Genomic DNA, 43,241 nt, shown 5'->3' with positions numbered 1-43,241 from the left:
CCTCCGCCGTCTCCACCGCCTCCGGCTGCTCGGCCGCGGCGGCGGGCTCGGGCAGGCGCCGCACCACCCGCCCGGGGCGCCGGGTGCCGCGGATCTTGCGGCGCCGTCCGGGGCGTCCGGACGACGCCTCGCCGGGGCGGCGCAGGATCAGCCAGTTGGCCGTCCACGCCGCGATCGCCGCCGAGATGCCGATCTCCAGGGCCGCCAGCAGGCCGACCTGCCAGGGCGACGGCCCGACGGTGGCCATCCGGCCGCCGCCGATCGGGCCGCCCGACAGCGCCGCCAGCAGCGCCGCGACCAGGCCCGCCAGCGCCCCGGTCAGGAACCCCCACAGCGGCGCCGCCTCGTAGGACCGGCTCGGCATGGACCGCACCGTGAGCACCCCGCCGACGGCGCCCGCGGCGAACGGGGCGGCCAGCGCCACCAGGGACGCCGCCGGCGCCGGTCCGGGCTCGGGCAGCGCGGCCAGCGGCGGGAAGGCGGGCATGACGTCCAGGAACACCCCGGTCGGCGACACGCTGGTGCCCGCCCCGACGGAGAAGCCCGGGCCGACGGCGTAGGACATCCCCCAGATCACCGCGTTCGGCAGGAACGCCAGCTCGATCATCAGCAGCAGGACCCCGCCGACGATGCCCGGGGAGAGCATGTCGTACAGCCGGGTCGCCTCGTCGGTGTGCACGGCGAGGGACACGCCGGCCAGCACGGCCCCGGCGGCGAGCAGGACGGCGAGCGCGCCGGCGGCGCCGACCACCAGCGAGCGGGGCCGTTCGGGCAGCAGCCGCAGCAGCGCGCCGAGCCCGGAGCGCACCCGGCGGCCCGCGGCGAAGTGGGCGACGGCGGCCCGCGCCGCGCCCAGCCCGCCCGCGACCACGCCGACGACGAAGCAGGCGACCAGGGCCTGCCAGGCGGACGGGCGGATCACCGGCGACCCGGCGGCCAGGGCGAGCAGCCCGGCCAGCAGGGCGTAGGGGACGGCCAGCGCGACCGCGACGTGCGCCACGGCGACGCGCGGGCGGCGCCGCAGGCCGCCGACCCGGATCATCCAGCCGCCGCTGCGGTACAGCAGCGCGGCCGGGACGACGAGCAGGCCGAGCGGCAGCAGCCCGACGCGGCCGTGCTCGACGGCGACCCCGGCGTGGTGGGACACCAGCCAGAGCGTGACCGCCGTCCGGAACACCCCGGGCATGCCGGCGCCCAGCGCCGTGCGCGGTGCGGCGATCCACCCGACGAGCGTGACGGTGGTGAGCACGGCGAGCCCGATGCCGATGCACCACAGCGCCCCGATCAGGCCCGTCACGTACAGCGGGCGCGACATGGCGGCGGCCGGGGCCGGCCTGCCGGATGCCGACGCCGCCCTCGGCTGCTCGGCGGGCGGGGAGGTCACGCTGGTGTCCGGGCTCACATCGCTCACGGCGTCAATGCTGGCACCCGGGGCCCGTGCAGCCGGGGCCTCTCACCCGCCCGGCGTGTCGCCTTGCTGCGGATTGGTGACCGGTGGACGCCCGCCGCCCGGCTCAGGCGCGGTGCTGCTCGTACCGCGCCCAGGTGCGGGGCGGGCGGCGCCGGTGCAGCTCGTCCCACTTCTCGGCGGCGGCCCGGACGGCGGGCGGTTCGGCGAGGGAGTCGGGGTCGGCGGCGCGGGCGTCCCCGACGAGCCGCCGGCAGTCGTCTCGGTGCACGGCGCCCACCCTGCCGGACGCCACCGGCAGAACCGCCGCCGCGGGAACGGGCGCGGAACGGAAAAGACGCCCGGGCCGCCGGGACGGGCGGCTCGGGCGTCTTTTCCGGAAGCTGCGACGCGCCTCGTCGGAGACTCAGCGGTTCTGCATGATCTCGCGCATCAGGCGGGCGGTCTCGCTGGGGGTCTTGCCGACGCGGACGCCGACCTTCTCCAGCGCCTCCTTCTTGGCCTGCGCGGTGCCCGCCGAGCCGGACACGATCGCCCCGGCGTGGCCCATCGTCTTGCCCTCGGGCGCGGTGAACCCGGCGACGTAGCCGACGACCGGCTTGGTGATGTGCTGCTCGATGTAGGCGGCGGCGCGCTCCTCGGCGTCCCCGCCGATCTCACCGATCATCACGATGGCGTCGGTCTCGGGGTCGTCCTGGAACGCCTGCAGCGCGTCGATGTGGGTGGTGCCGATGACCGGGTCGCCGCCGATGCCGACGCAGGTGGAGAAGCCGATGTCGCGCAGCTCGTACATCATCTGGTACGTCAGCGTGCCCGACTTCGACACCAGCCCGATGCGGCCGGGCGAGGTGATGTCGGCCGGGATGATGCCGGCGTTGGACTTGCCGGGGGAGGCGATGCCCGGGCAGTTGGGGCCGATGATGCGGGTCTTGTTGCCCTTGGACCCGGCGTAGGCCCAGAAGTAGGCGGTGTCGTGCACCGGGATGCCCTCGGTGATCACCACGCACAGCGGGATCTCGGCGTCGATCGCCTCGACCACGGCGTCCTTGGTGAACTTCGGCGGGACGAACACCACCGACACGTCGGCGCCGGTCTCGGCCATGGCCTCGCGGACGGTGCCGAACACCGGCAGCGTGGTGCCGTCGAAGTCGACGCTCTGCCCGGCCTTGCGGGCGTTGACGCCGCCGACGACCTTGGCGCCCGCGGCGAGCATGCGGCGGGAGTGCTTCATGCCCTCCGAGCCGGTCATGCCCTGCACGATGATCTTGCTGTTCTCGGTCAACCAGATGGCCATGCTCATGCACCTGCCGCAGCGAGTTCCGCGGCGCGCCGGGCCGCGTCGTCCATGGTCTCCACCTGCTCGACGCCGGGCAGCGCCGCGTCGCGCAGGATCTTGCGGCCGAGTTCGGCGTTGTTGCCGTCGAGCCGGACCACCAGCGGCCGGTCGACGCTCTCGCCCCGCTCGGACAGCAGCTTGTAGGCGGACACGATGCCGTTGGCGACCGCGTCGCACGCGGTGATGCCGCCGAACACGTTGACGAAGACGGCCTTGACGTCGGCGTCCGACAGCACGATCTCCAGGCCGTTGGCCATCACCTCGGCGGACGCGCCGCCGCCGATGTCCAGGAAGTTGGCCGGCTTCTGCCCGCCGAACCGCTCGCCCGCGTAGGCGACGACGTCCAGCGTGGACATGACCAGGCCGGCGCCGTTGCCGATGACGCCGACGGTGCCGTCCAGCTTGACGTAGTTGAGGTCCTTGGCCTTGGCGCGCGCCTCCAGCGGGTCGGTGGCGGCCTTGTCCTCCAGGGCCTCGTGCTCGGCCTGCCGGAACCGGGCGTTGTCGTCGAGGGTGACCTTGCCGTCGAGCGCCTTCACCTGGCCGTCGGTGGTGAGGATCATCGGGTTGACCTCGACCAGGGTGGCGTCCTCGTCGGTGAACACCGCCCACAGCCGCTCGATGAGGGTGGCGGCGCCCTCCTGCGCCTCGGCCGGCAGCCGGCCCGCCTTGGCGATCTCCAGCGCCTTGGCGCGGTCGACGCCGTCCAGCGCCGACACCGGCACCTTGGCCACGGCGTCGGGGTTGGTCGCGGCGACCTCCTCGATCTCCATGCCGCCCTCGGCGGAGCAGATCGACAGGAAGGTGCGGTTGGCCCGGTCGAGCAGGAAGGAGAAGTAGTACTCCTGCGCGATCGCGCTGCCCTCCTCGACCAGGACCTTGTGGACCGTGTGGCCCTTGATGTCCATGCCGAGGATCTGGCCGGCCAGGGCTTCGGCCTCGTCGGCGTTGTCGGCGAGCTTCACACCGCCGGCCTTGCCGCGGCCGCCGGTCTTGACCTGGGCCTTGACGACGACCTTCGAGCTTCCCGCGGCGAACAGCTCCTCCGCGGCGGCCCGGGCTTCCTGGGGAGTATGGGCGACCTTGCCGGTAGGCACCGGTACCCCGTACTCGGCGAAGAGTTCTTTCGCCTGATGTTCGAACAGGTCCACGAGGCGTCCCTTGTAACGGATCGACAGCTGATGACCGCGCGAGTGGGGGGTGTGCAACACGGGGGTCCGTGGGGCCGCCACACCCTGCGGTCCGCTCCGTCGATGCAGCCTAGCCCCTTACCAGGAGTGACCGGACGCCAGGGGTGAAGGCTCGGCGCGGGATCCCCGCCCGCGTGTGACGTGAGAGAACGATGTCCGGTCTCACCGGCCCCCGGAGTGTGACCGGCATCGCCGACGCTACCGAAACGGCACCTGAGAATGATGTCGTCTTTGACCTGCAGGAGGAGGAAGCACGGCACGCCCTTTGATGTACTTGTCTGCGCCTTGCGCAATGCGGGGTGAAGAGGGGGAGAACGGGCGGTGGCCGAGGACCGGGTGGGGGCCGCGCGCGACGGCGGTCCGCGCAGGGTGCGACGCGCTGTGGCGCTGCTTCTCGTCGCCGGTCTGGCGGCCACGTGCGGCGCGCGGATGCCCAGCGGCGGCGGACCCGGGTGGGACAGCCCGGGGCTGGTGGGCGGCGGCGGTTGGCCGTTCGCCGGGGTGCCGCTGGACGCCGACGAGAAGGAGGGCGCCGCGTACCTGCCGGGCAGCTCGGTGGTGCGGCTGGGCGACGGGCGGGTGCGGTTGGTGCCGTTCGGCGCCGAGAAGGCGATCACGGTTCCGGCGGACGATCCGCGGGTGCGCCAGGCGGTGCGGTCCGACAGCCACTGGCTGGCGCGCGGCACGGTTCCGGGGCGGACCCCGGCCGACCGGGAGATGGCCGAACGGGCGCTGCTCGACCTGCGCCTGCTGACCCGTCCCAACGGGGCGTCGCTGGCGTCGTGGTACGGGGCGTGGCGGTACGCCTGGCCCCGGGACGCGGCGTTCGCGGCGGCGGCGTTCGCCGTCACCGGGCACATGCCGGAGGCGCGGCGGGTGCTGCGGTTCCTGGAGCGGGTGCAGACGGACGAGGGCCGGTGGGCGGCCCGCTACCACCCCGACGGCAGCGCGGTGATCGACGGCCGCGCCCCGCAGCTCGACGCGCTGGGCTGGGTGGTGTGGGCGAGCTGGCTCGTCCACACCCACGACCCGGCCGGGGCCGGGCGGCTGCCGGAGCTGTGGCCGATGGTGGTGCGCGCCGCCGACCAGCTGGCCTCCTCGCTGGACTCCACGGGGCTTCCGCCGCCGTCGTCGGACTACTTCGAGCGTTCGCCCGACACCGAGCAGGACCCGGACCGCCCCACCCTGGGCGTCGTGGGGCCGGTGCTGGCGGGCCTGCGCGCGGCGGCCGACCTGGCGCGCGATCGCGGCGACCCGGCGCGGGCGTCGCACTGGCGGAACGCCTCGCTGCGGCTGTCGAACGCGGTGGCGCGGCATTTCGCCCCCTACGGCTATCCGCGTTCCCCGATACGGGGCGGCCGCATGGACACCTCTGTGACATTCGTCGCTCCCCCGTTCGCCCCGCAGGACCCGGGGGTGAGCGCGGCGGTGCTGAACGCGGCCCGGCGGCTCACGCTGTCCAACGGCGGAGTGCTGCCGGGCGAGAAGTGGGCGGGCAACCGGACCGTGGCGTGGACCCCGGAGATGGCGATGTTCGCGTTGGCCGCCGCGTCGTCGGGCCGCGCCCAGGAGGCGCGGGCCCGCCTGGACTGGCTGGCCCGGCACCGCACGTCGCTGGGCGCCCTGCCGGAGAAGGTGGACGCCAAGGGCCGCCCCGCCGGTGTGGCGCCCCTGGGCTGGACGGCCTCCCTGGTGCTGCTGACCCTCACGGCCCTGGAGCGCCCCCTGCCCGTGCCGCCCGCCACCTGACGGAACGTTCCGCGGCCGTTTAGGGCGAAGCCGCCTTCATCGGGGCCTGGCGGCCGCCGGGGCGGTGCCGTCAGGCGGGGCCGAGCAGGTCCCACAGGTTGCCGGCGATGTCCTTGAAGACCGCGACACGGCCGTAGGGCTCGGTGCGGGGAGGCCTGACGAACTCGACGCCGGCGGCCGTCATGCGCGCGTAGGCGGCGTCGAAGTCGTCCACCCGGAGGAAGAAGCCGACGCGGCCGCCGGTCTGGTTTCCGACGGCGGCGGCCTGGCGGTCGCCGTCGGCACGGGCGAGCAGGACGGCGGTCGCGGCACCGGGCGGCCGCACGACCACCCACCGTTTGGGACGGCCGTCGCCGGTCAGCGACGGCGCGTCCTCGACCAGCTCGAATCCCAGAGCGCGGGTGAAGAACCCGATGGCCCGGTCGTAGTCGTCCACCACGATCGTGACGAGGTCGATGCGCACTCCATGAGCGTAGGGGCCGGGCGGCGGACGCCCCGCTCAGCCCGGCCGAGCGGGCGCCGCCGGCCGAGCGGCCGGAGCCCCTCGCCGCACCCGGCCGCCGAACGGCATTCTTGTAGCCATGACCAAGCCGCTGAACGGAGACTTCTCCACACCGATCGACGACCGCTATTTCGAGGACTACGTGCCGGGCTCGGTGTACGAGTACGGCACCGTGACGGTGAGCGAGGCGGAGATTCTGGAGTTCGCCGAACGCTTCGACCCGCAGCCGATCCACGTGGACCCCGAGTACGCGGCCGGCGGGCCGTTCGGCGGCCTGATCGCCAGCGGCTGGCACAGCGGCGGGATCTTCATGCGGATGTTCGCCGACCACTACCTGTCCCGGGTGGCGAGCCTCGCCTCCCCCGGTCTGGACGAGCTCCGCTGGCCCTCGCCGCTGCGTCCCGGCGACACGGTGCGGCTGCGCGCCACCGTCCTGGAGGCCCGGCCGTCGCGGTCCAAGCCCGACCGCGGGATCGTCCGCACCCGGGGCGAGCTGCTCACCGAGGACGACCGCACCGTGCTCGACCTGGTCGCCGTCAACCTGCTGCTGCGCCGCCCCGCCACGGCCTGATCCCGGCCGCGTGCACGTGATCGCCACGCGCTCGGGCCCTGCCGCCGCGGACCGGCGCGCCGGGGGCTAGAGCTTCTCGACGGGGGCGTAGCGCAGGACGAGGCGCTTGACCCCGTACTGGCCGCCGAAGTCGATGCTGGCCGCGGCCCGCTCGCCCGCGCCGTCCACCGAGACGACCGTGCCGAGCCCGAACGAGTCGTGGGTGACCTTGTCGCCCGGGGACAGCGACGGGACGGCGCGGTTGCCCGCCGACCGCGCGCCGGAACGGGCCGCCGCCGACGCCGGCGACGAAGACGCGGGGGACGACGCCGTGCGCTCCCACCGCACCAGGTTCGCCGGCACCTCGGACAGGAACCGCGACGCCGGGTTGACCTGCGGTGCGCCCCATGAGCTGCGCATCGCCGCCCGCGTCAGGTACAGGCGCCGGCGGGCGCGCGTGATGCCGACGTAGGCGAGGCGGCGCTCCTCCTCGAGCTCCTTGGGGTTGCTCATGGCGCGCAGGTGCGGGAAGACTCCGTCCTCCATGCCGGTGAGGAACACCACCGGGAACTCCAGGCCCTTGGCGGTGTGCAGGGTCATCAGGGTGACGACGCCCTGGTCGCCCTCCTCGGGCCGCTCGGCGGGCGGCAGCGGGGCGCTCTTGGCGCCGCCGGGGATGGAGTCGGCGTCGGCGACGAGCGCCACCTGCTCCAGGAAGTCGACCAGGCGCCCCTCGGCGGACTCGCCGTCCAGCCGGTCCTCGAACTCGCGGGCGACGGCCTCCAGCTCGTGCAGGTTCTCCACGCGGGTCTCGTCCTGGGGGTCCTTGGACGCCTGCAGCTCGGCCAGGTAGCCGCTCTTGCGCAGCACCGACTCGATCATCTCGGCCGGGGTGCGGTCGGGCAGCTCGCCGCGCAGCTCCTCCAGCAGCGCCACGAACTCGCGGACGGCGTTGGCCGAGCGGGTGGCCATGCCCGGCACGTCCTCGGGGCGGCGCAGCGCCTGCCAGAACGAGATGCGCTCGCGGGAGGCGTACGCCTCGACGCAGGCCTCGGCGCGGTCGCCGATGCCGCGCTTGGGCACGTTCAGGATGCGCCGCAGCGAGACGGTGTCCTCGGGGTTGACCAGGACGCGCAGGTAGGCCAGCAGGTCGCGGACCTCCTTGCGCTCGTAGAAGCGGACGCCGCCGACGACCTTGTAGGGCAGGCCGACGCGGATGAACACCTCTTCGAACACGCGCGACTGGGCGTTGGTGCGGTAGAACACCGCCACGTCGCCGGGGCGGGCGTCGCCCGCGTCGGTGAGCCGGTCGACCTCCTGCGCGACGAACGCGGCCTCGTCGTGCTCGTTGTCGGCCACGTAGCCGACGATCGGGTCGCCCTCGCCCTGGTCGGACCACAGCTTCTTGGGCTTGCGGTCGGCGTTGCGCTCGATCACCGCGTTGGCCGCCGACAGGATGGTCTGGGTGGAGCGGTAGTTCTGCTCCAGCAGGATCGTGGTGGCGTTCGGGTAGTCGCGCTCGAACTCCAGGATGTTGCGGATGGTGGCGCCGCGGAAGGCGTAGATCGACTGGTCGGCGTCGCCCACCACGCACAGCTCGGCCGGGCCGAGCCCGTCGTGCCCGCCGTCGGCGGACGCCCCCTCGGGGGCGGCGATGGGGGCGGTCAGCTCGCGCACCAGCTCGTACTGGGCGTGGTTGGTGTCCTGGTACTCGTCGACCAGCACATGCCGGAACCGGCGGCGGTAGTGCTCGGCGACCTCCGGGAACGCCTGCAGCAGGTTGACCGTCAGCATGATCAGGTCGTCGAAGTCCATGGCGCCGGCCTGCTGCAGCCGCGCCTGGTACATCTCGTAGGCCTCGGCCAGCGTCTGCTCCATGTGCGTGCCGGCCCGGGCCTTGAACGTCTCGTAGTCGATCAGCTCGTTCTTCAGGTTGGACACCTGGGCGCTGAACGAGCGGGGCGGGTAGCGCTTGGGGTCCAGGTCGAGCTCGCGGCAGACCAGGGCCATCAGCCGCTGCGCGTCGGCCTGGTCGTAGATCGAGAAGCCGGAGGGGAAGCCGAGCCGCTTGGCCTCGCGGCGCAGGATCCGCACGCACGCCGAGTGGAAGGTCATCACCCACATCGCGTTGGCCCGCGGCCCCACCAGCGCCGACACGCGTTCGCGCATCTCCGCGGCGGCCTTGTTGGTGAACGTGATCGCCAGGATCTGCCCGGGATGCACGTCCCGCTCGGCCAGCAGGTGGGCGACGCGGTGGGTGAGCACGCGCGTCTTGCCCGACCCGGCGCCCGCGACGATCAGCAGCGGGCTCCCGGAGTGCACGACCGCGGCGCGCTGCTGCGGGTTCAGGCCGTCAAGCAGGGGATTGGCATGCGTGTTCGACATCATGTGCGAGTGTACGGCGCCCGCCCGACGTTCTCGTCTTTTCGCCGGGTCCGGCGGCGGCCGGGCGGACCGCGCCCGCCCCGGCGGCCGGGCCGTGCGGCCGGGCCGTGCGGTCAGGGCCGTGCGGTCAGGTCTTGCGGTGCCCGCGGGCGGCCTCGGCCGCCCGGACGACCGCGCGCAGGTCCGCCCCGGCGGCGGCCATCGACGCGGCGGCGACGGCGCCCTCCACCAGCGGCGCGTCGACGAGGACGACGCCGGTCCCGGCGGCCGCGGCGAACACCTTGGCCGTCAGCACCGAGCTGCCGAGGTCGGCCAGCACCACCACGCCGTCGCCGCCGTCGGCCGTGCGCACCGCCCGTTCGAGCCGCTCCATGCTGGTGCCCAGGCCGCCGTGGTCGTCCCCGCCGGCGGGCTCCACGACGGCCTTGCCGACGCCCATCGCCCGCGCCACCTCGGCGACGCCCTCGGCCAGCTTCCGGCTGTGCGCGATCACCACGATGCCCACCATCCCGGCCCCCTCAGGCGTCCTCGGACGCCAGGTCGGCGAGCGCCCGGATGAGGAGGGCGGTGGACACGGCGCCCGGGTCCAGGTGCCCGATGCTGCGCTTGCCCAGATAGCTGGCCCGGCCCTTGCGGGCCTGCATCGGCACGGTGGCCTGCGCGCCGCGTTCGGCCGCGTCCGCCGCGGCCCGCGTGCACTCCGCCAGGTCGCCCCCGGCGGCCAGGGCCCGCTCGTAGGCGGCGACGGCGGGGGCCAGCGCGTCCACCATCGTCTTCTCGCCCTCCTCGGCCTCGCCCAGCTCCTGGACGGTCTCCAGCGCGCCCCGCAGCGCGGCGCCCAGCCGGACCGCGTCCACCTCCACCGCGTCGCCCAGCTCCTTGCCCGCCCGGCGCACCGCCATCCCGTACAGCGGGCCGGACACCCCGCCGGTCGTGGACACGATCGTCCGGCCCGCCACGACCAGCGCGCGGCCGGGCGTGGCGTGCTCCGGCAGCGCCTCCACCGCCGCGGCGAACCCGCGGTCGAGGTTGTGGCCGTGGTCGCCGTCGCCGATCGCCGCGTCCAGCCGGGACAGCCGCTCGGCCTCCGCCGCGATCAGCTCGGCCGACCGGCGCACCCAGTCCAGGATGTTCACCGGCCCCACCTCAGGGCGGGGGTCTCGACGGGCGCGTCCCACAGCCGGGTCAGCTCGGGGGTGAGGCGGCACACCGTGATCATGCAGCCGGCCATCTCCAGGCTGGTGACGAACGGGCCGACCAGGCACCGCGCCACGGTGGCGCCGTGCCGCCGCAGCCACTCGGCCGCCTCCCCGCAGGCGATGTACTGCTCCATCAGCGGGGTGCCGCCCATGCCGTTGACCAGCAGCAGCACCTCGGCGCCGCGCAGCGGCACGTCCGCGTCGATCGCGGTGAGCGCGGCGTCCACGATCCCGGCGGCCGGCATCCTGGCGGTGCGCTCGCGGCCGGGCTCGCCGTGCACGCCGATGCCCAGCTCGATCTCGTCCTCGCCGAGCCGGAACGTGGGCTCCCCGACGACGGGCACCGTGCACGACGACAGCGCCACCCCGAACGAGCGGGTGCGCTCGTCGACCTCCCGCGCCACGTCCGCGACCCGCGCCAGGCGGGCGCCCTCCTCGGCCAGCGCCCCGGCGATCTTCTCGACGAACAGGATGCCGCCGGTGCCGCGCCGCCCGGCGGTGCGCCTGCCGTCGGTCACGGCGACGTCGTCGTCCACCCGCACCGCGGCGACCTCGACGCCCTCCTCCTCGGCCAGCTCGGCGGCCACCCGGAAGTTGAGCACGTCGCCGGTGTAGTTGGCGACGACGTGCAGCACGCCCGCGCCGCCGTCCGCGGCGAGGGTGGCGGCGAGGATCTGGTCGGGCACCGGCGAGGTGAACACCTCCCCCGGCGCCGCCGCGTCGAGCATGCCGCGCCCGACGAACCCGATGTGCATCGGCTCGTGGCCGGAACCGCCGCCCGACACCAGCGCGACCTTCCCGGGGCGCGGCGCGTCGGCCCGCACGACCGTCCTGCCCTCCGGGTCCACCCGGAGCGACGGGTGCGCGGCGGCCAGGCCGCGCAGCGCGTCGGCGACCACGTCCGCCGGGGCGTTGATGAGTTTGCGCATGTGCGGTTCCTTACCCCTGCGGGCCGGCGCCTCCCAGGTCCGGCCGGCGACCATGGCGGCAGGCAGGCGACCTCCGGTTAGGGTGATCTTGTGGCGAATGTGCTGGACGACAGTGCGGTACGGCGCGTCCTGGCGGTGATGGCGCATCCGGACGACGTCGACTTCGGTGCGGCCGGGACGGTCGCCGGCTGGACCGCCCGCGGCATCGCGGTGACGTACCTGATCGTCACCGACGGCGACGCCGGGGGGTTCGACGACGGCATGACCCGCGCGCAGATGGGGGCGCTGCGCCGCGACGAGCAGCGCGCCGCGGCGGCCTGCGTCGGCGTCGACGACGTGCGGTTCCTCGGCTACCCCGACGGGATGCTGGAGCCGACGCTCGGGCTGCGCCGCGACATCGCGCGGGTGATCCGCCAGGTGCGGCCCGACCGCGTCGTCATGCCCAGCCCGGAACGCAACTACGAGCGGATCCACCCCAGCCACCCCGACCACCGCGCGGTGGGCGCCGCCGCCCTCGACGCGGTGTACCCCGACGCGCGCAACCCCTACGCCTTCCCCGAGCTGCTGGCCGACGAGGGCCTGGAGGCGTGGACGGTGCGGGAGGTGTGGCTGACCGGCGGCCCCGCCGTCAACCACTACGTGGACGTCACCGACGACTTCGACCGTAAGCTGGCGGCGTTGAAGTCCCACGCCTCCCAGACCGCGCACCTAGGCGACGGCCTCGCCGAGGAGCTGCGCGGCTGGCTGGGCGCCAACGCGGCCGCCGCGGGCCTTCCGGACGGCCGCCTGGCCGAGTCCTTCCAGGTGGTGGACACCTCCTGACCCCACCGCCTGACCGACCTCCCGACCCGCCCGACCCCCGAGGAGTTCCGTGGCCGCCATCCTGTTCGACTGCGACACCGGCATCGACGACGCGATCACCCTGCTCTACCTGGCGTCCCTCGTGCGCGAGGGGAAGGCGGAGCTGGTGGGCGTGGGCACCGTGCACGGCAACGTCGACCCGGAGTCCGGCGCCCTGAACTCGCTGCGGGTGCTGGAGCTGGCGGGCCTGCACGGGGTGCCGGTGGCGGTGGGCGCGGCCCGTCCCATGGCGCAGGACGTGCACTACGCGCTGGACTGGCACGGCACCGACGGGCTGGGCGACACCGGGCTGCCCGACCCGGCGGGGCGGCCGGTGGACGAGGCGGCGGCGGCGCAGATCGTGCGGCTGGCCCGGTCGCGGCCCGGCGAGCTGACGCTGCTGGCCACCGGCCCGCTGACCAACCTGGGCGCGGCCCTGCTGCTCGACCCGCAGCTGCCGGCGCTGGTGCGCGAGGTGGTCATCATGGGCGGCGCGTTCGACCACCCGGGCAACGTCACCACGCACGCCGAGGCCAACATCTGGCACGACCCCGAGGCCGCCGATCTGGTGTTCGCCGCGGACTGGCCGATGGTGCTGGTCCCGCTGGACGCCACGCACCCCACCGCGGTCGGCGACGCCTGGCTGGACCGGTTGTCGGCGCACGACTCGGAGGCGGCCCGGTTCGCCGCCAAGATCCTCGATTTCTATGTGGCGGCCTACACGCCGACGCTCAAGCGGCGGGGCGCGGTCATCCACGACGCGCTGGCCGCCATGCTGGCGGTCGACCCGGAACTCGGCGAGTACGCCGAGCGGCCGGTGCGGGTGGAGCTGCGCGGCGAGCTGACCCGGGGCACGACCGTGTGGGACGCCCGGTCGCTGCCCGCCGACGACGACCGGCGCCCGGTCCGGGTGGCCGTCGGCAGCGATGTGACGGCCTTCCAGGAACGCCTGCTCGCGTCCATCCTGTCCTTGTGACGGGAGGGCGCATGCAGTACGAGGTCGAGGCCACCGCCACGTCCACCGCGGCCGCCGAGGCGATCTTCAAGCACCTCAGCGTGGCGGAGGCGTGGAACGAGTGGGGCCGGTTCCCGGCCGCGACACGGGTCCGCGAGGGCGACGAGGTGCCCAACGGCGTGGGCGCCGTCAGGAAGATCGGATTCGCGCGGGAGAAGGTCGTGGTCTACGACCCGCCCCGGCACTACGCCTACGTCATGGCGTCGTGGATGCCGCTGCGGGGCTACCGGGCCGATGTGACGCTGGAGCCCAGCGGCCCGTACACGCTCGTCCGCTGGCGCGCGGTGTTCGAGCCGCGCAACCGGATCACGGGGGCGATCGCGCGCACCGTCATGCGGTGGATGATGGCCTCGTTCGCCCGGCGCCTGGCCTGGCACGCCGGGCACTGCGAGCCGGGCTGCCCGGCCCGCCTGCCCAGCGCGCACTGACCGGTCCCGGCCACGACGGCCGCCCATTCCGCGATAGGGAATATCCGGATACGGGCCGGGGTTGACGGCTGCCATGACGATCGGTGTTGTGCTGCACTCCCCCGCGTCCGGGAACCTTGTCGACGATGTGGTGGCGAAGGCGAAGGAGGCCCAAGCGGCCGGTCTGCGGTCGGCCTGGTTCGCCCAGCAGTTCTCCTACGACGCCATCGGCGTCGCGGGGCTGGTCGGCCGGGAGGTGCCCGGCCTGGCGGTCGGGACGTCCGTGGTGCCGATCTTCGCCCGCCATCCCATCCTGATCGCCGGTCAGGCGCAGACCGCGCAGGCCGCCGCGCACGGGTCCTTCCAGCTCGGGCTGGGGCTCGGGGCGCGGTCGTTCGTGGAGCCGGTGTTCGGCGTCCCCTACGACCGGCCGGTGGCCCGGCTGCGCGAGTTCCTGACGGCGCTGCGGTCGCTGCTGGACACCGGCGGCGCCGATTTCCGGGGCGAGACGGTCACCGCGGCCCCGCCGATGCCCACGGGCGTGCCCGGGGCGGAGCCGTCCGTGCCGGTACTGGTCGCGGCCATGGGGCCGCAGGCGCTGCGCGTCACCGGGGAGCTGGCCGACGGGACGCTGCCGTTCCTGGCCGGCCCGCGCGCCCTGGGCGAGCACATCGTCCCGGCGATCACGGCGGCGGCGGAGCGGGCGGGCCGCCCGGCGCCGCGGGTCGTCGCGTTCGTGGCCGGCGTGGTGACCGACGACGTGGACGCGGCCCGCGAGGCCGCCGCCCAGGCCATGTCGCTCTACGACCGGGTCCCGTCCTACCAGCGGGTCATCGCGCTGGAGGGCAAGGCAAAGGCGGCGGACCTGGTCGAGATCGGCGACGAGAAGGCGGTGGCGGCCGCGGTCCGGCGCTACTTCGACGCCGGCGCCACCGAGGTGGTGTTCACCCAGACGAACCTGGTGGGAGAGGACGCCCGGGCCCGCACGTGGCGGCTGCTCGGCGAGCTGGCGGGCTGACCCCGGCTCAGACGAGGCGGCGGGCGGCGGCCCAGCGGGACAGCTCGTGCCGGTTGGACAGCTGGAGCTTGCGCAGCACGCTCGACACGTGGGTCTCGACCGTCTTGACCGAGATGAACAGCTCCTTGGCGATCTCCTTGTAGGCGTAGCCGCGGGCGATCAGCCGGAGCACCTCCCGCTCGCGCTGGGTGAGCCGGTCCAGCTCGGGGTCGACGGCGGGCACGTCGGTGGCGGCGAACGCGTCCAGCACGAAACCGGCCAGCCGGGGGGAGAACACCGCGTCCCCCTCGGCCACCCGGGCGATCGCGTCGGTCAGCTCCGGGCCGGAGATCGTCTTGGTGACGTAGCCGCGGGCGCCGCCCCGCACCACGCCGATCACGTCCTCGGCGGCGTCCGACACCGACAGCGCCAGGAACCGGGACGGCACCGACCCGTGCAGCCGCCGCAGCACCTCGATGCCGCCGCCCCCGGGCAGGTGCACGTCCAGCAGCACCACGTCCGGTCTGGTCGCGCGGATGACCGAGACCGCCTCGTCGACGTCCCCGGCCTCCCCCACGACCTCCACGGCGTCGCCCAGCTCGGCCTTCACACCGGTGCGGAACATCTGGTGGTCGTCGACCAGGACTACCCGCGTCATGACTTCTTGATCTCCAGTCGTACCTCGGTGCCCTCGCCCGGCGCCGTGCGGACGGTGGCGCGTCCCCCGTTGCGCTCCATACGTCCGATGATGGACTGCCGCACGCCCATCCGGTCCTCGGGGATGGCGTCCAGGTCGAACCCCTTGCCGCGGTCGCGGACGAAGATGGCCACCTCGTCGCCCTCGACCTCCCCGTACACCGACACCGACGGCGCCTCGGCGTACTTGGCCGCGTTCACCATCGCCTCCCGGGCGGCCTGCAGCGCGGCGCCGAGCCGTTCGTCCAGTGCCGTGTCGCCCACGCAGACCACCTCGATGGGGACGCCGTGGTCGTCCTCGACCTCCCCGGCCAGTTCGCGGATCGCCGCGGCGAACGTGCGGTCGGGGTCGGAGCGCGGCTGGTAGAGCCAGGCGCGCAGGGTGCGCTCCTGGGAGCGGGCCAGCCGCTGCACCTCGCGCGGGTCGTGCGCGTTGCGCTGGATCAGCGTCAGGGTGTGCAGCACCGAGTCGTGGATGTGCGCGGCGAGCTCGGCGCGTTCCTGGGAGCGGATGCGCTCGTGCCGTTCGGCGTCCAGGTCCTGCCAGAGCCGCACCACCCACGGGGTGGCGATGACCGCGACGCCGGTCAGGATGATCAGGGTGGCGATCAGGACGGCGCGGGCCTCGCCCGGGTCGACGCGCTGGGCGACGAACCCGCCGATGCCGCCGACCACCAGCGCCAGGCCGAACAGGCTGCGCAGCCACCGCTGCCGCAGCGGCACCACCCAGCGCTGCCGCTGGCCGCGGTCGGCCTGCTGCCACAGCACCGCCACGCCGACGCCCCCGGCGATCAGCGGCCACAGCGCCGCCCGGGCCGCCCCGGCGCCCCAGGTCAGCGCGGACAGGCCGATCGCCACCGCCCCGTAGGCCAGCAGCTGCACCCAGTCGCGGCGGGCCGTGCGGGTCGAGTCCTCCGCGGGCGGCACCACCAGCCAGAACACCCAGTAGACGGCGATGCCGAGGCCGCTGGCGACCGTCAGCAGCACGAACGCGGACCGGACGATGACCGGGTCGATCCCCAGGTGCGCGGCCAGGCCCCGGCACACCCCGGCCAGCAGCGCCCCGTCGGGGCGCCGCTCCAGCCGCGGCGGGCCGGACGGTTCGCCCGGCGTCCCACCGCCCGTCGTCGGTTCCGCGTCCTCCACACGTCGATCGTCACACGCCGGGCGGACCGGACGCATCCGGGCGGCACCCTGAGAGCCCCTGAGGCCCCCCTCAGGGTCGATTCGGGGGCGCCCCGGATACCGCGCGGGCGCGGACGCGGCCACGATGGTGACCATGACCGACGAGCGCACCGCGACCGAGCGCCCCACCGCCGCGGCGGACGGCCGTGCCCGGCTGTTCCGCAGTCCGGAGCGCCGCGTCCTGGCCGGCGTGTGCACGGGCCTGGGGCGGCATCTGGGCGTCGATCCGGTGGTGCTGCGCGTGGCGTTCGCGGTGCTCACCCTGACGGGCGGGCAGGGCGTGTGGCTGTACGCGGCGGGCGCGCTGCTCATGCCGGGCTCGCCCGAGGAGGACGCCCCGGCCGAGAAGCTGCTGCACCGCCGGTTCGACGCGGCCGGGGTGCTGTCGATCCTGGGTGCGCTGCTGTGCGTGACGACCGGCTTCCAGCTGGTCGGCGGCTGGGTGTCCACCAACACGATCGCGGTGCTGACGGTCGTCGGGCTGGTGCTGCTGGTCGCGCACGCCCGCGGCGTGGATTTCATGGCGGCCGTGCGGGCCATGCCGGAACGGGTGCAGGGCCACCCGATGGACGCGCCGGCGACGCCGGCCGAGGAGGGGGTCTCGTTGCGGAAGGAGACGCGCAGCGGCACCGCGGGCGGGGGCCTGCCCGCGGGCATGGTCGATCTCGCCGTCGTCGGGGCGCGGCACCGGACGGCGGCGCCGGAGCCCGGCCTGCCCGCGGACGAGGAACCGCCGCGCGAGACGGCGCCCGCCGCGACCGTGAGGAAGATGCCGCCCGCGACCGCCGTGACGCTGCTGGCGGCTCTGGCGGTGGGCGCCGCGATGGTGCCGGTGGTCCGCGCCTACCCGGGCCCGGAGGCCGCGCTGATCGTGGGGTCCGCGGCGCTGGGCGTCGTCGCCGTCGGGCTGGTGCTGGGCGGCTGGTTCAACGTCCGCGGCCTGGCCCCGGTGGGCACGCTGCTGACGTTCGCGCTGCTGACGACGTCGGTCGTGGCCGAGGCGCCGCGCGACCTGCGCTACGGCAGCGTCGAGTGGCGTCCGGCCGACGGCACCCGGATCAGCGACGAGTACAAGGTGGGCGTCGGTTCGGCCAGGCTCGACCTGAGCGGCACGCGGTTCTCCCCCGGGCAGCGGGTGACCGTCAGCGTGCAGGTGACGATGGGCGAGCTGAAGGTGACGGTGCCGCGCGCCGCCCGCGTCGAGCTGGACGCGCGGGTCGCCCTGGGCGACCTGAAGGTGGACGGCCACACGGTCGCCGGGCCGGGCGCCCGGGCGACCGAGGTGCTGGAGCCGGAGGATTCGGGCCGCGCCGCCGCACCGGTGATCGAGCTGCGGGTGCGCGGACGGATCGGACACGTGGAGGTGACCCGTGCCTGACCGGCGTCCCGCACCGGCCGGCCCGCGCCGCCGCTTCGACCCGAGCGGCCCCGTGATCGGCGTGTTCTTCCTGGCGGTCGCCGCGGTGTGCCTGGCGAACGGGCTCGGGGGGCGGCCCGTCGCCGATCTGGGGCTGCTGATCCCGGCGCTGCTGGTGGGGCTCGGCCTGGCCGGCATCGTCCGGGTGCTCACCCGGTCGCGCCGCCCGAAGTGACATAAATCACTCCACTTCCCGGGAAGACGGGAAGCAAAGATCGATGTTGACTTGTGGCCGTGAGGATCTCCCCGAAGAGCGTCCTGCTCGTGGCCCGGCTGCACGTCGACCTGTGCCGCCTCGCCAGCCTGCTCTGTTTCCGCTGACCGGCCTTCCTCCCGTTTCTCCTCCTCCTTCCCGACCCCTGCCGCATCCCTGAGACGCCCGCGGGTACCGCCGTATCGACGCGCACCGATCCGCGCCGACGCGCCGTGACCGCACGACCGCGCGGCGTGCGCTCCGGCGGCGGTCGCGCGCCTTCGCCTCGGGGTGCGGGAAAGCTCCCTTGGAGAAGCCTCCATGAACGTACGCGTCTGGAAATGGCAGTTCTGGCAGCAGATCGTGCTGGCCCTCGTCCTCGGCGCCGCCGTCGGCGCCCTGATCGACGTTTTCGGCGACGGCGGGGCGATCGCCGAGGACTGGCTCGACCCGTTCGGCGGCGTCTACGTCAACCTGCTGAAGGTCGTGGTGGTGCCGCTGGTGTTCGCCGCGATCGTGGTCAGCGTGGGCAGGCTGCGCGGCGTCGGCGGCGTGGCCCGGCTCACCGCCAAGACCCTCGTCTGGTTCGTGGTCACCTCGGCCATCGCCACCGCGATCGGCCTGGCCGTCGGCCTGCTGGTGCGCCCCGGCGAAGGGCTCGGCCGGCTGGCGTCCGAGAGCACCGAGACCGACCCGGTCACCTGGACCCAGGTGCTGCAGAACCTGTTCCCGGCCAACATCGTCAACGCCATGTCCGAGGGCAACGTGCTCGGCGTGGTGACGTTCGCGGTGCTGTTCGGCGCCGCGCTGGTGGCGGTCGGCGAACGCGGCGAGCGGCTGACCGCCCTGGCCGACGACCTGTACGCGGTGATGCAGAAGATCGTGTGGTGGGTGGTGCGGTTCACCCCCGTCGGGTCGTTCTTCCTGATCGCCTCGGTGGTGGCCACCTACGGCCCCGACTCGCTGGCCCCGCTGGCCAAGTTCACCGGCGCCATCTACCTGGCCGTGGCGATCATGCTGCTGGTCGGCTACCCGGTGCTGCTGCGCGCGTTCGGCCGCGTCTCGCCGGTGCGGTTCCTGCGCAACTCCTGGCCCGCGATCCAATTCGCGTTCGTGTCGTCCTCGTCGCTGGCCACGCTGCCGATCACGCAGCGGGTGTCGGTCGAGCGCAACGGGGTGAGCGGCGAGTACGCCAGCTTCGCCCAGCCGCTCGGCGCGACCGTCAAGTTCGACGGCTGCGGCGCGATCTACCCGGCCGTCGCGGCGATCTTCGTCGCCCAGTACACCGGCACGTCGCTGGGCCTGGCCGACTACGCGCTGATCGCGCTGGCCGGAGTGATCGGGCAGCTCGGCACCGGCGGCACGCCCGGTCCGGCGCTGGTCGCGCTGACCCTGACGCTGACGACCGTCGGCCTGCCGCTGCAGGCGGTCGGCTACCTGATCGCCATCGACAAGGTCATCGACATGGCCCGCACGGCGCTGAACGTGACCGGCCAGCTCACCGTGCCCGTCCTGGTGGCCCGCTCCGAGGGGCTGCTGGACGAGGAGGTGTTCAACGCTCCCCCGGCCGACCTGACCGCTCCCCAGGCCGAGCCCGCCGAGGAGGGCTCGCGCGACAAGGTGCCCGCCACCGCCTGACCGTCCGCGGGCGGTGCCGTCCGCACACCCGGCACCGCCCGCCGTCCCGGCCGGGGAGGTCATGCGCCTTTGGGCGTCCGTGCCCGGGACACCGGCGCCGGGGCCCGGTGTCCCGCCGCACGCGCCAGGCCGGTCCCGAGCAGCACCATGCGCAGGGCGCGCTCGGCACCGTCCGCGAGGATCTCCGCGCAGCGCGCCATGGCCTCGGTCTTCGGCATCGGGCCCGGCAGGATGCAGGCGTAGGCGTCGATGCCGCCGTAGACCAGGCGGGCGTCCGGGCCGATCGCCGCGGCCAGGGCCAGGACGGGTCTGGCGTGCCGCTTGGCGCGCCGGGCCACCTCCCCGGGCAGCTTGCCGCGGGAGGTCTGCCGGTCGATCGCGCCCTCGGCGGTGATGACCAGGTCGGCGGCGGCGAGCGGGCCGTCGAGGTCCAGGTGCGCCAGCAGCACCTCGAAGCGGGGCACCAGGCGGCCGCCGACCGCCGCCAGCCCGGCGCCGAGGCCGCCGGACGCCCCCGTTCCGGGCGCGCCGCGAAGGTCGATGCCTATCGGGCCGAGGTCGCGTTCCAGGATGCGCGCCCACCGGCACAGCGCCCGGTCGAGCGCGTCCGCCTGGGCGGGGGTGGCGCCCTTCTGCGGCCCGTACACGCGGGCCACCCCCGCCGGGCCGCACAGCACGTTGAACGGGTTGCAGGCGACGACCAGCTCGACGCGGGCCAGCCGGGGGTCGAGCCCGGACGCGTCGATCCGCTCCAGCCGCGCCAGTGCGGCGCCGCCGCGCGGCAGCTCCCGTCCGGAGCCGTCCAGCAGTCGGGCCCCGAGGGCCTGCAGGGCGCCCGCCCCGCCGTCCGACGTGCCGGAGTCGCCGCAGCCGACCAGGATGCGGGCCGCTCCGGCGTCCAGCGCGTGCGCGATCAGCTCCCCGACCCCGGCGGTGGTGGTGCGGCCGGGGTCGCGCGCGTCCGGCGGCACCAGGCGCAGCCCGGCCGCGGCCGCCATCTCCACCAGGGCGGTGCGCGGCCCCGGCCACCCCAGGATCGCGTAGTGGGCGTCCACCGGGGCGCCTGTTGGCCCGGTGGCCCGGTGCGGCACCAGCCGGCCGCCGCTGGCCGCCGCCAGCATGCGGGCCGTGCCCTCGCCGCCGTCGGGCAGCGGGAGCGCGGTGATCGAGGCGTCCGGCGCCGCGTGGTGGACGCCTCGGGCGATCAGCGCGGCGACCTCCTCGGCCGCCAGCGACTCCTTGAACCCTCCGGTGGCGATGACGATGCGCACCCGAGTCACTCCTCACCGGGGGTTCAGCGGAGGGGCAGGCCGAGCACCGGCCACACCCACAGGGCGAAGGCGAGGACCAGGGCGGCGGTGACGGGTCCCACCACCGCGGCGGTCCGCATCAGGTCGCGGGAGGTGTAGGTGGGGACGCCGCCGACGGTGTGGAACAGCGCCACGGGCTTGGCCGAGGACGGCAGCGTCTGGCAGAACCCGGCGGCGGCCGTCGAGGCGAACGCGGCCGCCGCCGGTGCGATGCCCGCCCCGGAGGACGCGGCGATCACCAGCGGGACCAGCACGCTGGAGCGCGCGGACCGGGACTGCAGCACCAGATGCGCGACGGCGCTCACGGCGACGACGGCGGCCAGGAACAGCCAGGCGGGCGGCCGGGCGGGCCCGGTCACGGCGCCGAAGACCGCCCCGCCGAGCCAGCGGGCGGCGCCGGACGTCGTCACCGCCACGCCCATCGCCGTGGTGGCGGCCAGGAACACCAGCAGGCGCCACGGGACGGCGGCCGGCGCCTCCTTCAGCCGCATCGTGCCGAGCCCCGGTGCGACGGTGGCGACCGCGCCGACCAGCGCCACCACCGCCGGGTGGACGCCGTGCAGCGGTTCGGTGCACCACGCCGCGATCACCACCGCCAGCAGTGCGGCCGAGCGGGCCTGCGGCCCGGTCAGCGGGCCCGTCACCCGCACGCCCGCCGCCTCGCCGACGTCCTCGGCGCGGATGCTCATCGGGCGGCGGCGGTCGTCGCGGCCGGTGGTCAGCAGCAGGATCAGCTCGGCGGCCAGGTGCGAGGACACCAGGGCGAGGGGCGTGCCGAGCAGCAGCCAGCGCGTGAAGCCGATGCGCTCGCCGGTGGTATCGGCGAGGATCCCGACGGTGATCAGGTGCGCGCCCGCGCCGATCAGGGTGGCGACGGCCGACAGCAGGATCACCGTCGGGAACAGCAGGGCCAGTGCGAGCACCATGCGGCGCCGGTCGCCGAGCGTGCGGGCGAGCGCGACGAACACCGGCAGCGCCAGCGCCGCCCGCCCGGACGTGGCGGGTATCGCGAACACGGCGGCGACCAGCGCGGCCGTGGTCAGGTGCACCAGTGCGCGGGCGCTGCGCGCCCCGGCCACGACGACGGCGGCCGCCCGGGTGGCCAGCCCGGTCCGCGCCACCCCGCCGGCGATCACGAACGCGCAGACCAGCAGCAGGACGGTCGGTCCGGCGAGACCGCTGAGGAACACCCCCGGCTCCAGCACCCGGGTGAGCACCAGGGCGAGCCAGGCGGCCAGCGCCACCAGCACGTCGTCGACCCGGCCGAACATCCACAGCAGCGTCGCCACGGCGAAAACCGCCAGCGTGACGTGTCCCTGGGCGCTCAGCGCCGGGCCGGGGCCCAGCGCGAGCCCCGCGCACACCACCGCGGCCGCCGCCGCCAGCAGGGCGTACCGTAGCGTGCCGGCTCTGGCCGGGACGGTGCCGGCCGTCCGCTCCGGGCTCGCCGCGGTCGTGTCCGGCACGTTCGGGCTCCTTCGCCATGCCGCCGGGTGGAGATTTCAGCCGTCACCGGCGTCGTCGGGGCTCGGCGGCGTCGTGGGCCTCATACCGCCGAGTGTTCCGCCCGCGGAACAAACCCGTGCCAAAGCGAGGATGAAAGTTGGGTCATCCGCCGCGGGTCAGCGGGACGCGAGACCGGCGTGCAGGCTGATCGCGTAGGCGGGGCCGGGGTTGGTCAGCTCGTGGGTGCGGGCGGAGCCGCGCACCCGCACCCGGTTGGCGCGCAGCGGACGCTCGGTCACGCCGTCGGCGGAGATCGACACCTCGGCCAGCTCGCCGGCCAGCACGGTGCTCACCTCCACGCCGTCGTGGTCGTGCACGTCGGTGCGGTGGCCGGGCGGCCAGGTCGTCAGCCAGAGCTGGACGCCGTCGTCGCCGCCGTCCAGCGGCACTCGCACCGGGCGGCCGGGTTCGAACCGCACCAGATGCCACCACTCGGCGGGGCGGGCGGCCAGGGCGCCGACGCGGGCGGCGAGCTGCCCGACCGTCGGGGGACGCGGGGTGATCGCGCGGCCGTGCGGGTCGTCCTGCCCGCGCATCGACAGATCGGGAACCATGTCGAGGTTCACGGAAAGAAGGTCCTTCGTCTATTCGGCTGGTCGGGTTCGGCTCGTCGTGCCCGGCGACGGGCGGGCCGGGGTCGGCTGCAGATCAGCGACAACACGAAGGACACAGACACAGCGCGCTGGCCACGCGGCGCAGGGCCACGGGGCTGCCGACGAAGGATCGCGCTGTCATGGCGTCTAGAACACCGTCGCCGCGGGGCATTGTCAAGTCGATCGCCAGAACACGTGCGTTCACGGAACCGTCACGTTCGGGCCCGCGGACGTACCGGAAGACAGGAGACCATGCCGCCCGTTGGACAAACCCCCTGAAATGGAGCGATGGATGGTGCTCGACCGGCGGACTGTGCTGCGCGGAGGTCTGCTCACCGGCGGCGGGGCGGCGCTCGGCCTGCTGCACGGCGGAACGGCGTCCGCGGCCCCGGCCGGGCCGGCGTCGCCGGCCCTGCTGCGGGCCCGCCCGCGGCTCACCCACGGCGTGCAAAGCGGCGACGTGACCGCCCGCGAGGCGGTCGTGTGGGCCCGTTCCGACCGGCCCGCGCGCATGCTCGTGGAGGTCGGCCGCCGTCCCGACCTGCGGGACGCCCGGACCGTCCGCGGCCCGCTGCTCACCCCGAACACCGACCTGACCGGCAAGACGCCGCTGCGCGGCCTGCCCCCCGGCGAGCAGCTGTACTACCGCGTCAGGCTGGCCGACCCGGATCGGCACGCGCTGCTGTCGGAGCCCGTCGCCGGACGGCTCCGCACGGCGCCGCGCACCCGCAGGGACATCTCGTTCGTGTGGTCCGGCGACCTGGCGGGCCAGGGCTGGGGCATCAACCCCGACCTCGGCGGCTACCGCATCTTCAACGCCATGGCCGCGACCGACCCCGACTTCTTCCTGTGCAGCGGCGACTACGTCTACGCCGACGGGCCGCTGGCCGAGACCGTGACGCTGCCGGACGGCCGCACCTGGCGCAACATCGTCACCGCCGAGAAGAGCAAGGTCGCCGAGACCCTGGCCGAGTACCGCGGCCAGTTCCGCTACAACCTGGAGGACGCGGCGCTGCGCGCGTTCAACGCCCGCGTCCCGATGGTCTACCAGTGGGACGACCACGAGGTCACCAACAACTGGTACCCCGGCGAGATCCTCGACCTGCCGCAGTACACCGAAAAGCGCGTGGACGTGCTGGCCGCCCGCGCCCGCCGCGCCGCGGTCGAGTACCTGCCGATCAAGGGCGGCCGGGTCCACCGCAAGCTGTCCTACGGGCCGCTGCTGGACGTGTTCGTCCTCGACATGCGCACCTACCGGGACCGCAACGGCGCCAACGACTCCCCCACCCAGCGCAACGGCATCCTGGGCGCCGAGCAGGTCGCCTGGCTCAAGCGCGAGCTGCGCGCCTCCCGCGCCGTGTGGAAGGTCATCGCCGCCGACATGCCGATCGGCCTGATCGTCCCGGACGGCAGCGCCTTCGAGGCCGTCGCCCAGGGCGACGACGGCGCCCCGCTCGGCCGCGAACGCGAGATCGCCGACCTGCTCTCGTACGCCAAGCGCCACAGGGTCCGCAACATGGTGTGGCTGACGGCGGACGTCCACTACACCGCCGCCCACCACTACGACCCGTCCAAGGCGGCCTTCACCGACTTCGACCCGTTCTGGGAGTTCGTCTCGGGCCCCCTGAACGCGGGCGCCTTCGGCCCGAACACCCTGGAGAACACCTTCGGCCCGCAGTTGAAGTTCCAGAAGGCGCCGCCCCGGGCCAACACCTCCCCCGCCGAGGGCTACCAGTTCTTCGGCCAGGTCGATATCGACGCGGCGTCGGCGGCCATGACCGTCCACCTGCGGGACCTGGACGGCAAGTCGCTGTACTCCGTCACCCTGAACCCCCGCCGCTGACGTTCCGGGGGCAGGCGGACCAGGGCCGCCGGGCGCCCTGGGATGGAGGTCGGCGCCGCCAGGACCCGGCCGCCGCGCCGTCCTCGACGCCTGGCCGCGCCGCCGCGCCGGACCGGACGGGAGGAGGCATGCGGGACCTGCTCGACAAGGCCCGCCGCGACCTGCGCACCGTCCGCGAGAGCCGACCGTCCGGGCCGCCCCCTCTGGGCGGCCCGGACGCGGGGTGCGTCAGGGATCGGCATGACGCTGGTCAGGTATATGCCGGACAAAGGCAGAACAGGCCAGAAGACGGCAAGGATGCTTTCAGGGCGTAATGACGCCTCTCATGGGTGCGCGCGCCGGGGGAACGGTCGCGGCAGTGTTCGGTCGATTCATGCGCAACCGTGGAGGTGTGATGTCGATCTTGCGTGTTGTGCCGGTCGCCGGAGCCGTTCTCGCGTTTTCGGCCGCCGGTATGGCGCCCGCAGCGGCGCAACAGGACGTGTCGGCCCGGGACAAGAAATGGCTTGTGCAGGCCCACCAGGGAAATCTGGCAGAGGTCACGGTGGGCACGATCGCGCGGAAGAAGGGCACGTCGAAGGCCGTCCGCTCACTCGGGGCCATGCTGGTGAACGACCACTCCAGGCTCGACAGGGCGGTCCAGGACGCGGCGCGCAGGCTCGGCGTCTCACTGCCGCCGGAGCCGTCCACCGCGCAGAAGGCCCTGGCGGCCAGGCTGAACGCCATGCACGGCAAGGCGTTCGACCGGGCCTGGCTGAATGCTCTGATCAAAGACCACCGGAATGATCTGGCCGCCGCCCGCGAGGAGGTGCGCCTGGGGACGGCGGCCGACGCCCAGCACCTGGCCACGGTGAGCTCCCCGGTTTTCCGCAAGCACCTGAACATGCTGTTGCGGGCACGTAAGGCCGACCCGCCGGGCCACGTCGCGGCCGGCAGCGGCGGCTTGGCGACGGCGGCTCCGGACGGGCGGCCCCTCGCGCTGGGGTACGGGCTGCTCTCCGCAGGGCTGCTGGTGACGGCGGGCGGTGCGCTGCTGTGGAGGCGTCCCGTGCCGTGGAGGGGTTGACGATCGCAGGCGCGGTGAGCGCCGTACTCGGCGCGGCGCTCACCGTCTGCGGCGCCGTCCTCGTCATGCGCCCGGCCCCGCGGATGACACCGCAGGCGCTGGACGCCGGCACGGTCCCCGCGGCGGTCGGCGGACCGGCGACGGACGCGGCCTCGGCCGGCGCCGGTTCACCGCCGGTCCGGCTGGAGATCCCGGAGCTCCGGGTGCGGGCCCGGGTGCTGCCCGTCGGCGTCCGGCCCGACGGAACCCTCCAGGTGCCGCCGTCCGGACGCGACCTCGGCTGGTGGCGAGGCGGAGCCGCCCCCGGCTCGGCCACCGGAACGGTCGTCATCGCCGGTCACGTTGACACCGCCAGGGAAGGCCCGGGGGCATTGTTCGGACTCAGGGGCGTCCGGATCGGCGGCCGGGTCAATGTGCGAAGCATCGACGGCCGGACGCGCGATTACCGGATCGTGGCCCGGCGCGCATATCCGAAACAGCGGGTTCCCTCTTCGGTATTCGCTCAGGACTCGCCCGCTCGAATGGTTCTCATCACCTGCACCGGCTCATTCGACCGCCGCACGTCCAGCTATTCGCACAATCTCGTCGTCTACGCCCGGCCCGACTGATCTCCTGACCAGGGAATCGCCTGGAAAAGGCCCGTCGCGGCGGCGCCTTGTACGCCGCCTGCGCGGAGAATGGTCACCGCCGTCACCGGCGCGGCTCCGCTGGGGCTCGGCCCGCGCGCACGGCCGCGGGCCGGGTCCGCGAAGGCGTGAAAGATCCGCGGGCGTGCGGACATGTGGTGTGGTGACCGACGCCGTCCCCCAGGAAGGCGAACCCCCATTGGACGAAGACGAGTTCGCCGCCGTCTACGCGGAGAACTACCGAGCACTGTTCGGCTATGCCCTGCGGCGCTGCGAGTCCCCGGACGACGCCGCCGACGTGGTGGCCGAGACCTTCACCGTCGCCTGGCGCCGGGCGGACGACCTGCCGCCCGGCGACGAGGCCCGGCTCTGGCTGTACGGAGTGGCGCGCAGGGTGCTGGCCAACCACCGCCGGGGCGAACAGCGGCACGCGGCCAAGACGGCGATGCTGCGCGACGAACTGGCCGCCGCACCGCCCCTCACCCCGGCGCCCATGGACGGCACCCCCGTCGCGCAGGTGTTCCGCGCCCTCCCCGAACGGGACCGGGAGCTGCTGTCCCTGGTCGCGTGGGAGGGGCTGAGCCACGCGGAGATCGCCAAGGTCCTCGGCTGCTCGCGCAACGCGGTGAGCATCCGGCTGCACCGCGCCCGCAAACGCTTCGCCCGCGCGCTGCGCGCCGCCGGCGTGGACGAGGTACCGGCCGTCCGCAACACACGCTTGGAGATGGAAGGAAACCGAGGGTGACCACGCCGAGGATCAACGAGCTGGTGGCCGGCCTGGCCCGCGCACACGACGACCGGGCCGCTGATCCGGCCTCGCCGGGAGCCCGCGCCCTGCTCGCGGCGATCACTGCGGAGCCGCGGACCGCGGCCCGGCCGCGGCGCCGCCGGTACGGGCGGTACGCGGCCGGGCTGATCGCCGCGACCGCCGTGGCCGCCGGGGCGGTCGTCGCACTGGACATCAGCGGGCCCGGGCCCGTCCGCGGCTACGCCAACGCCGCCGTGGAGATCCGGCGCACCGACGACACCTACAAGGTGCACGTCAAGAACGTCTACGCCGACCAGCGCCAGTTCCGGGAGGCGTTCGCCCGGCTCGGCCTGGACGTGACGCTGTCGATCGTGCCGGTGTCCCCCGGCCGCGAACGAGAGATCATCCGCGTGGGGGGCGCCGCCCGCACCCCTGCCGACGGCGCGCCCGGCGGCGTCCAGATCGCCACCGTGCTGGACTGCCCGCCCGGCCGGGGCACCGCCTGCCCGCTGACCGTGGAGCTCAGCGGCGAGGCGGTCCGCCGGCAGGCGACCGAGATCGTCATCGGCCGGACGGCCCGTCCCGGCGAGGTCTACCACGACCAGAGCCCCGCGGCGGGCGACAACCCGCCGAGCCTGCGGCTGACCGGCCGCACCGTCGCGCAGGCCCTCGCCCGGCTGCGCGCGCGGCACATGTCCGCCGTCTACCTGATCGGGGAGTTCAAGAAGGACGGTTCGGGCGGCTATCACGTCCCGCCGTCCGGCTGGCGGCCGGAGGGCGGCCGGCGCGTCGCGGGCGCGTGGATGCACAGCTCCGACTCGGTCACCCTGCTGGTCGCCCCGCGGCCCGGCGACCCCGGCCCCGATCCCTCCCGCCCCGCCCCCTTCTGACCCGCCGGGGCCGGCCGGGACGGGCGGCCCAGCGCCCGTCCCGGCCGGTGAGGGGATGTGCCAAACGAGAGCAAATTGAGGGGGGCGGGGGTGGTACGAGGGTTACGGGTCGGCTTACGTTCGTTGCGTCGCCTTCTTCCGAGCGGCGGAGGTGGGCCCCGATGCCGTGGCCGGTCCAACATGCTCCTCGTGCTCCTCCCCGAGGGGACGTCTTCCCACCCCAACCGAGACGTCCCCGGGAGAAGGAATGCCACGTGTCCGCGTCGAGGTCGACGGTGCGACGTACGAGGACGACGTCGAACCGCGCCTGTTGCTCGTCCACTACCTGCGTGACCGGTTGGGGAAGGTCGGCACCCCGATCGGCTGCGACACCACCAACTGCGGCGCCTGCACCGTCCTGATGGACGGGTTGAGCGTCAAGAGCTGCTCCGTACTGGCCGTGCAGGCCGACGGCCGCGAGATCACCACGGTCGAGGGGCTGGGGATCGACGGCGTGCTGCACCCCCTGCAGCGGGCCTTCCACGAGGAGCACGCGCTGCAGTGCGGCTTCTGCACCCCCGGCATGATCATGGCGGCGCTCGACCTGCTGCGGGAGAACGCCGACCCGTCCGACGAGGAGATCCGGCAAGGGCTCGAAGGGAACCTGTGCCGCTGCACCGGCTACCAGAACATCGTGCGGGCGGTGCGCCGCGCGGCCGGTGAGATGCGCACCCCGGCGCGGGACCGGGAGGTGGCACCGTGACCGTCCAGGAGATCGGCTCCCCGCGCCGCAGGAGCGAGGACGCGCGGCTGATCACCGGCCGCACCCGCTGGACCGACAACATGCAGCCCATGGGAACGCTGTACGTGGCGTTCCTGCGCAGCCCCATGGCGCACGCGCGGATCAACGCGGTGGACGTGTCGGCGGCCAAGGCCCGTCCCAACGTCGTCGCCGTGCTGACGGGGGCGGACTTCGCCGATGAGCAGGGCTCCCTGCCGTGCGCGTGGCCCGTCACCGAGGACATGAAGCACCCGGCGCACCCGCCGATGGCCGTGGACGAGGTGCGGTACGCCGGGGAGCCGGTGGCGTGCGTGGTGGCACGCGACCGGTACGCGGCGGCCGACGCGTTGGAGGACATCGACGTCGACTACGAGCCGCTGCCCGCCGTCACCGACATGGAGGAGGCGCTCAGGGAGGGCGCCGATCTCGTCCACGAGGACCTGGGCACCAACAAGTGCTACACGTGGGTGTACGAGAACGGCGACCTGGACGCGGCACTGCGCGACGCCCCCGTGGTGATCGAGCGCCGGTACGTCCAGCAGCGGCTCATCCCGACGGCGATGGAGCCCCGGGCCGTGCTGTGCGTGCCCGAGGGCGACGGCTTCACGGTGTACTCGGCCACGCAGATCCCCCACATCCTGCGGTTGATGCTGGCGACGGTCACCGGTATCCCCGAGCACCGGCTGCGGGTCGTCGCCCCCGACGTGGGCGGCGGGTTCGGCTCCAAGCTGCAGGTGTACGGGGAGGAGGTGCTGTGCCTGCTGCTGGCCAGGCGGCTGGGCCGTCCGGTCAAGTGGACCGAGTCGCGCAGCGAGGGCAACATGGCGGTCCACCACGGACGCGACCAGATCCAGCGGCTGACGCTGGCCGCCGAGCGGGACGGGCGCATCCGCGGGCTGAAGGTGGACCTGCTGGCCGACATGGGCGCGTACCTGATGCTGGTGACGCCGGGCGTGCCGCTGCTGGGCGCGTTCATGTTCAACGGCATCTACAAGATGGACGCCTACTCGTTCACCTGCACGGGCGTGTTCACGACGAAGACGCCGACGGACGCCTACCGGGGCGCGGGCCGCCCGGAGGCCACGTTCGCGATCGAGCGGCTGATGGACGAGCTCGCCGCCGAGCTGGGCCTGGACCCGATCGAGGTGCGGCGCCGCAACTGGATCCGGCACGAGGAGTTCCCGTACGAGACGATCTGCGGGCTCACCTACGACTCCGGCGACTACGAGGCGGCCACCGACAAGGCGCTGCGGCTGTTCGAATACGACAAGCTGCGCGCCGAGCAAAGGGACCGGCGCGAGCGGCGCGACCCGGTGCAGCTGGGCATCGGCGTGTCGACGTACACGGAGATGTGCGGGCTGGCGCCGTCGCGGGTGCTGGGGTCGCTGTCGTACGGCGCGGGCGGCTGGGAGCACGCCTCGGTGCGGGTGCTGCCGTCCGGCAAGGTCGAGGTGGTCACCGGGTCGTCGGCGCACGGCCAGGGCCACGAGACGGCGTGGGCGCAGATCGCCGCGGACCGGCTCGGTGTGCCGTTCGAGGACGTCAAGGTGCTGCACGGTGACACGGCGGTGTCACCCAAGGGCATGGACACCTACGGGTCGCGGTCGCTGGCGGTCGGCGGTGTCGCGCTGTACGGCGCCTGCGACAAGGTGATCGAGAAGGCCAGGAAGGTGGCCGCGCACCTGCTGGAGGCCGACGAGAGCGACCTGGAGTTCTCCGGCGGGCGCTTCCGGGTGCGGGGCGTGCCCGACGGCGGCCGCACCCTGCAGGAGATCGCGACGGCCGCGTTCGCCGCGCACGACCTGCCCGAGGGCCTGGAGCCGTCGCTGGACGCCGACCTCACCTTCGACCCGGAGAACTTCTCCTTCCCGCACGGCACGCACCTGTGCGCCGCCGAGGTGGACACCGAGACGGGCATGGTGCGGCTGCGTTCGTACGTGGCCGTGGACGACGTCGGCAAGGTCGTCAACCCGCTGATCGTCGAGGGGCAGGTGCACGGCGGGCTCGCCCAGGGCATCGCGCAGGCCCTGTACGAGGAGGCCGTGTACGACGAGGACGGCAACCTGACCACCACGACGATGGCCGACTACCTGGTGCCGTCGGCGGCCGACCTGCCCGAGTTCGTCACCGACCGCACCGAGACCCCGGCGACGTCCAATCCGCTGGGCGTCAAGGGGGTCGGCGAGGCCGGGACGATCGCGTCCGCCCCGGCGGTGGTCAACGCGATCGTCGACGCGCTGCGCCCGTACGGCGTGCGGGACGTGCCGATGCCGTGCACGCCCGAACGGGTGTGGCGGGCGCTGCGGGGCGAGCGCGAACCCGCGGGGGAGGCGCGTCCGGGCGCGGCCGGAGGGCTGGGCTCGGCGCAGGGAGGTGACGCCCGATGATCCCGGCGACGTTCGACTACGCGCGGCCCGCCACGGTCGAGGAGGCGTGCGCGGCGCTGGCCGAGGCGGGCGAGGACGCCAAGGTGCTGGCGGGCGGGCAGAGCCTGATGCCCCTGCTGCGGCTGCGGCTCGCCTACCCCGACGCGCTGATCGACCTGGACCGGGTGGCCGCGCTGCGGGAGATCCGCGACGAGGACGGCGCGCTGTTCATCGGCGCGATGGCGACCCACCACCAGGTCATGCGGGACCCGCTGGTGCGCGCGCACGCCCCGCTGATCGCCACAGCCACCGCGACGGTGGCGGACCCGGCGGTGCGGCACCGCGGCACGTTCGGCGGGGCGCTGGCGCACGCCGACCCGGCCGGGGACCTGCCCGCCGTGGCGCTGGCGCTGGACGCGTCGTTCCTGGCGGTGTCGGCCGAGCGCGGCGAACGCGAGATCGCGGCGGCGGACTTCTTCGTGGACTGGATGACCTCGGCGCTGGAGCCGGACGAGATCCTGGTCGGCGTCCGGGTGCCGAAGCTGGGCGCGGGCTGGGGCGTGCACTACGAGAAGTTCCACCGCACCGCGCAGGCGTGGGCGATCGTCGGGGTCGCGTGCGCGGTGCGGCGCGAGCGGGGCGCGGTCGAGGCCGCCCGGGTCGCGCTGACCAACATGGGGCCCACGCCGGTGCGCGCCGCGGAGGTGGAGGGCTTCATCGCGGGCCGCACGATCTCGGAGAGCTCTTTCCGGGAGGCCGGGGAGCGGGCCGCCGCGGGCACGTCCCCGCCCGGTGACCTGCACGGTTCCTCCGAGTACCGCGCGCATCTGGCGCGCGTGCTCACCGCCCGCGCCCTGACCGCCGCCGCGGCGGCGTGACGCCTGCGGCCGGGGTCCGCGCCTGTCCCCGGCGAGCCGGGCGCGGACCCGGGGCCGCGAGTTATCCACAGGCACAGGGGGACCTGGCGTCTGCGCGGGGAGCGGTCGTAGGGTCGCAGTCAGGTCCCCTGGACGCGCCCTCGAACGAAAAGGACCGTGATCATGGAGCTCGACCACGAATTCGCCGTCCCCGTACCGGTGGATCGCGCCTGGTCGGTACTGCTCGACGTGGAACGGGTGGCCCAGTGCGTGCCGGGCGCGGTGCTGGACTCGGCCGAGAGCGGGGAGTACGCCGGGCGGCTGCGGGTGAAGGTCGGCGCCATGACCGTCACCTACCGCGGCACGGCGCGGATCGTGGCGGCCGACGAGTCCGCGCGCACGGTGACGATCGAGGCGTCCGGCAAGGAGGCCCGCGGCCCGGGCACCGCGTCGGCGACCGTCCAGGCGCGCCTGCACCCGGTGCCCGATGAGGGGGCGGCCGGGCCGGAAGGGGGCGGCACCACGCGCGTCACCGTGCACACCAAGCTGAACGTGACCGGGCGCCCCGCCCAGTTCGGCCGCAACATCCTGTCCGAGGTCGGCGCCAAGCTGATCGGGCGGTTCGCCGACACGCTGGCCAAGGAGCTGGAGTCGTCCGAGGAGAGCGGCGCACCGGCGGCCGAAGACGTCGTCGACCAGCAGGGCGCCGCCCAGAAGGCCAAGGAGGTGCAAGAGCAGAAGGACGAGCCGCGAACCCCCACCGAGGCACCCGAACCCACCCCGGCCGAGGGCACCGCCCCACCGCAGGTCGAGCCCAAGCCCATACCGCAACAGCGGCCCCCGTCGGAGACCAGGCGCGAGCCTCCGGCGGCCGGCGCCCAGCCGCGCCGCGAGCAGGAGCCGATCGACCTGCTGGAGGTGGCGGGGCCGTCCGTGGCCAAACGGGCCGTCCCAGCGATCGCTGCCATGGTCGCGCTGCTGCTGGCCGTCCGCTTCCTGATACGCCGCCGCAAATATGGAAGCCGCCACTAACCCCAACGACGGCACGGAACAAACACCACAACCGATAACGCAAAACACCACAGCGGGCAGCACAACTGCTGATCGCCCATCCTCTAACGCGTCGCCTCAGACACAGAAGCCGCCATTGGGCAGTGTCGTCAAAGTGGCTGCGGGCTGGTCGGTCGATGCGGACCATGTGGCCGCTCTTCGACAGGCGCATCCATCGGCGGCGCGGCGTCGCCGAGCGCTGGTTTCGACCGCATCGGGCGGTGACACGGGGCCGCCATCCGTGCCACTGCAGGACCGCCAGGTCCTTCCGAGGCGCCGTCACGTCGACCGCCCTGCCGATGGGGCCATGCCACTTTGACGACACGCCCTAACCCGAGCGGCGGGGCGGAACGAACGCCAACACAGCCGACAGCGCACCGAACGGCACAGCGGGCAGCACATACCGGTAGTCGAAGTCGGCGGTGGCGGCGGGCACGACCAGCAGCCCCATCGCCACCAACCACGGCAGCGAGGCGCGACGCACGACCCCACGCCGCCCGTGCGCCGAAGCCTGTCGAAACGACAACACCCGCCGACGGCCTGCTCCACCACAACACCCCCACAACCGCCCCAGAGCCACTCGCCACCAACCAACCGAAACCGCCACCCCCGGCCCCGCCAGTGGACGCGCAGCCCCTGTCCCCGCCACCACCAACCACGGCAGCGGAGCGCGGCGCACGGTCCCGCGTCGGCCAGCAGCGGCGGCACGCGCTCGTGCGAGGGCTTGGCGGGACGACACCGCTTGGCGACGGCCCGGTCCAGAAAAACGCCTCCACCACCGCCTCCAAGGCGCTCGCCGTCGGCCGACCGACGCGGCCGCCCCCGGCTGCGCCGGTGGACCTGCGGAACCTGCCCCTGCCGCCAGCGCGACCGCCGCGACGGCCAGCATGACGCCCAGTCCGATGCCCGGCAGGTATACGCGGTGCTGGTAGGCGCGCATCCATCCGGCGTAGGGCTCCACGACGTGCACCGGCCGGACGCGGTGAGTGTACGCACGGGCGACCTTGGCCTGGCGCCTGCTGAGACGGAGCGGCCTGACCGGGAACTCGTACTTGCGGAAGGTCGGCGGCTGCGGGTACACGGTCCGCTTCCACCAGAACGCGCGCAAGGTGTCCCGCACGACGACGCGGGCGTAGTCGACGGGCTGGGCGCGGATCGCGGCCCACGCGAACTCCCCGGCGCGCTCGTTCGAGCCCATCTTGCCGCCGGGGGCGCGGAAGAACGGCGACTGCCTGGTCCACAGCACCGCGAACGCGGGTGCCACGCCCGGGGGCGGCGTGCGCGGGCACAGGTCGAGCAGACCGGGACGCGGTCTGATGATCGAGCAGTCGGCGAAGTCGACGGTGCGGCTGTAGAGGAAGACCTTCTCGGTGCCGGTCAGCGCGAACCGGCTGTGCACGGCCTTGAACCACGTGGCGTACAGCAGCAGCGGGACGGCGAACGCCGCCACGAGCACCGCCGCGGACCGCCACTGCGCGCGCGGGCGCCGCACCAGGAGCCATGCCAGGACGATCGCCGGCAGGGGCAGGCCGACCGACCGGGTCGTCCCGGCCAGGCCGAGCAGCAGACCGCCCGCGGCGGCCGTCCACACCCCGACCCGCGCGTTCCACAGCAGCACCACGACCGCGGCGACCAGCAGAAACGTGAACAGCGTCTCCGACAGCAGCAGGTGTTCGAGCTGGATCTGGTACCCGTCGAACAGCACCGGCAGGGTCGCCGCCGCGCCCAGCAGCCCCGGCCGCAGCGTCCGATCGGGCCAGGCCGCCCGCGCGTGCCGCCACACCAGCGCGTACAGCAGCACCGCCGTCAGCAGCCCGAGCAGGTGCTGGACGGCGACCACCGCGAACAGGCTGTGCAGCGGACGCAGCACCAGCAGCATGACCCCGTACGCGCTCGCCCGCGTGATCGACGGCTCCAGCGTGACGGCCACGCGCAGGTAGCCGACCGAGTCGCCGAACCACAGGCCCGTGGGGTACCCGGCCAGCGCGACCGTCCGTACGGCCAGGCCCGCCGCGAGCACCGCGGCGACGGGCCAGTGCCGCCGCGCGGCGGGCGCCGCTCCGTCGGGCAGGCGCCGCCGCACCGCCCGGCCGGTCGCGCCCATCTGCGATCCCCCCTCCGGTCAGGGGTCTGTTCCCCGCGGGTGCGGCCGGGTATTGCCATGGCCCGCACTTCGTCCGCCAAAAGGGCGTCAACCACGGCGCGTGCGATGGCCGCGGCGGGCCGCGATCGGTGCGCTGGTGACCGTGGACACCATTGAGATTCAGCGGGTCGTCGACATCGAGGACGACAACTGGTGGTACCGCGAGCGCCGCGGGATCGTCGCCCGGGAGCTGCGCCGGATCGGCGTGCCCGGGCAGGCGGTGGACATCGGCGCCGCGGGCGGCGGCAACACCAGGGTGCTGATGGAGCACGGTTGGCAGGCGGTGGCGATCGACTCCGCCCCCGCCGCCGTGGACCTGTGCCTGGCCCAGGGCATCGTCGCCTACCTCGGCGATGCCCGGTTCCTGCCGCTGCCGTCGGCGACCTACGACCTGGCGCTGGCGCTCAACGTGCTGGAACACGTGGACGACGACCGCGCCGCCGCCGCGGAGATCGCCCGGGTGCTGCGTCCCGGCGGCACCGCGCTGGTCGCCGTACCCTGCGACATGCAGCTGTGGTCGGCGCACGACGTGGCGCTGGGCCGCGTGCGCCGCTACGCCCGGGCGGACCTGGCCGGGGTGCTGGAGGGCGCCGGACTGCGGGTGGAGCGGCTGTGGAACTGGAACGTCCTGCTCCGCCCGCTGGTGCGGTGGCGGCGGCACCGCGCCCGGTACTGCGAGGACATGGCGGACGCCCCGCCCGTGGTGAACGAACTGCTCAGCCTGGTCAGCGCCGTGGAGCGGCGGCTCCCGGTCCGGTCGTGGCCGGGCGTCACGCTGTTCGCCCGCGCCTACCGCCCCGACTGACCGCCCGGCCGACACCGAACATGCGCCGGGCGCCCGGGGGACTCCTCCCGGGCGCCCGGCGGTCACCACATCAGCCGAAGACGCGGTCCACGACGCGGGCGGTGGCCTTGCCGTCGGCGAGGGAGCAGTGCCGGTCGGCGAACGACCGGTAGGCGTCGGCGTGCTCGGCGGCGACGCCGTCGAGGTCGCGCAGCGCCGCGATCACCTCGTCGCCGGTGCGCAGCAGCGGGCCCGGCGCGTCCGCCTCGAAGTCGAAGTAGAAGCCGCGCAGCTCGTCCCGGTAGCTCTCCAGGTCGTAGGTGAAGAACAGCATGGGCCGGCCGGTGATGGCGAAGTCGAACATGACCGACGAGTAGTCGGTGACGAGCACATCGGTGATCAGCAGCAGCTCCTGCATATCCGGGTACACCGACACGTCGAAGACGAAGTCGCGGCCCACCTCCGGCACCCGGTCGACGATGTTGGGGTGGCGGCGGACGAGCACGACGTACTCGTCCCCCAGCTCCTCGTGCATGCGGTGCAGGTCGAGCATGAGCTCCAGCCGGTAGCGTCCGCGCGAGTAGAACCGGTCGTCCCGCCACGTCGGCGCGTACAGGACGACCTTGCGGCCCTCCGGCACGCCGATCCGGCGGCGGACGGCGGCGGCGATCTCCTCGCGGCCGTCGGCGTGGAACAGGTCGTTGCGGGGGTAGCCGGTCTCCAGCACCTCCCCCTCGAAGCGGAACGCGCGCCGCAGGATCGGCGTGCACCACGGGCTCGGCGACACCAGGTAGTCCCACTGCTCCACCTCGAGCGCCAGCCGCTCGTGGTAGTCGCGGGTCGCGAACCGCACCCTCTCGATGTCGAACCCGATGCGCTTGAGCGTGGCGCCGTGCCAGGTCTGCAGGACCTTCTGGCCGGGGCGGCGGCGGAACCACGTCGGCACGTGGCTGTTGGTGACGATGTACGCCGACCGCGCCAGGGCCTCGACGTAGTCGCGGCCGCCCCGGCGCACCGGCGTGACGCCCTCCGGCAGCTCCACCTGCCCGTCCCGGACGCTCCAGAGGAACTCCAAGTCGCACTCGCGGCGGCGCAGCTCCTCCAGGATCGCCCGCGGGCTGCAGGAGTACTGGCGCCCGTAGTAGCTCTCGAAGAACACCTGCTGCCGGATCGGCTGCTCGCACAGCTCCGGGTAGACGCGTTCGGTGAGCAGGCGCTGCCCCTTGCGGCTGCGTTCCTCGGGGGGCAGGTCGCCGTCCACGCGCAGGACGGGCGTCAGCTCCCGGCCGGCGTCCAGGTGCAGGTCGCGGCCGTCGCGCGTGCGCGTCATCGGCAGCAGCGAACGCAGCCCGTTGCCGACCTGGACGGGCGCGTCGCGCGTGCCGCCGTCGTGGTCGAGCCGCACGTACAGCTGGTAGCGGCCCTTGGGCAGCGGCAGCGTCCCGGCCAGGGACTCCACCCGCCACGGGTCGAACTCGGCCTCGAACCGGCCCGCGTCGTGGGTCAGCGGGAACACCCGCTCCTCGACCCGTCCCCCGGCGCGCAAGACCAGGGCGGTGGGCAGTTCGGAGCGGGCGGGCAGGTCCCCGGCGATGTGCAGCGGCCCGTCCGCCTCCCACTCCAGCACGTCCATGACCGGGCGGACGGCCCGTTCGTGGATCTCCAGATGCCCGGTCTTGGACCGGACGGCCGCGATCTCCCGGTCGCCCGCCGTGTCGTACCGCAGCAGCCGCGACACCTCCGGGAGGATCACCGGGGTGCGGGTGCCGTCGGAACCGACCAGTTCGACGCTCCACTGCGTGGTGTCGCCGAACGCCATCGCCTCGGGGCTGCCCGCCGGGAACCCGGGCGAGGCGGCGGGCGCCGCGAAGTCGCGCATCGGCAGCCGCGCGGTGAAGCCCGTCCCGTCCCGGTGGCGGGTGAGCGGGTAGCGGCGCGGGGAGCAGCCCGGCCACCGGGTGACGAGCAGGTGGCTGCCCCACAGCAGGGCGGTGGGCGCCTCGCAGGTCAGCTCCAGGACACCGTCGGCCAGCCGCATGTCACTCGCGATGACGGCGTCGTCGCCGGTGCGCAGGACGAGCTTGCCGCCCTTGACCCACTCGGGCCGCACCCACACCCCGCCCACGCGGTGCGGCTCCAGCCACCGGGCCGCCGCCGACGGCGTGCCCAGCTCCTCCCGCCGGAAGATCCCGCGGTTGTGCATCCACAGCTCGACGCGCCACGACCCGCCCTTGTCCAGCACCTTGACCGGGTCGACGGTGATGCGGTAGCCGCTCCAGTCCGACCCGTCGTCGTCCCCGGCCCGGTCGATGGCGGTCAGCCGCAGCGGCAGGCGCTGCCCGGTGTCCTGCGACACCAGCCAGGCCAGCAGCTGCTGCTGCCAGCGCTTGCGGGGCGGCAGCCACCGCAGCCGGGCCCGCCCCTCGATGACGAGCCGGTCGCCGTTCCAGCTCACCGACTCGACCTTCTGCCGTACCCGCAGCTCCTCGTCCAGCCGGTAGACGTGGTCGGGCACGCCCACCCGGGGGTCGTTGAGGAACGGGTAGTCGCCGTAGAAGCGGACCCCGCGCCGCACCACCCCGGCCTCGGCCATCTCGCGGCTCTTCTCGAAGGTCAGCACCTCCAGCAGCTCCGGCAGCATGCGGCGCTCCACCAGATGCCACTTGAGCCGCTCGAACGCCCGCAGCCCGCCGACGATCTCCGGGTCGCAGTCGCGCAGGTAGGCACCGGCCAGGTCGAGGAACCGCTGCCGGTAGGCCTCGCCGCCCTCGTCCAGCACCTGCAGGAAGAGGCGCAGGTCGTCGTTCAGGACGACGCGGTCCCAACGGCGCTTCTGCTCCGGCAGTCCCCGGTCGAGCAGGAACCGGCCGACCGCCCGCACCGCCTGCACGCGGTGCTCCAGCGCGGCGCCCTCGGTGCGCTTCTGGGTGATGGAGCGGTCCTCGCCGGGACGGCTGCGCCACAGGTAGACGGGGCCCTCCAGCACGTCCACGGACCCGGCCAGGTAGTGCGCGGTGATCGAGATGAGGATGTCCTCGCGCAGCACGCCCTCGGGGAACTCCAGGCCCTGGGCGTCCCAGAACGAGCGGCGCCACAGCTTGTTGGTGACCAGCCGGTCCACGAGCAGTTCCTCGTGCCGGGTGACGTGCGTCCGCTGGACGGTGTGGTGGAACGCGCGGCGGTGCATCGGCGACTGGCGCACGCCGTCGGCGTCGAAGCGGCGCACGTTGCCCGTGGCGAAGTCCGACCCTGACTCGGTCAAACTCGCCAGCAGGTACTCCAGCGCGTACGGGGGGAGCATGTCGTCGCCGTCGACGAACCCCAGGAACTCGCCCCGCGCCGCGGCCAGCCCGGCGTTGCGCGCCGCGCCCAGCCCCTTGCTGTCCTGGGTGAGCAGGCGGAACCGGGAGTCGGCGGCGGCGAACTTGGCGGCGATGCGCCCGCCGTCGTCGGTCGACCCGTCGTCGACCATGACGACCTCCAGGTCGCGGCACGTCTGCGCGGCCAGCGACCGCAGGCAGGCGTCCAGGTAGGGCGCGACGTTGTAGATGGGCACCACAAGGCTGATCGTCGGAGCCAATTGCGCTCTCCCGTGCTGTACGGAGAATGACCGGGCGTGTCGAGGACTCGGACGGCGACCGGCTGAACCCGTCACGGCAAAGCCGAGGGCGCGCACGTCGCCATGCCAACCAGCATGAACACGCCGAGTAACCGATCACACTGGTATCGCAATGCCCGGACCGTCGTCTGACACAGACTTGACCGGCCCCAAACCCAAAAGCCGCACCCACCGCGGCACGCAGGCCCCGAACAACCCCACCCAGACGCGACACGGCAGACCGACCAGCCGGGCCGGGGCGGCCTCAGCCGGCGGCGCGGCTCGGTGTCGCCTGCCCGGAAAGTGTCTCGTCCGGGCCGTCGGGGTGGACACGGACGCCCGTGCCCGCCTCAGTGACAGCGGTGCGCAGGGTACGGGCGAGCACCTCGAACTCGTCGCCGCGCGGCGACGTGGCGCGGTAGGCCAGCCCGATCCGCCGGTGGGGGGCGGGTTCGGCGAACCGGTACAGGTTGAGGCCGGGTGCACGGCGCGTCTCCACGGGCAGCGCCGTCTCGGGGACGAGCGTCACCCCCAGCCCGCCCGACACCAGCTGCACCAGAGTGGCCAGGCTCGTCGCGTAGGTCGCGGCGGCGGCCCGTGCACCGACCTCACGGCACACGTCGAGCGCCTGGTCGCGCAGGCAGTGCCCCTCGTTCAGCAGGATCACGTCGAGGTCCTTGAGCGCGCGGGTCGGCAGCGGGTCCTCGCCGGGCAACGGCTGGGACGCGGGCGCGACCAGCACGAAGTCCTCGTCGTAGAGCGGGAGCTCCACCAGGCCCTGGACGGGGGTGGGCAGCGCGAGCAGCACCACGTCCAGGCGTCCGGCCACCAGCTCGGCGACGATGTGGTCGGTCTGCTCCTCGCGCACCGACAGCTCCAGCTCGGGGAACTCCTCGGCCAGCCGGGGCAGCACCACGGGCAGCAGGTAGGGCGCGACGGTGGGGATCACGCCGACGCGCAGCGGCCCGACCAGGGGGCCCCGGACCGCGTGCACCTCCTCCACGAGCCGGTCGAGCTCGGCCAGCACCAGCTCGGCCCGGCGCGCCACCCGTTCGCCGGCCGGGGTCAGCAGCACCCGCCGCGTGGTCCGCTCCACAAGCCGTGTACGGAGCGTGTCCTCCAGCGCCGCCACCGCCCCGGAGAGCGCGGGCTGGCTCATCCGCAGAGCCGCCGCCGCGTCCCGGAAGTGCAGGTGCTCGGCGAGCGCCAGAAAAGCCCTGAGCTGGGCGATCGTCGGCCTGCTGATGGTGGTCTCCTGTGGGTCACGAGGGAGGGGACGGTACGAGCTTACCCGTCACCCTGCGTGACTTCTGTCACATTCGGCCCCACAGGAAACAGCACGGCCGCTGCCCAAAACCTGTGCCGAGTGAAAGGAATCGGTTATCACGCCGATAGGGACATGCGTACACCGTTCCTCATGGCAGAGGGCGGATGCCGTCTCGCGCACCGGCGGTGCGGCTCAGCCGCCTTCCTTCGATCCGGCGAGAGAGGCGAGGAGGGCGAGTTTGTCCGCGCTGTCGCTGCCCGCGTCGGCGTAGTAGAGCACGAGGAGGAGCCCGTCGACGGGGAGTTTGTCGCGGTGCAGCCGCAGCTCGCCCACGATCGGGTGCAGCACGGTCGTCGTGCCGCCTTCGAGCCTCCGCACGTCATGGCGTGCCCAAAGCTCCCGGAAACGCGCACTGGCCAGCGACAACTCGCCCACGAGCTCCACGAAGCGGGGGTCGTCCGCGTTGGCCCCGGCCTGCTCGCGGAACGCGGCGATGAGTGCGGCCGCCGAGGCGGCCCAGTCTTTTTGGAACGCCTGCTCCTCGGGGTCCAGCAGCAGCGAGCGCAACCGGTTCTGCCCCGGCCGCAGCCGCGGCGAGAGAGCGGTCGCGAGCTCGTTGGCGGCGAGGACGTCGAAGGTGCGCCCCTCGACGAACGCCGGCACGCCGACCGCGGCCAGCAGGTGGTGCAGCCGTGCGGGGACCCGTTCCGGCGGCGGGCGGCGCCTCCGCGTCCGCGCCGGCGGCGCGGCGAGATCGAACAGGTAGTCGCGTTCGGTGTCGTCGAGCCGCAGCACCCGCGCCAGCGCGTCGAGCACCTGGGGTGAGGGGTGGGTGTCCCGGCCGCGTTCGAGGCGCAGGTAGTAGTCGGCGCTGATGCCGGCCAGCATCGCGACCTCCTCGCGACGCAGACCGGGCACACGGCGTCGCCCGCCTGCCGGAATGCCCGCCTGCTCCGGAGAGACCAGGGCCCGCCGCGCCTTCAGGTAGGCGCCGAGCCGGTTCCGCTGCGGATCTTCGGGCATCCGAGAAACCTCAGTCCTGAGTGCGGCCGGGCAGCGTGGCGAGGGCCCGCGAACGCTGCGCCACGAGGTCATCATAGGTTCGGTCGCGCTCGGCCCATCGATGCCTGAGGACGCCCTTTACGAGGATCTCGCGCGGCGTGGGGTCCTGGGCGAGCAGTTCCATGACCTCCGCCCCGTAGGCGTCCACGGGAAGCGCGTTCGGGTTGCCGCTCCCGAGGCTCGTCGCGACCGCCGGCGGCACCAGTTCGGCGACCTCGACGCCGGTGCCCGCGAGCTGTGCGCGCAGGGCCTCGCTGTAGGCGTGCACCGCCGCTTTCGACGCGCCGTACGTCGGCATCAGCGGGAACGGAAGGAAGGCGATTCCGGAGCTGACCGTGATGATCGCACCGGCGCCGCGAGCGAGCAGATGCGGAGTGAAGGCATCGATGACGCGGATGGTGCCGAGCAGATTGACGCCGATGATGTTCTGGGCGGTGGCGAAGTGCGCCGGGTCCCGCAGATCCTCCGGCGCCGTGATCCCCGCCATCGTGACGACGGTGTCGAGATCGGGTCGTTGCTTCAGCACGTCGTCGCGGGCCCGGGCCACCGAATCGGCGTCCGTGACGTCGATCTCGACCGCGCCGAGCCCCTCCGCGGCGAGCTGCGCCAGCACTTTGGTGTTGCGGCCGCCGACGACCACGGTGCTGCCCGCCGCGCGGAACCGGCGCGCCAACTCCAGGCCGATGCCCGAAGTGCCACCGACCATGAACACGGAACGCGAGGAGATGTCCATGCCTGCGACGCTAAGACGACCGCGCGTCGCCATGGGAGGTCCCCTCAGCCCCCCGGCTCGCGGCTACCTCTGGTGCCCCGGCATCGGTCTTGGGGGTCGGTCGGACGTACTGGGCCAACCAGGGGCGCCGCGTCCATCCGCACACCATGGTGTGGAAGCCGTGACCTGGCCTGGGCGGCAAAACGCATCTTCTACCGCATACCGCTGTTTGCACTGAGTAGCCAGATGAATGCATATAGTGTCCCGTGCATGCCATCGCAGCTACACGACATACCGGCCGAGCTGTTCCGATGGTCCCCCCGGATCGCCGGACACCTCCTGACCGAAATGGGAATAAAGATCTCCGAGATCCACGACGCCACGGAGGTCTCCGAATCCTGCACCGACCACAAGACCAGCGAAT

Annotated in this window: 39 protein-coding genes; 20 read left to right on the top strand and 19 right to left on the bottom strand. The window is 73.8% G+C overall.

Features of this window, described 5'->3' with window-relative positions; translation table 11 throughout:
• The 4 genes from ABD879_RS17565 to sucC all read right to left on the bottom strand — a co-directional run.
• On the bottom strand, nucleotides 1-1,411 hold a 1,411-nt coding region (locus tag ABD879_RS17565; protein ID WP_345022518.1), incomplete at its 3' end, for a cell division protein PerM.
• A gap of 103 nt (nucleotides 1,412-1,514) precedes the next feature.
• On the bottom strand, nucleotides 1,515-1,679 hold the full coding sequence (locus ABD879_RS17560; RefSeq protein ID WP_345022517.1) for a hypothetical protein: 165 nt from the start codon (nucleotides 1,677-1,679) through the stop codon (nucleotides 1,515-1,517).
• A 135-nt stretch (nucleotides 1,680-1,814) separates the two neighbouring features.
• Nucleotides 1,815-2,702 carry a succinate--CoA ligase subunit alpha gene (gene sucD, locus ABD879_RS17555; RefSeq protein WP_345022516.1) on the bottom strand — a complete coding sequence of 296 codons (888 nt, stop codon included), beginning with the start codon at nucleotides 2,700-2,702 and terminating at the stop codon, nucleotides 1,815-1,817.
• A gap of 2 nt (nucleotides 2,703-2,704) precedes the next feature.
• A complete protein-coding gene (gene sucC, locus ABD879_RS17550) occupies nucleotides 2,705-3,895 on the bottom strand; it encodes an ADP-forming succinate--CoA ligase subunit beta (protein WP_345022515.1) in 1,191 nt (396 codons plus the stop codon).
• 420 nt (nucleotides 3,896-4,315) lie between these two features.
• Here sucC and ABD879_RS17545 point away from each other — a divergent pair, with 420 nt between their 5' ends.
• Nucleotides 4,316-5,683, top strand: coding sequence for a glycoside hydrolase family 15 protein (locus tag ABD879_RS17545; RefSeq protein ID WP_345022514.1), 1,368 nt, complete (start codon nucleotides 4,316-4,318; stop codon nucleotides 5,681-5,683).
• 70 nt (nucleotides 5,684-5,753) lie between these two features.
• Here the strand turns inward: ABD879_RS17545 and ABD879_RS17540 are convergent, their stop codons facing one another.
• Complete coding sequence (locus tag ABD879_RS17540; protein WP_345022513.1) at nucleotides 5,754-6,146, bottom strand: VOC family protein; 393 nt, start codon at nucleotides 6,144-6,146, stop codon at nucleotides 5,754-5,756.
• A gap of 118 nt (nucleotides 6,147-6,264) precedes the next feature.
• On the opposite strand from ABD879_RS17540, the gene ABD879_RS17535 reads away from it, so the two are divergent.
• On the top strand, nucleotides 6,265-6,756 hold the full coding sequence (locus ABD879_RS17535; protein WP_345022512.1) for a MaoC family dehydratase: 492 nt from the start codon (nucleotides 6,265-6,267) through the stop codon (nucleotides 6,754-6,756).
• 66 nt (nucleotides 6,757-6,822) lie between these two features.
• Here the strand turns inward: ABD879_RS17535 and pcrA are convergent, their stop codons facing one another.
• The 4 genes from pcrA to dhaK all read right to left on the bottom strand — a co-directional run bounded on the left by pcrA (nucleotide 6,823) and on the right by dhaK (nucleotide 11,248).
• On the bottom strand, nucleotides 6,823-9,120 hold the full coding sequence (gene pcrA / locus ABD879_RS17530; protein ID WP_345022511.1) for a DNA helicase PcrA: 2,298 nt from the start codon (nucleotides 9,118-9,120) through the stop codon (nucleotides 6,823-6,825).
• A gap of 127 nt (nucleotides 9,121-9,247) precedes the next feature.
• Complete coding sequence (locus ABD879_RS17525) at nucleotides 9,248-9,628, bottom strand: PTS-dependent dihydroxyacetone kinase phosphotransferase subunit DhaM (RefSeq protein ID WP_345022510.1); 381 nt, start codon at nucleotides 9,626-9,628, stop codon at nucleotides 9,248-9,250.
• A gap of 10 nt (nucleotides 9,629-9,638) precedes the next feature.
• Nucleotides 9,639-10,256, bottom strand: coding sequence for a dihydroxyacetone kinase subunit DhaL (gene dhaL, locus ABD879_RS17520; RefSeq protein ID WP_345022509.1), 618 nt, complete (start codon nucleotides 10,254-10,256; stop codon nucleotides 9,639-9,641).
• Nucleotides 10,253-11,248 (bottom strand): dihydroxyacetone kinase subunit DhaK, encoded by a 996-nt coding sequence (gene dhaK, locus ABD879_RS17515; RefSeq protein ID WP_345022508.1) that lies wholly within the window; start codon nucleotides 11,246-11,248, stop codon nucleotides 10,253-10,255. Before dhaK ends, dhaL begins: the two co-directional genes overlap by 4 nt.
• Nucleotides 11,249-11,347: 99 nt before the next feature.
• Here dhaK and ABD879_RS17510 point away from each other — a divergent pair, with 99 nt between their 5' ends.
• The 4 genes from ABD879_RS17510 to ABD879_RS17495 all read left to right on the top strand — a co-directional run bounded on the left by ABD879_RS17510 (nucleotide 11,348) and on the right by ABD879_RS17495 (nucleotide 14,528).
• The gene (locus ABD879_RS17510) at nucleotides 11,348-12,070 is read left to right on the top strand and encodes a PIG-L deacetylase family protein (protein WP_345022520.1); all 723 of its coding nucleotides are present in this window, start codon (nucleotides 11,348-11,350) and stop codon (nucleotides 12,068-12,070) included.
• A 49-nt stretch (nucleotides 12,071-12,119) separates the two neighbouring features.
• Nucleotides 12,120-13,064, top strand: a complete 945-nt coding sequence (locus tag ABD879_RS17505) for a nucleoside hydrolase (RefSeq protein ID WP_345022507.1) — start codon at nucleotides 12,120-12,122, stop codon at nucleotides 13,062-13,064.
• An 11-nt stretch (nucleotides 13,065-13,075) separates the two neighbouring features.
• Nucleotides 13,076-13,531: an SRPBCC family protein gene (locus ABD879_RS17500; protein ID WP_345022506.1), complete on the top strand. Its 456-nt coding sequence runs from the start codon at nucleotides 13,076-13,078 to the stop codon at nucleotides 13,529-13,531.
• Between the two features lie 73 nt (nucleotides 13,532-13,604).
• Complete coding sequence (locus ABD879_RS17495; protein ID WP_345022505.1) at nucleotides 13,605-14,528, top strand: TIGR03564 family F420-dependent LLM class oxidoreductase; 924 nt, start codon at nucleotides 13,605-13,607, stop codon at nucleotides 14,526-14,528.
• Nucleotides 14,529-14,535: 7 nt separating this feature from the next.
• Here ABD879_RS17495 and ABD879_RS17490 read toward each other — a convergent pair whose 3' ends face one another.
• A complete protein-coding gene (locus ABD879_RS17490) occupies nucleotides 14,536-15,165 on the bottom strand; it encodes a LuxR C-terminal-related transcriptional regulator (RefSeq protein WP_345022504.1) in 630 nt (209 codons plus the stop codon).
• On the bottom strand, nucleotides 15,162-16,349 hold the full coding sequence (locus ABD879_RS17485; protein ID WP_345022503.1) for an ATP-binding protein: 1,188 nt from the start codon (nucleotides 16,347-16,349) through the stop codon (nucleotides 15,162-15,164). The genes ABD879_RS17490 and ABD879_RS17485 overlap by 4 nt, the downstream gene beginning before the upstream one ends.
• 133 nt (nucleotides 16,350-16,482) lie before the next feature.
• On the opposite strand from ABD879_RS17485, the gene ABD879_RS17480 reads away from it, so the two are divergent.
• The 4 genes from ABD879_RS17480 (at nucleotide 16,483) to ABD879_RS17470 (ending at nucleotide 19,636) form a co-directional block, all read left to right on the top strand.
• Nucleotides 16,483-17,766: a PspC domain-containing protein gene (locus ABD879_RS17480; protein WP_345022502.1), complete on the top strand. Its 1,284-nt coding sequence runs from the start codon at nucleotides 16,483-16,485 to the stop codon at nucleotides 17,764-17,766.
• Nucleotides 17,759-17,980, top strand: coding sequence for a hypothetical protein (locus ABD879_RS17475; RefSeq protein WP_345022501.1), 222 nt, complete (start codon nucleotides 17,759-17,761; stop codon nucleotides 17,978-17,980). The genes ABD879_RS17480 and ABD879_RS17475 overlap by 8 nt, the downstream gene beginning before the upstream one ends.
• A gap of 53 nt (nucleotides 17,981-18,033) precedes the next feature.
• Nucleotides 18,034-18,126 (top strand): putative leader peptide, encoded by a 93-nt coding sequence (locus tag ABD879_RS32975; RefSeq protein ID WP_425549641.1) that lies wholly within the window; start codon nucleotides 18,034-18,036, stop codon nucleotides 18,124-18,126.
• 193 nt (nucleotides 18,127-18,319) lie between these two features.
• Nucleotides 18,320-19,636, top strand: a complete 1,317-nt coding sequence (locus tag ABD879_RS17470; protein WP_345022499.1) for a dicarboxylate/amino acid:cation symporter — start codon at nucleotides 18,320-18,322, stop codon at nucleotides 19,634-19,636.
• 59 nt (nucleotides 19,637-19,695) lie between these two features.
• On the opposite strand, the gene ABD879_RS17465 is transcribed toward ABD879_RS17470, so the two are convergent.
• From ABD879_RS17465 to ABD879_RS17455, 3 genes are all read right to left on the bottom strand, one after another.
• Complete coding sequence (locus tag ABD879_RS17465; protein ID WP_345022498.1) at nucleotides 19,696-20,907, bottom strand: glycerate kinase family protein; 1,212 nt, start codon at nucleotides 20,905-20,907, stop codon at nucleotides 19,696-19,698.
• 23 nt (nucleotides 20,908-20,930) lie between these two features.
• Complete coding sequence (locus ABD879_RS17460; RefSeq protein WP_345022497.1) at nucleotides 20,931-22,412, bottom strand: SLC13 family permease; 1,482 nt, start codon at nucleotides 22,410-22,412, stop codon at nucleotides 20,931-20,933.
• A gap of 156 nt (nucleotides 22,413-22,568) precedes the next feature.
• Nucleotides 22,569-23,018, bottom strand: a complete 450-nt coding sequence (locus ABD879_RS17455; RefSeq protein ID WP_345022496.1) for a cupin domain-containing protein — start codon at nucleotides 23,016-23,018, stop codon at nucleotides 22,569-22,571.
• 319 nt (nucleotides 23,019-23,337) lie between these two features.
• On the opposite strand from ABD879_RS17455, the gene ABD879_RS17450 reads away from it, so the two are divergent.
• The 9 genes from ABD879_RS17450 (at nucleotide 23,338) to ABD879_RS17410 (ending at nucleotide 33,233) form a co-directional block, all read left to right on the top strand.
• On the top strand, nucleotides 23,338-24,888 hold the full coding sequence (locus ABD879_RS17450; protein ID WP_345022495.1) for an alkaline phosphatase D family protein: 1,551 nt from the start codon (nucleotides 23,338-23,340) through the stop codon (nucleotides 24,886-24,888).
• A 394-nt stretch (nucleotides 24,889-25,282) separates the two neighbouring features.
• The gene (locus ABD879_RS17445) at nucleotides 25,283-25,954 is read left to right on the top strand and encodes a DUF4142 domain-containing protein (RefSeq protein ID WP_345022494.1); all 672 of its coding nucleotides are present in this window, start codon (nucleotides 25,283-25,285) and stop codon (nucleotides 25,952-25,954) included.
• A gap of 83 nt (nucleotides 25,955-26,037) precedes the next feature.
• Nucleotides 26,038-26,562: a class F sortase gene (locus tag ABD879_RS17440; RefSeq protein ID WP_345022493.1), complete on the top strand. Its 525-nt coding sequence runs from the start codon at nucleotides 26,038-26,040 to the stop codon at nucleotides 26,560-26,562.
• Nucleotides 26,563-26,743: 181 nt separating this feature from the next.
• Complete coding sequence (locus ABD879_RS17435; RefSeq protein ID WP_345022492.1) at nucleotides 26,744-27,325, top strand: RNA polymerase sigma factor; 582 nt, start codon at nucleotides 26,744-26,746, stop codon at nucleotides 27,323-27,325.
• Nucleotides 27,322-28,218 carry a hypothetical protein gene (locus ABD879_RS17430; RefSeq protein ID WP_345022491.1) on the top strand — a complete coding sequence of 299 codons (897 nt, stop codon included), beginning with the start codon at nucleotides 27,322-27,324 and terminating at the stop codon, nucleotides 28,216-28,218. The genes ABD879_RS17435 and ABD879_RS17430 overlap by 4 nt, the downstream gene beginning before the upstream one ends.
• A 247-nt stretch (nucleotides 28,219-28,465) precedes the next feature.
• Nucleotides 28,466-28,960 carry a (2Fe-2S)-binding protein gene (locus ABD879_RS17425; RefSeq protein WP_345022490.1) on the top strand — a complete coding sequence of 165 codons (495 nt, stop codon included), beginning with the start codon at nucleotides 28,466-28,468 and terminating at the stop codon, nucleotides 28,958-28,960.
• On the top strand, nucleotides 28,957-31,365 hold the full coding sequence (locus ABD879_RS17420) for a xanthine dehydrogenase family protein molybdopterin-binding subunit (RefSeq protein WP_345022489.1): 2,409 nt from the start codon (nucleotides 28,957-28,959) through the stop codon (nucleotides 31,363-31,365). The genes ABD879_RS17425 and ABD879_RS17420 overlap by 4 nt, the downstream gene beginning before the upstream one ends.
• A complete protein-coding gene (locus ABD879_RS17415) occupies nucleotides 31,362-32,222 on the top strand; it encodes an FAD binding domain-containing protein (protein WP_345022488.1) in 861 nt (286 codons plus the stop codon). The genes ABD879_RS17420 and ABD879_RS17415 overlap by 4 nt, the downstream gene beginning before the upstream one ends.
• A 162-nt stretch (nucleotides 32,223-32,384) precedes the next feature.
• Entirely contained in the window at nucleotides 32,385-33,233 is an 849-nt protein-coding gene (locus ABD879_RS17410; protein ID WP_345022486.1) for an SRPBCC family protein, read from the top strand.
• 346 nt (nucleotides 33,234-33,579) lie between these two features.
• On the opposite strand, the gene ABD879_RS17405 is transcribed toward ABD879_RS17410, so the two are convergent.
• Nucleotides 33,580-35,355: a hypothetical protein gene (locus ABD879_RS17405; protein ID WP_345022485.1), complete on the bottom strand. Its 1,776-nt coding sequence runs from the start codon at nucleotides 35,353-35,355 to the stop codon at nucleotides 33,580-33,582.
• Between the two features lie 142 nt (nucleotides 35,356-35,497).
• Here ABD879_RS17405 and ABD879_RS17400 point away from each other — a divergent pair, with 142 nt between their 5' ends.
• The gene (locus ABD879_RS17400; protein WP_345022484.1) at nucleotides 35,498-36,199 is read left to right on the top strand and encodes a class I SAM-dependent methyltransferase; all 702 of its coding nucleotides are present in this window, start codon (nucleotides 35,498-35,500) and stop codon (nucleotides 36,197-36,199) included.
• Nucleotides 36,200-36,269: 70 nt separating this feature from the next.
• On the opposite strand, the gene ABD879_RS17395 is transcribed toward ABD879_RS17400, so the two are convergent.
• From ABD879_RS17395 to ABD879_RS17380, 4 genes are all read right to left on the bottom strand, one after another.
• Nucleotides 36,270-39,833, bottom strand: coding sequence for a bifunctional glycosyltransferase/CDP-glycerol:glycerophosphate glycerophosphotransferase (locus tag ABD879_RS17395; protein WP_425549640.1), 3,564 nt, complete (start codon nucleotides 39,831-39,833; stop codon nucleotides 36,270-36,272).
• Nucleotides 39,834-40,041: 208 nt separating this feature from the next.
• Nucleotides 40,042-41,007, bottom strand: a complete 966-nt coding sequence (locus ABD879_RS17390) for a LysR substrate-binding domain-containing protein (protein ID WP_345022519.1) — start codon at nucleotides 41,005-41,007, stop codon at nucleotides 40,042-40,044.
• Nucleotides 41,008-41,235: 228 nt separating this feature from the next.
• Entirely contained in the window at nucleotides 41,236-42,066 is an 831-nt protein-coding gene (locus ABD879_RS17385) for a helix-turn-helix transcriptional regulator (RefSeq protein WP_345022482.1), read from the bottom strand.
• A 10-nt stretch (nucleotides 42,067-42,076) separates the two neighbouring features.
• On the bottom strand, nucleotides 42,077-42,838 hold the full coding sequence (locus tag ABD879_RS17380) for an SDR family oxidoreductase (RefSeq protein WP_345022481.1): 762 nt from the start codon (nucleotides 42,836-42,838) through the stop codon (nucleotides 42,077-42,079).
• Between the last annotated feature and the right edge of the window lie 403 nt (nucleotides 42,839-43,241).

The sequence above is a fragment of the Actinomadura keratinilytica genome, from assembly GCF_039539665.1.
GTDB classification, from domain to species: domain Bacteria; phylum Actinomycetota; class Actinomycetes; order Streptosporangiales; family Streptosporangiaceae; genus Spirillospora; species Spirillospora keratinilytica.
This window is presented reverse-complemented; position numbering and strand designations above follow the sequence as displayed.

What these genes read in the sequence shown, in the direction of transcription:
- sucD (WP_345022516.1), bottom strand. Translation starts at nt 2,702, where the DNA reads ATGGCCATCTGGTTGACCGAGAACAGCAAGATCATCGTGCAGGGCATG.
- ABD879_RS17535 (WP_345022512.1), top strand. Translation starts at nt 6,265, where the DNA reads ATGACCAAGCCGCTGAACGGAGACTTCTCCACACCGATCGACGACCGC.
- pcrA (WP_345022511.1), bottom strand. Translation starts at nt 9,120, where the DNA reads ATGTCGAACACGCATGCCAATCCCCTGCTTGACGGCCTGAACCCGCAG.
- ABD879_RS17525 (WP_345022510.1), bottom strand. Translation starts at nt 9,628, where the DNA reads ATGGTGGGCATCGTGGTGATCGCGCACAGCCGGAAGCTGGCCGAGGGC.
- dhaK (WP_345022508.1), bottom strand. Translation starts at nt 11,248, where the DNA reads ATGCGCAAACTCATCAACGCCCCGGCGGACGTGGTCGCCGACGCGCTG.
- ABD879_RS17500 (WP_345022506.1), top strand. Translation starts at nt 13,076, where the DNA reads ATGCAGTACGAGGTCGAGGCCACCGCCACGTCCACCGCGGCCGCCGAG.
- ABD879_RS17495 (WP_345022505.1), top strand. Translation starts at nt 13,605, where the DNA reads ATGACGATCGGTGTTGTGCTGCACTCCCCCGCGTCCGGGAACCTTGTC.
- ABD879_RS17490 (WP_345022504.1), bottom strand. Translation starts at nt 15,165, where the DNA reads ATGACGCGGGTAGTCCTGGTCGACGACCACCAGATGTTCCGCACCGGT.
- ABD879_RS17480 (WP_345022502.1), top strand. Translation starts at nt 16,483, where the DNA reads ATGACCGACGAGCGCACCGCGACCGAGCGCCCCACCGCCGCGGCGGAC.
- ABD879_RS17470 (WP_345022499.1), top strand. Translation starts at nt 18,320, where the DNA reads ATGAACGTACGCGTCTGGAAATGGCAGTTCTGGCAGCAGATCGTGCTG.
- ABD879_RS17450 (WP_345022495.1), top strand. Translation starts at nt 23,338, where the DNA reads ATGGTGCTCGACCGGCGGACTGTGCTGCGCGGAGGTCTGCTCACCGGC.
- ABD879_RS17445 (WP_345022494.1), top strand. Translation starts at nt 25,283, where the DNA reads ATGTCGATCTTGCGTGTTGTGCCGGTCGCCGGAGCCGTTCTCGCGTTT.
- ABD879_RS17440 (WP_345022493.1), top strand. Translation starts at nt 26,038, where the DNA reads ATGACACCGCAGGCGCTGGACGCCGGCACGGTCCCCGCGGCGGTCGGC.
- ABD879_RS17425 (WP_345022490.1), top strand. Translation starts at nt 28,466, where the DNA reads ATGCCACGTGTCCGCGTCGAGGTCGACGGTGCGACGTACGAGGACGAC.
- ABD879_RS17415 (WP_345022488.1), top strand. Translation starts at nt 31,362, where the DNA reads ATGATCCCGGCGACGTTCGACTACGCGCGGCCCGCCACGGTCGAGGAG.
- ABD879_RS17410 (WP_345022486.1), top strand. Translation starts at nt 32,385, where the DNA reads ATGGAGCTCGACCACGAATTCGCCGTCCCCGTACCGGTGGATCGCGCC.
- ABD879_RS17405 (WP_345022485.1), bottom strand. Translation starts at nt 35,355, where the DNA reads ATGGGCGCGACCGGCCGGGCGGTGCGGCGGCGCCTGCCCGACGGAGCG.
- ABD879_RS17385 (WP_345022482.1), bottom strand. Translation starts at nt 42,066, where the DNA reads ATGCCCGAAGATCCGCAGCGGAACCGGCTCGGCGCCTACCTGAAGGCG.
- ABD879_RS17380 (WP_345022481.1), bottom strand. Translation starts at nt 42,838, where the DNA reads ATGGACATCTCCTCGCGTTCCGTGTTCATGGTCGGTGGCACTTCGGGC.